This is a genomic window from Ochrobactrum sp. S1502_03, assembly GCF_044435015.1.
GTDB classification, from domain to species: Bacteria; Pseudomonadota; Alphaproteobacteria; order Rhizobiales; family Rhizobiaceae; genus Brucella; species Brucella chromiisoli.
In genome coordinates, this window is sequence record NZ_JAYEXN010000028.1 from 1 (window position 1) to 40,668 (window position 40,668).

The following is a 40,668-nucleotide window of genomic DNA, read 5'->3' on the forward strand; positions in this document are numbered from 1 at the left end:
TTTAAAGTTACGGGCCCGCGCACGCTAAACCTTGCAACCTAAAGGAGGGGTACTTTTTGGACGCCGATAAGGGGTCCCGTTTAAACGCCGATTGACACCCAGCGACTGCGTTAATGAAATACCGCCGTTCTCCTCACAATAAAACAGAAGCTACATTCCATTAATAGCAAGAGGACTTGCTGCCAACATCTGTTGGCACAAAGCAGGAGACAAAAACACTAAGGGTGAGAAGCTGGATTGCCGGAACATGAAAACGACAATACCTGAACTGTTTAGCAAAGTCATACTGCCAGATTAATGACCAGAATGGGGCCGTAGCCGGACTGTCAGGTTTTGAGAACGACTCTCGAAAAGGCACGGTCAGCTACTGGACTCTGGCACCGTCAAGAGTCTTGAACTCGGATTCTCACTCCATCGAAATTGAGATCGAACCTCGCCAGATATTTGATCAGACAATCGGCATCGTTTGTGCTCTTTTTGGCTGTGTCGCAAATTTTCACAGGTTAAAGGCGGCCTGACCTTTTGACGCAATTATCCTGCGAGTTCGGCAAAGACTTCGAATGGCGAGCGGTGGTCGTTTGCGAATCGGTTTTGCGAATCATGTGGGCCACTTCAATACCGGCAATTGTAGCTGATGCTGAATGAAACGCTTTGAAGCCTAACATGTGTTTGGTGATCCGCTTGATGAACCGATGATCCTGCTCAAGAATATTGTTTAGATATTTGACCTGCAAGATTTCCATCACTTTGCCCGTACCGGTGATCTTCAGGATACTATTGACAACCTGTGCGCCAGCGAAGTTCGCTCCGCTTTTATCAAGGACGACCTTGTGCGGAACACCATTGCTTGCAATGGCTTTCTTAAAGAAACGCCGTGCAGCGCCAAGGTTTCGACGTTCAGAGAGCATGAAATCGAGCGTGTGTCCGTCACGATCAACGGCCCTATATAAATACGTCCATTTCCCTTTGACCTTTATGTAGGTCTCGTCAACACGCCAGGATCCAAGCGTTGGGTGTTTGCGTTTCTGAGTTTGTTCCGCGATCTGCGGAGAATATAGAACCACCCAACGGTTCAGTGTTGCATGGTCAACGTCAACACCACGCTCAGCCATAATTTCCTGAAGGTCTCGATCCGAGACCGCATAACGGACGTAAAAGTAAACAGCATAGAGGATCACACTTTTAGGGAAATGAGCTCCTTTGAAATCAATCGACATTGCCCTTCACCTCACTCAAATATGCCGTTGATCCGAATTTAGCTCTGGAGAAGTGAAAATTTTGCGACAAAGCCCTAGTGCATTTCCTGTTTGATTGAATCATTGGAAATGCTCTATCTGTTTATTTTCACACATCATCCCACGCAAAACTGCTGCGCACTTTTGCTGGAAATGCTGTCATTCAGAGCGTAAATTCGAGAATTGTCCCATTCGCCTCATCGGGTGAAATGACAATATTGCCTGATCTTTCAGTATAAGGGACATGATTGGCATTAAGAACTGCGCGGGTCTTGTCGAGCGATGCTACGCGAAGACGCAAGCCGGAAAATGCTTGAACCGAAGTCTTGTCCAACGCCGCAGCTCCATAGAGTTGCTCCGCATGAGGACGATCATAAACAAGAATATCAGCAGAGTCCGGCCCCGTGGAAACGCGCCACTCGCCGCCGCTGCCTGTTGCTTTTCCTTCAGCAAAAAGCTTTGCAAAGCCGTTCGCCGATGCTTCAGGATCAGTAGAAACTGCCAGCACTGCCGATAATCCGTTTGCACCATTTTCATGCTCGATCAACTCAGGAAGCCAAACAGTCTCACGTGTCTTATGCTGGCACATGAAAACCATGCCCTGCGGCACTTCCTGATCGGCAAATGAAACAGTCTCAAAAGCCGCAACGCCCTCACCGCCATTCGGCAACTGAACCGGACGCGAAAAGGCCCCCACGTTCCCTGTTTCAAGTCCAAGAGCCGCCAGTTCCGCTTTAGCCTGTGACGCGCTATCGATGCGGCAGGCTACGGCATGCACACCTTCCCCCTGTGCAGAAAGCTTCTCACGTAGATGCAGATTTCCGGGCGTTTCAGCAACCATACCCAAAAGCTCGAAATAATCCTTCGGGAACATGATTGTATAATTGCCGGAGCCTTTTTCCTTGCTGTGAAGACCACGAGGGCTGAGCGTAAAACCAAGACGGCGATATTGCTCAGCACTCTGCTCCAGATTTTTAACAAGCAGGAAGATGTGATCAACACCTTTGACAGGATGGGACATACAAGCTCTCCTTTTTCTTTACAGGCAGTGAATTCGTTCTTTCAGCGAAAGTTATGGCACACACTTATGCAAAGCAACGCAACGCGCGCTGTGACAAACCTGCGTTGAAGAAATTGAGACTTATTAACGCAGAAATTCCGATATAATTTTCCATTTTTGAGACAAATGTTAGTTTATATTGACATTTTTCATATAGATTCTAGCATAGGCGTGCTTGCATAGAACATTCAAGCTGGAATCAGGCATTTTCTAGCAAAATCAGGGACTTGAACAAGAATGGAACCTGCGGGAAAAGAGGCTGGAAAGCCCTCCCTCAACGTTCTTTTAGGGGAACATCAATGCATATCAGGAAAGCTGGCCTTGGCCTGTTTCTCGCTGCTTTTTCGCTCACAACGGCACCCTCCCATGCTGAAGACGTGAAACGCGGCGGCACAGTCATCGTCCATATGAATACCGAGCAGGGTATCCTTAATCCGGCCTTGCGTGCCTCCACAGGTATTTATCAGATCACGGGCCGTATCATGGAGCCACTGATCGATCGCACCTATGAAGGCTATGTGCCTGTGCTGGCGACAAGCTGGGCTTCATCGGAAGACGGCAAGGAAATTACTTTTAAGCTGCGCGAAAATGTACGCTGGCATGATGGCGAGCCTTTCACCTGCGATGATGTTTCGTTCAGTGCGATGAATCTGTGGAAGAAGCTGCTCAACTATTCGACAACGCTTCAGGCCAATCTGGAAGCTGTCGATTGCACAGACCCGCACACGGCTGTTTTCCGTTATTCAAAGCCGATGCCGCTTGATCTTCTGGTCGCCGCGATGCCTGACCTTGGCCATCCTGTCGCCAAGCACCTTTATGAAGGCACCGATATCCTCAAGAACAAGTATAACTCGGCACCTGTCGGCACTGGCCCATTCAAATTCGTTGAATATGAGCGCGGACAGCACATCATTGCTCAGCGCAATGACGATTACTGGCGCGGTAAGGAATATCCGTATCTTGATCGCGTAATCTGGCGCTTCATGCCGGACAAGGCGGCCGCTGCAGCAGCGCTTGAATCAGGCGAAATCATGGAAACTGCTTTCAACGGCATCTCCATGTCGGATACAGAGCGCCTTGCAAAAGATGGCCGTTTCGACACAGGCACCAAGGGCTTTGAAAACAACGTCGCTCACTCGACCGTTGAATTTAATCTGCGCAATCCGATCCTAGCAAATCTGAAAGTTCGTCAGGCGATCTACCACGCCCTCGACATCGATTTTGCGATCCAGTCGATCATGCGGGGCTATGCCAAGCCGGGCCGTGGCCCGATCCCAAGTTCGGGTGGTGCAAATTACACCGATCAGGTTCAGACCTATCCTTATGATGTTGAAAAAGCCAAGCAACTGCTTGATGAAGCTGGCTATCCAGTAGGGCCGGACGGCATCCGCTTCAAATTGCGCCATCGCGCAGCACCATGGGGCGAATATACCCAACTCTGGTCTGAATATTATGCACAAGCCATGAAAGAAGTGGGCATCGATGTTCAGCTCGTGACCAATGATGCGCCGGGCTTTCTCAATGGTGTCTATCGCGATCATGATTTTGACACGGCCAGTGGCTGGCACCAATTCCGTTCGGATCCGGCCGTCTCAACCACAGTCTGGCTGCGGTCCGGCACTCCGGCCGGGACCGCATGGTCAAACCAGTTCGATTACAAGTCGGACGAAATGGACAGTCTGATCGATCAGGCCGCATCCGAGCTCGACCCTGCAAAGCGTGCAGCGCTTTACCATCAGGTTCAGCAGCTCGAAATGAAAGATCTGCCGGTTATTTTCGCCATTGAGCATCCGTTCATCGGCGTCACCAACAAGGCTTTGAAGAACCACCACAACACGCCACGTTGGGATTCTTCAAGCTGGTACGATCTGTGGATCGACCAATAAACTGAACAAACAATACCGTCGGTGGACAGTCCGTCGGCGGTATTGCCTATAAAATCCATCGGATGCTCCGTCATGCCCCTGCCTCCCCTATTGCGTTTTGCGCTGCGGCGCATTTTGCAGGCGATCCCCGTCATACTTCTCATCATGATCGGGTCGTTTCTGATTATAAAGCTTGCCCCCGGCGATACCGTTGACGCGCTTGTCGGTGACATGGGCGGGGCGGACCCGCAATTCGTTGCCAATCTGCGGACCGAATATGGTCTTGACCAGGCTGTGTGGATGCAACTCGGGCTTTATATGAGCAAAATCGCACAGCTGGATTTTGGTTGGTCTTATGTTTACGAGCTGCCCGTCTGGGATGTGCTGATGAGCCGTCTGGTGCCCACATTGCTCCTGATGGTTTCCTCGCTCTCGGTGGCCTTTATTTTCGGCGTTGCATTGGGCGCAATTGCTGCGCGCCGCGCCTATACGCTGACCGATAATGCAATCTCAACACTCGGCCTCATTTTCTATGCGATGCCGAGCTTTTTCTTCAGCCTTCTTCTGATGCTGGTGTTTTCCGTCAAGCTTGGCTGGCTGCCGGTGGGCGGATTGAAGACGCTGGGTGCCTTCTATTCGGGCTGGGATAATGTGGTCGATATTGCAATGCACCTCATCATGCCAACCACAGCGCTGGCACTGATTTATCTGGCATTTTATATGCGCTTGATGCGCACCAGCGTTCTGGAAGTCGAAGACCTTGATTATGTGCGCACCGCACGCGCAAAGGGTGCAAGTGGCACGCGTCTTATGTTTCACCACATCATGCGCAATGCGCTGTTGCCGGTTGTCACATTGCTCGGACTTCAATTCTCCACCGTGCTTGGCGGCTCCGTGGTTATTGAGACAATCTTCTCTCTACCGGGACTTGGCCAGCTTGCTTATATGTCGGTGATAAAACGCGATATAAACACATTGATGGGCATTATCTTCCTGTGCTCCATTCTTGTCATCATCGTCAATTTCCTCACCGATCTTATCTATGCGCGGCTTGATTCCAGGATCGAATTGTCATGACATCGCAAGACTTCACTCTCCCGCGCCCGCAGACCTCCCGCACAAAGATTCTTTGGCAGAGGTTCAAACGCAACCGCGCTGCCGTGCTCGGTCTTTTGCTTTTCATTCTTGTTGTGCTGATCGCAGTTTTCGCTGACGTGATCACACCCGGCGATCCGCTGCGCCGTGCCGGTGATCCGCTTGTCTGGCCATTCGTGAATATGGCTACACCGCTCGGAACTGACCAGCTTGGTCGTGACATCATGTCCGGCATTTTTCACGGTGCCCGCATATCATTGCTGATCGGCGTGGTGGCCACGCTCATTTCCATCTTCATCGGAGTGCTGATTGGCGCCTTTGCCGGCTATTATGGCGGATGGGTCGATGATGTTCTGATGCGCGTTACAGAAGCTTTCCAGACGGTTCCAAGTTTCGTTTTGTTGCTGGCACTGGTAGCAATCTTCGGATCATCCATTGAAAACATTATCATTTGCATCGGCATTGTTTCATGGACGGCACCTGCGCGCATGGTACGCGCTGAATTTCTGGCCCTTCGCAAACGTGAGTTTGTCGATGCGGCGCGCAACTTAGGTATTGGAAACGCATCGATCATTTTCCGCGAAATTCTGCCCAATGCATTGCCGCCGGTGATCGTGTTTGCATCCGTCGTGATGGCAACAGCCATTCTGATGGAAAGCGCATTGGCGTTTCTTGGTCTGGGCGATCCCAATTATGCAAGCTGGGGCAACATGATCGGTCAGGGCCGCGCGGTGTTGCGCACAGACTGGTTCTGCTCGGTCATTCCCGGCATTGCCATTCTGCTGACCGTCCTCTCCTTCAGTCTGCTCGGCGAGGGACTCAACGATGCGCTTAATCCGAGACAGAAAAAATGACAGCCAGCCCGGTTCTTGAAATTAAAAATCTGCAAATAGCGCTCCCAACCGGTGCGGACCGTCCGTTTGCCTTGCATGACCTGACATTAACCGTCAATCCGGGTGAGATTGTCTGCCTCGTTGGTGAGAGCGGTTCAGGCAAGTCGCTCTCCGCAGGCGCGATCATGCGCCTACTGCCCGAACCACATGTGCGCGTTACCAATGGCACGGTTCTGCTTGAAGGCACCGATCTTTACGCGCTGAGCGAAAAGGAAATGAAGGCTCTGCGGGGAAACCGCATCGGCATGATTTTTCAGGAACCGATGACAGCGCTTAATCCGCAAAAGACGGTTGGCTGGCAGATTGATGAAGTGCTGCGGCTACACACCAGGCTTGGCCGAAAAGAGCGTCGCACCGCGGTTATGGACATTTTGCATGACGTCAAAATTCCCGATCCGCAGTCGGCCTATAATGCCTATCCCCACCAGATTTCCGGCGGGCAGCGTCAGCGGGTAATGATCGCCATGGCGCTGATCCTCAAGCCACGCCTTCTCATCGCGGACGAGCCAACCACTGCGCTTGATGTGACCACACAAGCGCAGATTCTCAAACTCATCCGTGATCTGCAACGCGAACAGAGCACCGGTATTTTGTTCATTACGCATGATTTTGGCGTAGTGGCAGAAATTGCCGATCGCGTTGCTGTGCTCAGGCTTGGAGAACTTGTTGAGGAAGGGCCAGCAAAGGATGTGCTCAACAACCCGCAACATCCCTATACGAAAGCCCTTATCGCAGCCGTTCCCGCGCTGATACCACCTGCCGTTCGACCATTCGGTGATGCTCAGCCCGTCGTTCTTAAAGCGGATGCTTTGTCCAAAACATTCAGGGCGCGCGGTGGAATATTCAGTGGCAAACGCAGTGCTGTGCCAGCTGTAAAAGACTTGTCCTTCGAACTGCGACAAGGCGAAACCCTCGGTGTGGTCGGCGAAAGCGGCTCTGGCAAGACCACCGTCTCGCGCATTGTCACGCGGCTTCTGGAAGCGGACAGCGGCAAGGTCGATTTGAATGGCCGCGATTTCCTCAGTGCAAGCCCGCGCGAAGTGCGCGCCATGCGCAAGGATATTCAAATGGTCTTTCAAGACCCGATGGCATCACTCAATCCTCGCCGCCGTGTCGTCGATCTGATTGCACAGGGACCAATCGTCCACGGTATGCCAAAAAGACAGGCGCATGCGAAAGCGCGCGACCTGCTTGAACTGGTCGAGCTTTCACCGGCTGCGGCTGATCGTTTCCCGCACGAATTCTCCGGCGGCCAACGCCAGCGCATTGGCATCGCACGGGCATTGGCACTGGAACCACGCATCATCGTGGCTGACGAGCCGGTTTCCGCGCTTGATGTCTCGGTTCAGGCACAGGTCTTGCGGCTTCTTGCCGATCTGCGTGAACGGCTCAACCTCTCGCTTCTTTTCGTAACACATGACCTGCGCGTCGCATCCCAATTATGCGACCGCATCATCGTGATGTCGAAAGGCGAAATTGCTGAAACCGGACCGACAGCCGAAGTTTTTGCTCATCCGCAGCACGAATATACACAGCGCCTTCTTGCCTCAATCCCCGGCAAAAGCTGGACGCCGCCGCGCTTTGACAGCACAGAATGAAGGTTCACGCCCCTATGCAGAATATCCAATTTCCTCCTTCCATCTGGGCTGCAACCGCACCCGAGCGCGTTCCTTCTGCGCCAATCAAAGCCGATGCGGAAGCGGATTTCGTCATTGTAGGCGGTGGCTTCACGGGCCTATCAGCAGCACTTCATCTTGCGAAACGTGGCAAACGGGTGATCCTGCTTGAAGCAAAAGCTGTTGGCTGGGGTGCATCGGGACGCAACAATGGTCAGGTTATTCCGACAATGACCGCCGCAGAACCAGACGCCATTGCCGCACGGTATGGCGATGCCGGAACACGGTTTGCAAAATTGATCGGCAACAGTGCCGACATTCTTTTTTCCATCATCCGTAACGAAAACATCCATGCCGAGGCTGAACAGACCGGCTGGTTCCAGCCTGCGCATTCACCGGGCCGCGTGAAACTATCGCAATCACGTGTGGAGGCATGGAAGCGGTTTGGCTTTCCAGCGCAATATCTTGATAGCACCGCGACATCGAAGTTGTTGGGCAGCGATTTCTGGTATGGTGGCATGTTTAACCCAACGGGTGGCCACATCAATCCGCTCGCCCTTGCGCGTGGTCTGGCCGCTGCTGCGGAGCGTCACGGCGCGATCATCCATGAGCAAAGCCCTGTCACATCTTTCGAAAGAACAGGCGACCATTGGATCGTGCGCGTTGGTAATGCAACGGTTCGTGCAAAAGGCTTTTTGCTTGCAACCAATGCCTATACAGGCGAATTGCGTGAAAGCCTTGCACCGCGTCTGGCGCGCTCCATCGTGCCGGTTCTTTCATGGCAAATGGCAACGGCCCCGCTCAGTGATACTCTGCGTGCAACAATTCTTCCGGGCCGTCAAGCTGTCTCTGATACACGCGGCGATCTGCGCTTTTTCCGCTATGACGCGCGTAACCGGCTGATCACCGGCGGCGTGGTGATGGGTGATTATAATGTTGCCGAACGCGTCAAACGCAAAGCCGCCCGCAATATGGCAGAAGCATTTCCGGCCTTGGGTGAACCCGAAATTACCCATGTCTGGAGCGGCTATATCGGCATGACGTGGGATCGCTTTCCGCGCATGCATCAGCTTGGAACCAACGGCTGGGCATGGATAGGCTGCAATGGCCGCGGGGTCGCGCTTGGCACAGCACTTGGACGCGAATTTGCACGCGCGCTTGATGGCGAACCATTACAGGAGCTCGCACTTCCGATTTCAGACCCTGCCCCTCTGCCCTTCCACAAAATTGCGCGAAAGATTGCGCCGTTCTATCTCGCCTGGTTGCGGCGTAAGGATAAAACAGAGCCTCAGTTATAAGCGAAGTTGAATAACATTCATGCGAAAGGTTGATCCATGAATCAGATGCCAATTCTCGAACGTCGCCGCATTGAGGCGCTTGTTCTTAAAAATGTTTATGAGGTTCTTCGCGAGCGGTCAGGCGAGGAAGAAGCTCAGGCTGCCATCGGCGAAGCGGTAACGCGCTCGGCGATTGAACAGGGTCGCAGTTTTGCGCAGGAACTGGGCCACACGCCGGACCTTCAGGACTTTGCCGATATTCTACCGCTTTGGACCAAGGATGATGCGCTGGAAATTGAAGTGCTGTCACAGGGCAAAGATCATTTCGATTTCAATGTAAAGCGCTGCCGCTATTCAGAAATGTACCGGGATATGGGACTGGGCCATATCGGGCACCTTCTATCATGTAATCGCGATGGCGATTTCTGCATTGGCTACAATCCGGAAATGAAGCTTGAACGCACCCAGACCATCATGCAGGGCGCAAGTCATTGCGACTTCCGATACACACTCGACGCTGCAGAAAAAGGAGCCTGATATGCCGGTTGAAAACTGGACCTCGAACCAGCTCGACGAACTGATTGCCTTCCGACGTGATCTGCATGAAAATCCGGAACTGCTCTATGATGTTCATCGCACAGCGGAAAAAGTCGCGGAAGCGCTGCGTGCGGCAGGCCTTGATGAAGTCGTGACCGGCATTGGCCGCACCGGCGTTGTCGGTGTCATTCACGGACAGACCAACAAATCAGGCCGCGCTATTGCCCTTCGCTCCGATATGGACGCGCTGCCAATCCATGAAGAAACCGGCGCTGAATGGGCCTCAAAAATTCCGGGTAAAATGCATGCCTGCGGCCATGATGGTCACACGACGATGCTTTTAGGCGCGGCACGTGAACTGGCAAAAAGCCGCGCTTTCGACGGCACCGTCATTGTGATCTTCCAGCCGGCGGAAGAAGGCGGCGCGGGTGCCAAAGCGATGATTGATGACGGCCTTTTCAAGCGCTGGCCGGTCAATGAAGTTTACGGCATGCATAACCGTCCAAACCTGCCGGTCGGTGACTTCATTATCAACTCCGGTCCGATCATGGGCTCGGTCGATGTGCTGGAGATAACCATCGAAGGTGTTGGCGGACATGCCGCCTCCCCGCATCATACGATTGACCCAATTCCGGTGACGGCAGCGCTTATTCAGGCGATTCAGACCTTGAGCGCACGCACCATCGATCCGCTTGATTCCGCCGTCATTTCGATCACCACGCTTCATGGCGGTGACGCCTTTAATGTCATTCCGCAGAAGATTAAATTGACCGGTACAGTCCGCACATTGCGCGAAGAAGTGCGCAATCACATCGAGGAGCGGCTGACGCGTGCTGTTGCTGGTATTGCTGATGCTTTTAGCGCGAAGGCCACACTTGATTATCAGCGTAATTATCCCGTCACCATCAATCACGAACGTGAAACCGAACTGGCAGCCCTCGCCGCTGAGGCGGTTTCCGGTGCGGACCGCGTCGCGCGCGACATGCCCGCCACTCTTGGCGGCGAAGATTTTGCATTCATGCTCAATGAAGTGCCGGGCGCAATGATCAATATTGGCAATGGTCCAAGTGCCAATCTGCATCACCCGGAATATGACTTTAACGACGATGTGATTGCCTGGGGGGCTTCGTATTGGACGACCTTGGTCCGCCAGAGATTACCTGTGTGATTGCATAATAGTCAGAAAGCCGGGAATTTTTCCCGGCTTTTTTTGTCCACGTCTCTACCGACCCAATCGGAAGTGATTGTTTGCGCCAGCTATTCTTGAAAGCAGGCTCTCATCATGGCTGATCGCGACAATACCAAGACTGTGCTTCTCTGCAAGCATCGACAACAGTTGCCATATCTGTGCTTGTGCAACGGGGTCGAGCGCCGAGGTAATTTCATCAGCAATCAAAAATGCAGGTTTTGCGCCAAGTGCGCGCAGGATTGAGACACGCTGTAATTGTCCGCCTGACAACTCGTGCGGATAACGGTTTTCCCATTCTGTTTCAACGCCAAGAGTCCGCGCAATATCGGGATCGACCGGACCAGATTCAGCAATGATTTTTCGGATCTGCCAGCGTGGATTCATCGCTGCAAGCGGCGACTGATAGAGATATTGTACCGGCCAAAGTTTTGCGTCCGATAGGTTTTGCTGACCAAAAGAGACTGCACCGGAAACAGGACGGTTCAGCCCCGCAAGAATACGACCCAACGTGGTCTTGCCGCAGCCCGATGGTCCCGAAATACAATAGATTGTTCCCGCGCTCAGGCTCAGCGAAACATCGGTGAAGATCGTTCGTTTGCCATAGCCGGCCGTGATGTTTTTTGCTTCAAGCATAGGCATGGAAGTCATTTTGTGGCAGCGCACGCCAGAGTGATTGCGCATAGGTAGAACCGAGCGTTTCTCCTCTTCCGCTGAAGGCTGATGTTGGCGCCAGACAACACATTTTCCCGTCATTCAGAATCGCAATACGATCCGCATAGGAAAGGACAGGAATCAAATCATGTGTGATGAGCAAGACGGCACCGCCTTCATCAGCATGTTTGCGCAGTTTAGCCAGAATAATATCGCGATTGGTGGGATCCAGCCCTGCTGTCGGCTCATCTGCGATCAGCAATTTAGCCCCGCCGGAGATCGCCTGTGCCATCAAAACGCGCCGCGCCATGCCTCCTGAAAGCTGATGCGGATAAAGGCGGGCAACATCAGCACTCAAGCCCACATCCATCAGGCGACTTTCAATCGCAGGCGGCTTGCCAGCGCGGTTTGCGGCCCAGCCAATCAGCGCACCGACACTTGCCGTTGGGTCAAGATAAGTCGTTTGTTGTGGCAGAAGCGCGATTTCCCGGCCACGCTTTTCACTCAAGCTCTTCTTACACAACGGTTTTCCGTGAAAACAAATATCGCCTTCCGCAATGGCATTGTTTGGCAAAAGTCCCAAAATCGCATGAGCAAGCAGACTTTTCCCGGCCCCTGAATGCCCGATCATTGCAACAATCTCGCCCGGCGCAATACTGAGGTGAATATCCGACAGCCGGGTAATCATATCCTGGCTAAAAAAACCGTTATAGCGACGAAACGAAACGCAAAGATTATTGATTTCAAGCATCAGGTCTGAGCCTCCCTCGGACTGGTCAGGCGGCGCAATCCATTGGCGAGCACGTCAAAGCACAGCACCATGATCAATAAAGCCAAACCGGGAAAAAGCGCCAGCCACCAACGGCCACCGCTGATATGACGCATCGCTTCTGAGAGCATAATGCCAATGGCTGGCCGCGATGGTTCAAGCCCAAATCCCAGAAAGGTCAGACCGGCTTCATGCAAAATTGCATGCGGAAACATCAGCAGAAAGCCAACAAGCATTTGCGGCAACAGATGCGGAAGAATGTGGTTTATCAAGATAAAGTGGCGCGATTTTCCAAAACTGCGCGATGCTTCGACAAAAGGTGCGGCACGCACCTGTATGAGTTCAGCGCGCAGAATACGCGCGAAACGTGGCCAGTGAGAGATCGCAACGGCGATAATAACTGCCCCCGTACCGCCACCCAGTGCGAAACTTATAAGAATAAGCAAAACAAAATGCGGCATAGCCAGCATGCCATCGGTGACAAAACTGCCAATCGCATCCGCAGTTTTACCAAGGCCTGATAAAAGGACAATCACAAGGGCGATGACCACGGAAAAGCCTGCGGCAAGAATTCCAACGCGCAGGCTCAGCGTAAGACCGTGCAATGTACGGGCAAACATATCCCGTCCCATCTGATCCGTTCCAAACCAGTGCGAAAGGGAGGGTTCCATATTGCGTATCGCAAAATCGGAGCGAATACCCGTTTCACCATAGGCCCATGCAGCAATAGAGATCGCAACGATTATTGCCAGCGAAAACAGCGCACTGATCAATGCACGTATGCGTCCATTGAGAGGGATGAACATCATGCTCCCTCTCTCAATCGTGGATCAACAACGCGATACAGAAGATCGGCAATCATATTCCCGGTCGAAACAATCACAGTCATGAGCATTGCGATGGCAAGCAGCAGAGCCACATCGCCCCGAATGCCTGCTTCAACCGTGGCACGTCCCAATCCCGGCCATGCAAAAACCTGTTCGGCCAAAATGGCCCCGCCAAAAATCTCGCCTATTGAAGCAAAGAGCACCGTCAGGGCTGGTAAAGCGGCATTTCGAACACCGTGACGCAGGATAATGTCGCCCTGACGCGCGCCTTGGGCACGCGCAAACGTGATATAATCCGATTGCAGCACTTCAATAAGCTTGGCACGGGAGTGCAGAGCAATCTGCGCAACCCCGAAAAGCGTCAATGCCGATAATGGCAATATCAGATGCTGGACACGCTCAAGAAAACTCACCTGGTCAGAAGGAACGCCAATCGGACCTGCGCAACAGATTGGTGTCCAGCCGAGCTTAACCGAGAACAGCGCCAGCATCAGCATGGCGAGCCAGAACGTTGGCGTTGCCGCAAGAATATAACAGTACAATCGGATGGTGCGGTCGATCCAGCGCCCCTCATAAGCTGCTGAAACCAGTCCAAGGGCAAAGCCAAGAAGACCGGACAAAAGCCATGCAAGCCCCGTCAATGTCAGCGAAGCGCCAATGCGGCTGCTCATCACTTCGCTTACCGGTGCGTTGTATGTGATGCTGAAACCCAGATCGCCCGACAGAATATTTCCTGCCCATCGCGCAAACTGCTCATAAATAGGACGATCCAGCCCCCAGATGGCGGCAATCTGCATCTTCTGTTCAGGACCGACATAGGCCATGGCTGGTCCGAGATAAGCGTCAACCGGATCGATCGGCGAAGCTTTCATCAGCAAAAACACTGCGAAAGCAACGCACACGACCAAGGCGCCAAGGCGCAAAACCCGCAATGCAATTAAAGTGATGATCGCAACATTCACTCGCAGGTCCACCGCCAGTTTGCAATTGTTGCAGTCACCGGCCAGCCATGCCCATGCGGTTCGATCTGGGTTTTTCCAATATCGAGACATTTATTGGCCAGATAGACATGATCGAGATTGACCAGCCACGCCCATGAATTGTCGCCCTTCAGACCATAATAATCAGCAGCCTGCGACCAATAAGGCAGCGAAGCTTCAAGACTTTCTGCGCCCTGCGCTTTCTCAAAAAGCGCTTCAACCTGGCTGTTCGCATAATAGCTTGGGTTCATATATTCGACCCCGCGCAGCTTTTCAGCAAAGAGGCTATAAAGCTGGTAGGGTGAGTGACTGCCAAAGCCAAAAACCACAGGCTCGGAATGCATGACGCGTTCAATCGCGTCCCAGCTTCCACCTTTTGGCGTCGCATCAATACCCAATGGGCGCAGTAATTCGGCTGATGTCTCAGCCAATGCCTGCCGGGTTGCATCACTGGCAGGGTAATTGATCGGGAAAGCGGCTCTTATGCCGTCTTTGGATCGAATGCCATCATCACCGGCAACCCAGCCCGCTTCATCGAGCAGCGCTTTTGCAGCATCCAGATTGAACTCGACGGTATCCGCCTTACCTGCCCACGGCAATCCATCGGCAGGACCGAATGCTGGCGTTCCATGACCATGAAGCGCCACATCGACAATGAGCTTCCGATCCAGCCCCATATTGATCGCTTTGCGGACGACAGGATCGGAAGTCACTGCATTGCCCACTTTGCGACCATTCACGTCATGCGGCTTTACAAAAGGCAGGCTGAGCCCTCTGTTATCGACGGTCTGAACCGGTATAGCCTTAAATCCATTGGGAATGGTGTCGGCAAGCTGTGCAGGAACGGCAACCATATCAACCGCGCCAGCATTTGCAGCCGCAAGCCCCGGCGCTTCACCCGTGAAAAGGAACGTAATTTTCTCAAACGGTCCTCTGTCACCATAATAGGCGTCATTGCGCTCGACGATAAGCTGTTCACCTTCATTCCACGCGACCAGTTTATAAGGCCCGGAGCCGATCGGCTTGCGTGCATATTCCGTTCCATAGGTCGCAGCCGGAACAATGCCGAGTGTGTAAAACGCCTCAACAAAAGTGATCCATGGTTTATTGAGCGAAATACGAAGCGTGTTTTTATCAACGGCTTCCGCTTTTTCCATGACACTCAGATCAATCGCATTGGCTGATGCTTTGGCGGTATTGAATGTGAATGCAACATCTTCCGCAGTGAGCGGCGATCCATCGGAAAAGCGCACATCGTCACGCAGCTTGATGATCCAGACTTTACGGTCGTCGGAGAGTTTCCACTCGGTTGCAAGATCAGGGACAGTGCCAAGATCGACATCGCGCCGCAAAAGGGTCGATTGAAACAAGGGGTTTCCATAGCCACCCCAACCCGCCAGAGGATCAAATCCATTATCCGGCTCGCCGCCGATTGCCAGAACAAGGCTGTCTTTTGGCGCGGCACATGCCTGTGTCGCAGCACCCCATGTCACAATCGCTGCAATCGCAACCGACACCCAATTCATCGCACTCTCCGAAGTATGATCTTTTTACAGAATCATCTTACTGAGGGTGTTTGGCGGGCGCAATATACTTATAGGTAAAGTTCAAACTTTTATTGATATTCAACTGCTAGGCAGGCCAAACGAGCCCGTGAAATATCTTACACGGGCTCACTTATGCTTTTCCGAATAAATAATGCCAGATTACTTATCCATCTGTCTTTTCATGCCCCACAAGCTGAAAGCATTTTCGCCATAAAGCTCGTCATCCAAACCTTCACGCTGAATATCATCAGGCACCCGCAGATGACCAAAAGCATCCAGAATTTTTAGCAGGATCATCGTGATAATCCAGGCATAAGCAGCAACGATAACAACCGCCAGAACCTGAATACCAAGCTGATAGGCACTTGCCGACACAGCGTTGATATGGGAGCTCGCGGTAACACCGATCAGGACCGCGCCGGTCATGCCACCCACGCCGTGCGCACGCCAGACTTCCAATGTGTCATCAATTTTGAGCCATTTCTGCACATATTTGGCATTAAAGCAGACCGATGCGCCGATAGCACCGATGAGAAGCGCTGTGATCGGCTCCACATAACCTGCAGCAGGTGTAATCGTTGCAAGACCCGTCACTGCGCCCACAAGAACACCGGAGAAGGACGGACGACCGGATTCCTTCCATTCCCAGAACATCCAGACAAGCATAGCGATGGAGCCTGCAAGCATGGTGTTGGTGAAAGCATAAGCCGCGAGCGCATCGGCTGCATATGCGCCGCCGGCATTAAAGCCAAACCAGCCAAACCACAGAAGACCGGCACCGATGGCCACAAGTGGCAGGCTTGCAGGCCGCGATTCCGTTTCGCCGGGAGCGAGTTTGCGCTTTCCAAGATATTTGGCTGCGGCCAGTGCTGAAAAGCCCGCGGAGGCATGAATAACGATGCCGCCGGCGAAATCAACAACGCCAAGTTTCGCAAGGAACCCGCCGCCCCAAACCCAGTGGGCTGCTGGCAAATAAACTAGGATCGTCCAAAATGCGATAAAGAACAGATAAGCCCCGAACTTGAAGCGTCCGACAAAGGCCCCTGTCATCAGCGCAGGCGTAATGATCGCAAACATCATCTGATACGCAAACACCATAATGAAGGGAACGTTTGCTGCATAAGTTGGATTTGGCTCAATACCGACATGATACATGCCAAAATAGGTGGTGATATCACCAATGACGCCGCCTATGGACGGACCGAAAGCCAGACTGAACCCACCAAAAACCCAGATGAGGCCAACCACGCCCATACAAACAAAGTTCTGTATCATGATGGAAAGAACATCACGCTGGCGGACAAGTCCGCCATAAAACAAGGCCAGTGCGGGAGTCATCATGCACACCAGTGCGGTGCAGATTAGAATAAAGGCTGTATCGCCTGCGCTGATAGACTGCATGTTATTTTCCTTCAGATTTGGAACTCTGAACTATTTGAATTTTAACAAGAAAATCTAGTTATCTTTAACCAGATGCTGCGCCACCGGCTTATGTGGATGCGGTGCAAGTAGCTTCTTCGGCGCGATAAACAGATACAGTGTGAGCACATAGGGCGCCGTGAAGGATGGCAGTCCCATCGGAGACATAATCACATCATAAGCGCCTTGAATGAAAACAGTAACGATGGTTGCAAGCACTGCATAGGCAATCACCTTTCCATCCGTCTTCAGGAAAACAACGCCCACGGCAATGGCTGTCAGAACAGAACTGAAACCATAAAGCCCTTGAATGACGACCGCAGGATCAGCACGCATGCCAATGGCGGTTATCATCGCGATCAGCGATCCAAGCGCTGCTGCAATACCTGCCTGCCTCGACGCCACAAAAATGCCGAGCAGAATTAAAGCGCCGCTGACCTCGTTGCCAAGCAAAAAGACCTGCGCAATATTGCGGAAGAAAATTTGCACCAGCTCAATATTTGCGGGAATTGTAGCGGCCCCCTGCAAATAATCTGAGGCGAGTTTGGGACTGTCGCCAGTGACATCAAGCGCGCCAAAAGAATAAGCAGCCGCAACCATGAGCCAGCCCGTCAAAACAAATGGCCCTGTAGACCCCGGAATGCCCCAGCTTTTGGTAAGCGTTGCGCCGAATGCTGCTGTGATAACGGTGCTGAGCGCCGAGCCGATGATGATATAAAACCAGAGTTGAGGCGTGGCCGCGATAAATGTCGGCAAAGCAACACCAACAAGAATGCCATTAAAACCAAACAGGCCCGAATGAATGGATGGCTTATCGCAATCAAGCAATTGTGCGGTCAATGTAGCGACGATGAGACCAACGACTGCACCAATTGTGATTGCCCAGCCGCCCGTTGCATAGGATGCATAAGCAATTGCAGCAACAAACAGCAATCCGGTAAAGGCATTCTCCATAAAGAACACCTGTCCCGCCCCACGCAGGCAGGCGATTGGAAAACTCACTTTCTTGTCTGCCATTTCGATAACCCCTCTTAGCCAGATCTCCGCTCTGTCTATTTGCCTTCACGCATTACCCACCACAAAATCGCTTCGCACTTTTTGAGCACAAGTGCTTTAACGCCAAAGGAATTCCTCTGGTAACGTGCGACCGCGCGCCTCTTCCCGAACAATCTGCCAGAAATTGCGCACTTCAGCGCGCACGTCGTAGCTCTCCATGCCGACAGCGCGCAAAATGAGCCCCGCATTGTTGGGCAGCGCTGACACCCCGGATATTGCGCGTGGCGCGTCGGTACTGAAGTTCACCTGAACACGCTCTTTGATCCGCGCAGCAACATCGGGCGGCGTTATGCAGATGATATTTGCAAACGCGTCGTAGCCACGCATGACCGCAGCAAAATCGATGGTCGGATTGCCCTTTTCAATCAGGACCTTATCTGTAAACAGGCACTTGCCGTCTGGCCGCTTTGCCGAGATCAGCATGGAAAGCAGATCGAAACCAAAACGCTCGCTTTCATGATGATGCTTGCGTCCCGTCATCATCATCTCGCCATAGATGAGCGTCGCACTCTCATCAATCACAATATCGGTCTGATTGATGAAGCGGGAATTGCGATAGGGAATTGTAAAATCAGGGAGATATTCCAGATATGCCCCTGCTTCCACCGTCACGGTCTGATATTGTGAAGCATAATTGGCATCCATCTGATGAACACGATTAGCGCCCTGTGATGTGACCTGAGCACATGCGCCTTCACCCACATGAATATCGATCTTGTAGCGATCCCCCTGAAGAATGCCGCCGCCAATCGAAATGATTGAGCAGATCGGCAATTCCGGCATCGCCTCGTCCCAGTAAAGCGCCTGTTGCACCAGAAGCGGGGCCACACGATAAAGATCGTGCAGTACCGAGCGACCATTGCGTAAGGAGAAGCCCAAACGCAATTCGCCGATTTTGCCGGGTCCGGCAGCACGCATCTGTGCAGGCTGCGTATGATACCCGCTCAGTTCACGGGCTGCATCAAGTCGGCTTAGTCGCTCGTGTAAGCTCATGACATTACCCAGCCGCCTGAGAGGCTTGAGACGCCTGAACCGGTTTCACGTCAAACAGAGCCATATCAAGGATCAGTTGCATCAGATCGTCAATGCCTTCACCGGTTTTGCAATTGGTGAAAACAAAAGGCTTCTTGCCGCGCATCAGTTTGGAATCGCGATCCATAACCTCAAGGCTTGCACCGACATAAGGCGCCAGATCCTTCTTGTTGATGACCAGAATATCCGACTGGCAGACGCCAGCGCCATTCTTGCGTGGAATTTTGTCTCCGGCCGCAACGTCAATCACATAGATGTAAAAATCAGCGAGTGCTGGGCTGAATGTCAGCGTGAGATTATCGCCGCCCGATTCAATCAGGATCACATCACTGTCGGGATATTTTTCCTCAAGCTCTTCAACCGCAGCGATATTCATCGACGGGTCTTCACGCACCGCCGTATGCGGGCACGCGCCGGTCTCAACGCCAACGATTTTTTCTTCAATCAGAATGCCATTGAGTGTGCGCCTGACCTGCTTGGCATCTTCAGTCGTAACAACGTCGTTGGTAATAATGAGCGGCTTGATACCCATCTCAATGAGCCGTGGGGTGATGGTTTCAATAACCGCCGTCTTGCCCGAACCGACAGGTCCACCAATACCAATACGCGTGATTTTTTTCATGGTTCATTCCTGTTTGAATTTCCGAAAGCAAGTCTCACAAAATCGATTTCGACGGTGGGAGACATGCCTTAATTCATAAATAGCCGGACATGCGTTTTTGTGTGATGCGCAACCAGAACATCAAAGACGGGCGCGAAACTGGACATTTCATCAAGCGCCAGACCACACACATCAGCATAGTCGCTTTCAACACGGCTTTGCGAAGCAAATAATATGCGCTGCGTATCCAGATGATCGATCCGCATCAGTCGAACCGCGGCACTGAGAACCATCGACGCAACGCCGTATTGATGCACAACAAATGCCTGTTTCTCATCCGCGCCCATATGCGCCAGCGCGAGCGCCTGACCAACTGGAAAACAACCCGGCGTTTCGCCTGATTTAATGTCTTTCAGCCAGCGCTCAAGCTGTGGGAAATCGCTGATCTTGAGAGAGAGTTCAGCGAATTTCTTTCCCATTCTCGCAAGCATCATCTGCTGTTCTTCGCCAACCCGGCGATTCCATATCTCATGATCCGCAGCAAGCACGCTGTCATAATCACCCGCCACAATGGCACGATGCGCATGAAGAAAAGCGATACCATCCATATGGGCAGCCTGACGCACAACGAGCTCGACGAACTGATGCAAGCTTGCCGAATTGGTTACGACCTCAGTCTGCAAAGCGGATTCAAGCCCATTTGAAAATGCGAATGCACCAACCGGCAAGGTTGAATCTGAAAATTGCAGCAATCTCGCCAGAAGAACCATGTCCTGCCCGCAACGTGGTTCGCTTTTCTGTATGCCTGACATTACTTACCTGTGGTGATGGTGCCCGTGGTGATGCTCATGCCCATGATCGTGATCATGGGTGTGCTCATGACTGTGTTCATGGGTGTGCGCTTCCGAACCATGATGATGTTCATGAGAATGCTTATGCAAATCATGATGATGATGCGGGGTCGCATCGGCGCCGGCAAAGAGCATACGAACTTCCTTCGCATCGAGCTTTGCAGCAATCTCCTCGCCAGGAGCGAAATAGGTCTTCACTCTTTCAAAAGCATGCGTGCGCATCACCGATGCCATCACCTTCTGATCAACAGACAGCGGTACATAGACGGTTGAGCCTTTGATCACGGCTGGCCAATGCTGATTACCCAGCCCATGGCCGAGTTCAAAGCAAATGCGCAGGATGTCCTGCGGCGCGAGCTCTTCCAAACCTTCAAGCTCAATAACCATCACCTCTTTGAGGGCAATACGTGCCACAACAATGAGTTTCGCGGCTTCATCATAATGCAGCACATCGCCATCATGCAGATGCTCGGACCGCGGCAAAGAGATTGCAAGCTCAACGCCACCTTCACTCGCCTTGCGCAGACGGCTTTTCGGTGCTTCCCACTGCTCAAGGGCGAGATAGTCAACCTGCGCATGATGCGAACGCTCATGCCACACAGAATCCTTGATATTACCGAGTGTTTTCTCAACGAGAATCATAATTCCTCCGGAAGCAGGCGCTTCATATCGGCAGTCGAAAATGCGGCAAGACCAGCACTATTCGGTGTTTGCATCCAAAATCAAAACAGGAGGGAACGTTTTCGCTCCCTCCCGAGAGCGTCTTATCAACTGAAGAAGTAAAGCTGCGTCAAAGGAACATTGGTTGCAGGCTCAACAGTCGCATGTTTGCCATCAACGGTAACAGCAAATGTTTCCGGGTTAACTTCAATGGTCGGCAAAGCATTGTTACGAACCATCGAGCCCTTGCTGATAGCGCGGGTGCCGTAGACAGGGATGACCTGTGACTTCAGTTCATAACGATTGACGATACCGGCATCGAAACCAGCCAGCGAGGTAAATGTCGCGCGGGTTTTCGGCAAAGCCGATCCAAATGAGCCATACATCGGACGATAGATGACTGGCTGTGGCGTTGGAAGCGATGCGTTCGGATCCCCCATCAGCGCCCATGAGATCATGCCGCCTTTGATAACCATTTTGGGCTTCGCGCCGAAAAAGGCGGGTTCCCAAAGCACCAAGTCTGCCATTTTGCCAATTTCAATCGAGCCGACAACATGAGAGACGCCCTGTGCAATCGCCGGATTGATTGTCACCTTGGAAACAAAACGCAAGACGCGCTGATTGTCATTGCCCGACTTGTCGCCTTCATAGGCACCAAAGCGGGTTTTCATCAGATGTGCAGTTTGAATGGTCCGCATCCAGTTTTCACCGACGCGGCCCATGGCCTGACTGTCACTGGAGAGAATGGAAATCGCGCCAATATCGTGCAGAACGTTTTCAGCAGCGATGGTTTCCGGGCGGACACGGCTTTCAGCAAAGGCCACGTCGGTTGGAATTTTCGGGCTCAGATTGTGGCAGATCATCGTCATGTCAAACAATTCGGCCTGCGAATTGATGCCATAAGGAAGCGTCGGATTGGTCGAGCTCGGAATAACGTTTGACTGACCTGCAACACGAATAATGTCAGGCGCATGTCCGCCGCCCGCACCTTCGGTGTGATAGGTGTGAATGGTGCGGCCTTCGAAAGCGGCAATGGTATTTTCAACAAAACCGGCTTCGTTGAGCGTATCCGTGTGAATACAGACCTGAATGTCATATTCATCGGCAACGGTCAGCGATGTGCGGATAGCCTCTGGGGTACTGCCCCAGTCTTCATGGATTTTAAGCCCCATGGCACCGGCGCGAATCTGCTCTTCGATCGACAATGCCGATGATGAATTGCCCTTACCAAGCACACCGGCATTGACCGGCCATGAATCAAAGGAGCGCAACATCATTTCGATGTTCCACGTTCCCGGCGTGATGGTCGTACCGTTGGTGCCATCTGTCGGGCCAATGCCGCCACCAAACAGCGTGGTCACGCCATTGCTGAGCGCGGCTTCAGCCTGCTGGGGCGAAATGAAATGAACGTGCGCATCGATACCGCCAGCGGTCAGGATCAGATGTTCGCCTGAAATGGCATCCGTTCCCGGCCCAAGCGGCAGCGTGACACCCGACATGGTGGAGGGGTTGCCAGCTTTACCGATCCCGTAGATCAGGCCGTCCTTAATGCCGACATCCGCCTTGATAACACCCTGAATAGGGTCAACGATGGTCACGTTGGTAATGACCAGATCGGGCGCACCGGCTGCGCTCGTCAATTCATTGTCATACCCCATGCCATCGCGCAGCGTTTTACCGCCGCCATACACAGCTTCTTCGCCATAAACACGAAGGTCTTTTTCAATCTCAATATAAAGGTCCGTATCGCCGAGGCGAATCTTGTCGCCGGTCGTCGGACCGTAAAGATCCGAATATTGCTGCCTTGAAATCTTAGCCATCTCAGTATCCTGTTCGCTGAAATTCTAGAGCGCATCCCGAAAAGTGTGAATCGGCTTTCAGATAAGATGCACGTCAAACAAACGATTGGAGCGTCGAACTGATTAATCAGATCAAAATTCGCTCACAGACGGGCAATTACGGCTTGTTCTTGAAACCGTATTTCGCGACGCGCTCCATCGCATCTGTCAGGCGCGGACGGGAATCGTTGTAGCTCTCATCGCCAACCCAACCATTCACCAGACCGTTAAAGCCGAGCACGCGCTGCTTGCCTTGATAAGGAACGAGCACAACCTGTTTTTCATCACCCGGTTCAAAACGAAGAGCGGTCGTTGCGGGGATATTCAGGCGCTTTCCGAACGCCTGCTCGCGATCAAATTCAAGATCGGCATTCACTTCAAAGAAATGATAATGCGAACCGACCTGAATAGGACGATCGCCGGTATTGCGGACTTTCAAAGTGGTTGTTGGGTATCCGGCATTGATTTCAATATCGCCTTTGCCGAGAACCAAGCCTCCAACAGGAGCCTTTACCTTATCTGCAGCCATAACTGAGCCTCCGTAGGATTTACTGGATTGGATCGTGGACAGTAACCAGGCGACTGCCATCGGTGAAAACGGCTTCGACCTGCACATAAGGAATCATTTCGACAACACCTTCCATCACATCATCTTTGGTGATGGTTTTGCGCGCGAGTTCCATGACTTCTTCGAGCGTCTTGCCAGCGCGCGCAGCATCAAGTGCAGCCGCAGCAATCAAAGAAACAGTCTCAGGATGATTGAGCTTCAAACCCTGATCTTTACGGCGCTGCGCGACAATCGCCAGCGTGTGAATCATAAGTTTGTCGATTTCCCGGGGCGTGAAATGCATACGTAACCTCCGTACCAAGAAAAGGGGGAGATCGGCATTCTATAAGCCCACCCCCAAAATAAAGCCATCACGAAGAAGCTATCAATCTATTTTACGAGGGGCAATAAGTATTTTACATACAACTCAAATAAACATTGAATAAAAGGAACAAAAAAATAACAATACACAACCGATCTATAAATTTTTATATAAATCATTAAAAAGTTTAAAAAACTTTCAAACTACTTCATATTGTCCTTACATTTTGGTTAAAAAAATCACCCAAGATGCTGCCATCAACATACAAAGAACCATAACAACTATACCGGTGCGCGAAAACTCAGCAAATGATATCTTGATACCGCGCGCAGATGCCTGCTCTACGACAATAATTCCTGCGAGGCTGCCAAAAATAATCATATTACTTGAAAAACCTGTCCCCAGCGCAAGCGCTGCACCCAAGGCATCAGACCCAGATCCTGACTGAAGATAGGGTACCAGCAACATAACCGCAGGATTGTTCCCCACAAGATTGCTCAGAACGCCACCGACAAAAAACAGGGAGATCGGCTCGTTAAGATCAAGCCCGGCTTCGCGGAAATAACCGAGAACATTTTGCGGCAGGCCGGTCGCAGCAATGGCTGCATTGACAACAAAAAGTCCCATGATCAAAAGCAGAAGATCACCATCGACATGTTTAAGCATATCGTGAGAAGAGATTTTGCGGCTGACCAGCAACACCCCCGCGCCCGCCATGGCGATGAGCTCTCGCGGCAAGTCGCTAAAAATAAACATTCCAATGACAATCACCGCAACGATTGCCGTCTTTGCCGTTTCAAGCGCATCAATCGCACCGTCCTGCCCTGCATCTGCCATCGAAGACGGCTGCTGCGTGAGTTGCCAGCGATTGCGATAGGCCAGAACGATGACACCCCAAACGATCGGCAGCGAAAGAAGAGCCGGTACTGCGGCCGCACTCAGAAAACCATTGAATGATAACCCAAGCTCCTGCGCAACAATCATATTCTGCGGGCTGCCGATCAGCGTTGCTGTTGAACCTGTGTTCACTGCAAAACAAAACGCAAGAAGAAATGGCACAGGGTTTAGCCCTCTTGTGAGGGTAACGGACACGAGCAAAGGCGTCATCGCCACCGCGACGACATCCTTTGTCAAAAAAGCAGAGAATGCGGCGCCCATAAAAACCAGAACGCCAACCAGCAAAGGCGGTGATAATGGCAGCTCGGTTACGCGCTTCGCCGCCCAGCCATAAAAGCCCGAAACCGAGAATCCAGCAGACACGACCATCAGTCCGAAAAGCATTCCCAGCGTCCGGTAATCGATGGCATTCCACGCAGCCTGTGCTGTTATGCTACCGGTCACCAGCATAGCGAGAGCGCCTATAATGGCAGCTCCCGTGCGGTCGACCTTAAATCCGGGAAGAGTTCCGCAGCCCATCGCAAGATATACGAGTATAAAGACGATGACTGTCAGATCCATAATCACTCGCTTTTTAAAAGATGACTCTTCGCAGCCCCGAACCTAGACTGACAGAGCAATCTAAATCAATGATTCTAATATGAATATTCGGTCTCAAAGCCTATTCATGGTGCGCATTGTGGGGAATGATTGAAACATCGCCGTAAACGACTGCACGCTGCGAAATGATGGAATTTGCGAATTCTTTTACAGCTTTTGCTTCGCCGCGAAGCAGGCTCACCTCAAGGCACAGGTCTTCGTTGAGATGAACATGCAGGGACGCCAGCGACATATGATGATGCTCATGGTGCGATGTGGTCAGCTTTTTCGCCAGATCACGCGCTTCATGCTGATACACATAGCTTAAGACGCCAACGCATTCTGTCATCGCATCAGATGCAATTGCCGTGTCTTTTATACTTGCCCGAACAAGATCGCGCACGGCCTCCGAGCGGTTGGCGTAGCCTTTTAAAGCAATCAAAGCGTCCAGTTCTGTCATAAGATCATCATCGACAGTGATGGTAATTCTTTGCATCGGCTTAACGCTCCATTGCAATTAGATTCGGCACAATCCGTATTGTGCAGATAATCTTAAAAATTGCGATGCCTTGTACCGACTTGACCAGACGGCCCTCAATAGCAGCAGCGGATAATTGATGGATTGCTTTCCGCAGCAGACTGACTTCTTTGTTTTAACGCGCATCGTGTCCCGAAAGCCAGTTTCCGCCTTTCGGGAGCGCTCTAACCGTCATTGTAAAGTCGCCCCTCGCCCTGCATCTGATCGATAGGGGCGCTCATTCTAGCCCGAAATCCGGAAGGAGCATAATCGGCCTCGACATTGCCTGTTCCCATAAGACCCATTCGGATGAGTTTTGACCCAAAGCCAATTTTGCCAGGCTTGGTTATTTCAGGCCCACCCGTCTCACACCAATTCAGAAGCAGCGTGGACGTTCCCTCATGATCAGCGGTATTCCAGCAGATGGAAATACGCCCAGCATCATTGGATAATGCACCGTATTTGATAGCATTTGTCGTCAGTTCGTGGATCAAAAGCGACACTGAACTTGCAGCTTTCGGCCCGATAAAAATGTCGCTGCCTTCAACATCAACACGCTGATCAACACCGAGTGCAGCAGTAATTTCAGCGATGATCTGTGCCAATGACCCACTTGAACTTTTTCCAAACTGCAAGACATTATGCGCACTGCTTAACGCAAAAAGGCGTCTGGAAAATGCGTTAAGTTCGTCTTCATTATCCTGGCTTTTAAAGGTCTGGCTGGCGATTGCGCTGACAATGCTAAAAGTATTTTTTATGCGATGCGCAAGCTCGGCATTCATGATCCGCGCATTTTTCTCGGCCTCAACTTTTCCAGTCGTTTCAATGACAGTGTCCATCATGCCGCCAACGCTGCCATCTTCATTTAAAATCGGGCTGTAGCAGAAGGTGAAATAACACTGTTCATCAAAGCCCGAACGATTAACGAGCAACGGAAAGTCTTCAATAAACGTGGCCTCTCCCCGCATCGCCCTTTCGGCTATCGGCCCAATATCCTCCCATACTTCAGCCCATATTTCATTGAATGGCTGGCCCATGCAGTTCTGCTTGTCGCGAAGAATCGTTCTGAAAGCATCGTTGTAAAACGTGATAAATTCCGGCCCCCAGGCAATGGCTTTCGGAAAATGCGACGCCAGCATCATCTGAACTGCTGTCTTAAGCGGGCGCGGCCAGCTTTCCGGCTGGCCCAACGGATTCTTTGACCAATCTATTCTTTTGATTTCTTCAACCGCTTCACCCGCTATAGGAATGAAGAAAAACCTGTCTTTCAATGGGGGCACCCTTCTCGATTACCAAATGTGCTCGAAAGCGCCAGAGAGCGAAGGTTTTTGCCTTAGGAAAGTGGCGAAGCAAGGACTCCAATAACATATTAGCAATTATACTGATAACTAATATTTCAGCATGGACTCCCACATTTCTTATCGCTCAGCGTAGAAGCCTATTGTTCAACAGGCTTCTGCTGTGCCGCCTTATCAGGTTGAATATAAAGCGTTTCAGATGAGAATGCGAAGTCGGCACCATGCGCATGCACGATTTCGATGATCTTGAGATAGACCTCTTGCTGTGCCTGAAGCCAATCAGCCCAACGGGTCGTTTTCGTGAAACAATAGACCATGATATTGAGCGATGAATCTGCAAACGCATCGAAATAAACCAACAGACTCTGTGTCTGATCGATTTTTTGGTTGGCCTTGAGCATCGACCTTATGTCGTCGACAACCCCGGCAATTTTGTCACCATCTTCGTATCGCAAACCAATCGTCGTATTAATGCGCCTGTTGGTCATGCGGCCCGGATTTTCAACGCTGATCGTCGAAAAGGCTGCATTGGGAACATAGAGCGGACGATTGTCGAAGGTTTTGATCTTGGTAAGTCGCCAGCCAATTTCCACAACGGTGCCTTCAATATTCCGATCTGGCGAGCTGATCCAATCGCCAATGCTGAACGGGCGGTCAAAATAAAGCATCACGCCCGAAAAAAGATTGCTCAGAACATCTTTGCCGGCCACGCCGATAGCGATGCCACCGATGCCACCAAAAGCGAGCAGGCCGGAAAGACCAATCCCGAATTGCTCCCCGAACAGCAGCATCAAAATCAGGAATATTGCCAGTTTTAATATGCGCGCAACCATACGTGCGGACGTCACGTCATTGCCGCGGTCAATCTGGCTATGGGTCAAACGGTTGATCAACTGGAAGAGCTGCTGCATGGCGATCAGAGCCATGAAGAAGGTCGACAGGGTATTGATGAGTTCCGGTGTGATCGCGGTTATTTTGTAATCCGCAAGCAACATATAGGCGACCTGCCTGAACGTCATGATCAAGCCGAACATTGACGCCACAAATGTGAGATGGGCGATAATACTTCTCGACCACCCCTTTTTGTGCCGGATGAGAAACCAGAACACGAAGGCGGCAACGGTTAAAAGCAGAATAATACCCGCAGCTATCCAGTATTTCGCCATTTTACCCCGTCTCCCGCATGCCTGTTTTCACTTACTGCGCAGACGCAACGCCCGGCAGGCTTGTGCTTGATGTCAACGCACCTGTGAAAAACGCAAGATTGGCAGCAGCAATCAATGCTGCCGCATGAGCATCCGTTTGCGCCAGCTTTGCATCCAGCAGAGAATTGTTCGTCTCATTCACCACCGTAATCGTACCCAATCCATTTTTATAGGATTCAAGTGCAGCGTCAAAAGCTGTGCCAGATGTCTGAACCAGTACATTGGCGGCCTTATTTGCCGCCAGAGCCGTTTTCAGACTATTGGATGCAAGAACAATTTCCGCAACCGCATCAAGTTGTACGCGACGAAAAGTTTCTGTTGCTGCACTGTGCGTGGATTGCGCATTCTTGAGCTGTGCCGCACGCAGTCCTCCGTCATAAAGGGGCATTGTCGCGCCAACGAGAATGCCCATGCCCGACGACTGATTACCGATTGTTGGCAGGCTTCCGGCGTTGAAACTGTTGGATGTGGAAGCGAGCGCACCCGCCACAAAGACTTTCGGCAAGAACTCCGCCTGCGCCACCTTGATCCCGGAATTACTGGCCTGCAAAGCAGCGTAGCTTGCAATAAGATCGGGTCGCCGCGACAAAGCTGTTTCTACAACCGATTGTGTCACGCCATCAAATTTTGAAGGCAGCGGTCTGTTCATTGAACTCTCAACATTGATGTTCAACATGGCATTGACGCCCATTGACGCCAGAAGCGCCTGATAAAGGGTCTGCTGCTGCCCCTCTGCCTTAACGAGCCTCAATTCCGACTGCGCAACCTGCTGTTTGGCGAGCGCAAGCTCAACTGTTGTCGCTCGTCCTTCATTGAGCTTGGCCTGAACCGCCGCAAGAACGGCCTTGCTGTTACGCAAGGTCTGTTGCGCGATGCGGTGGCCAGCCACTGCGGCGCTATATTCATAATATGTTCGTGTAACATCGAAGATCAGTTTCTGATGCATCGCATTGAACGTGACATTGGCTGCAAACGAAACCTGTTTTGCAGCCTCTGCCAATGCTGCCCGCTGGCCAAAATCGAAAACCAGCCATTGCAAGGCAAGAGAGGGTGATACGCCTTTCAGCGTCGTATTGACGTCACGCTCACCGATAAGCGGGACATCGACGGGTGTTGAGGTTCTTTGCACGCCGCCAATAACATTGGCAGAGATGATCGGCAGCATTGTCGCTTCGACCATTCCGACAGCAAGGGCCGCCTGCCGCGCTTTTTCCCACGCATTGCGGGTACCCGGATTGCTGCGCTGCGCGAGGTCGATCAACTGCGCCAGATCATAAGAAGGTCGCGTATCAACTGCCACAGGGCTGGAAATCAAAGCCAGCTCCGGATTGGAAGGAACACTAAAATCTTTCGTCCGCGACGGCGCATTGGCGGGCGAGCCTTTGTGCTGATCGGCCTTCCACGGCTGATCAGGTGCTGATGGCGCCAGCTTCAAAGCATCGGTCGCACAACCACTAAGCACGAAACCAAAAGCTGAAAGAAACGCTATGGAGGCTGGAGCAGAAGACTTTCTCATGCCTTACCACCTGCCAAAAGAGCTTCCATATGCGCAAGATGCTTATCGATTTTGTTTGCCCCCTCATTTTCTGCGTCCTCGGCAGAATACGCCTGCTTTTCCAGTGAAATTTCGCTTTGTATGCCATCGGATTTTATGCGCAATGAGAGCGCATTCAATCTTTCAACAGCATCAGGCATGACCTGATCGGAAAAGTAGACTTCCTTGTTGAGTGAAGCAAGCTGATCGGCAAAGCCATCAAAGGTTTTTTCAAGTTTCTCTGATGGACGAAGGGCCGCAGGCTCAAAAGGCAGCAGATAAAAGCAATAACGCACTTCATCAAGCAGACGCTCTGTTTCGGCGGCAGTGTTGATCATCTCCGCTCGTTCGTCCGGTGCAACCGATGCAATTTCAGCTATCTTTCGCGCAGCATCGGAGAGACGCTGGCGAATGACGGTGACAACCGGCGCAGGCCAGATCAGCGTCGAGACCAGATAAACCGCAAAATTCCCGACCAGGATGCCAATAATACGGTCGCGCGCCGTGTCCATATCGGTGGTCGGGCCGAAGCCCTGCAAGACGGTCAAAGTGAATGCGAGGCCGATCTGTACGCCACCATAGGACACTTTTTCACTGCCTGCAGAGACCCAAGCCGCAAGCAGTGCCACCGCAAAGACCAGAACCATGAGACTGCCAACAGATTCAAGTTGCGGCATAAGAAATATAAGCGACGCAATGCCAATAGCAGCACCGACAAGACAGCCGGTGATGCGCAAAGTCAGCTTATGGATTGTATCACCCGCCGTACCAAGGGAAGCGACATAGCAAGTGACCATCGCCGTATGAATGCCCTGCCAGTTAATCGCCGCATAAAACACATAGCAGAGGATCGCCGCCAAAGTCGTTTTAAGCGCAAAACGTTGATAGATGGGATTGGTAAAAGCGTCTGCAGCAAAGAACGAGTCGCCAGAACCTTTTCTATAATCGGTTTTTTCGCTCCCAGCGATATTTCTAAGCGCCTGTAAGATACCCGCCTCCTGCCTTTGGGCAGACGTGTCAGGCATCGCTTCGGGCGGTGGAAGCGGTGCGTCTTTATCAAGCGCATCGACCATTTTATCGATTTGCCCGGCATAATGCTGGCGTTTCTCAGCTGAGAGATCAGCGGGAAGCGCAGAGGCTGCAAAAAGCAATTGATAAGAAGCGGTAATATCCGTCTGAATGTGGGCCAGTCTTTTTTTCGTGGTCTGATGCAATATTTTAACAAGCATCGAACGTTTGTTCTCGTCTTCGTTGGCGGCCCCAAGCTTTTCCCGCAACAAAGGGTTCATGATGGGATTGTTGTCTGCGAGCACCTTGCGCGCCACTAGCAGGCGTTCACGCAACTCCTCGCGCAGCAGTGTCAGGCTCCAGCGCCCGAAAAACAGGCTAAAGCCTGCAATCACAAACATCGGCAGGATGGCCATTTCCCATGCATATCGCAAAGCAAGCGAAATCACGCCATTGATCGGGACCTCATTCACAAGGCTGAGAATAAAGGCAATGATCAGCGCGACAATGCTGCCCCCTTCGCCAAGCTTGCTGGTAGCACCAAGGAAAATGAATATAAATGAGACGGCGATCATCACGAGAATGCGCAGCAATGCGGATTCAACGGTCCATGCTAGCACCGGCACCATCAAAGCCACCAGCAGTGTAATGGCAATGATGGCAGCGGTTGCTACAACGGTGTTTTCGGCTCCGTCGGCTTTCATGAGGAAGATAACAAGGTAGCAGCTAATAGCCGATTCCGGGATGTGAAACATCATCGCGATGCCTGCCACAAGGGCGCAAACCGCTGCAACACGCCATGCGGTTGCCATGCGGCCCGGAAAAGGCGCCAGATCCGCTAGAGTTTCGCGGATTGCGTCCCAGAGCGTGTCGTTAACACTCGTTGCCATTATGCACTGTCACAACGGCTGATGCGCCGGAGCGTGTCAGCTCGGCTGGCGGATCAATCAGTTTTACGCGCACTGGAAACCGTTGCGCAATTCTCACCCAGTTCAGATTCTTCGGCACATAAGGCAGGTTGCGTGGTATATTGATGAGATCTTCCGATGAAACGCCCCAACCGATACCTTCAACACGGCCTTTGACGACAATCGAACTGTCGGCAAGAATTCGCACCTGCGCGCAGCTTCCCACCTTGATTCCCCCCAACTCGGTTTCCGGGAACGTAGCGGATGCATACCAGCTTGAAGTATCGATCAATGTGAACAGAGACTGCCCCGGCGCAATGATCTGACCGGTCCCGTTGAGAACACTCACAATTCTACCATCATGCGGTGCCGTGACCACAGCATTATCCAGATTGTGCTGCGCCAGTGCGAGTGCGGCCTGCCTTGCTCGAACCAACGCCTGCGCGCTATCCAGCGTACCGACAATTGTTGTTGCGGCCTCAGCCTGCTTGACTGCCTGTGCCAGACTGATCTGCGCATCATTGCGCAGGGTCTTCGCATCATCAACCTGCTGCCGCGTGACATAGCCTTTGGGACTGAGTGCTTCAAGGCGCTTGAGCGTGGCTTCTGCAAGATCCAGATTTGTTCGCGCACGCACCACTTGCTGGTCGGCTATCTGGGCATTTTGTGATTCAGCATGCACGGCGCGCCTTTGTGAATCAAGTGCCGCCTCTGCAATTGCAAGATCAGCCGCCGTCTGATCTACGAGAAGCTTAAGCGGCACCGGGTCGATTGAGAAAAGTATATCGCCTTTTTTGACTTCCTGATTTTCTTTAACATTTATTGAAATAACCTTGCCGGGAACCGTTGCAGCAATATTAACAATATTGGCACCAATAACGGCATCGTTTGAAAGCGGATTCTGATTGGCCTCACGCAGGTAAAGCCATGCCAACACAAAGGCGACAATGATCAGAATGCCGGTGAGCAGAACGCCAACCGTACTGAATTCTCTTTTGCTATAAGCGTTATTTTCCATGCTCATCGACCATACACAAAAAGCGCGAGGCCGCAGGCGATCGCGATAACCATTGCAGTATAGGCAGTCAGGCGAAACGGAAGAATATCATCAAGACCAATGCGGATCATAATCACCCGCACCAAAATAGTGATCACTATCGCAATGAAAAGACAGAGCATCCAAGATGGGAAATATGCCCCTAACAAAGAAAATGACGGACCTGACACCGGTTATAGGTCTCCGCTAACTACGCTGCCCACGCCTCAGCGTTACAGATTCTTATTTCTATTTCATAGTTACGGTAAGCTCATAACGGCTGCAAGAAGCAAATCTCGACTTCGTTATTTTATGCTCTCGAAAAAGCACTTGATCGCGCCACAGCTAACCCTCGGAGCGATCGGTGCTTAAGCTCAGGACCGTCTCATACTAAAAGATAATAAACGGATCAAACGATTCAGTTCATCATACCTGCGTGAGAAAGTGTGCGGAAGTTGGAGGAGAACATTCGCGCACGTCAGCAAAAATGCTGTTGGGAGGACTCTTATGTCAGTTTCATCAAGTGCCAAGGTCGGCACGCAAAAAATGACGCGCGAAGAAAAGAAGGTGATTTTCGCTTCTTCGCTCGGCACAGTTTTTGAATGGTATGATTTTTATCTTTACGGAACACTGGCTGCTTTCATTGGTGCCGCGTTCTTCAATGAATATCCGGAAACAACCCGTAACATCTTCGTTTTGCTCGCCTTTGCAGCCGGTTTTCTTGTGCGTCCGTTCGGCGCGCTGGTTTTCGGACGCATCGGCGATCTGGTGGGACGTAAATATACGTTCCTTGTTACCATCGTCATCATGGGCGCTTCGACCTTTCTGGTCGGCATTCTGCCGGGATCGGCAACGATTGGCATTGTCGCGCCGGCGATCCTGATCATCCTGCGCATGTTGCAGGGCCTGGCGCTGGGCGGTGAATATGGTGGTGCTGCAACCTATGTTGCCGAACACGCACCCAATGGCCGCCGTGGCTTCTACACATCATGGATTCAGACAACGGCTACGTTGGGCTTGTTCCTTTCGCTTATGGTCATTCTGAGCATTCAGAATGTGATGACCACCGAATCCTTCGCAGCATGGGGCTGGCGTATTCCGTTCCTGGTTTCGATCGTTCTTTTGGGTATCTCCGTCTGGATCCGCTTGCAGATGAGCGAATCCCCCGCCTTCAAGAAAATGAAGGAAGAAGGCAAGACATCAAAAGCACCGCTGACAGAAGCTTTCGGACAGTGGAAGAATGCAAAAATTGCCCTGATTGCCCTTTTCGGTCTTACCGCAGGACAGGCTGTTGTCTGGTATAGCGGCCAGTTTTACGCTCTATTCTTCTTGCAGAACGTACTCAAAGTTGAAAACCAATCAGCAAATATCATGGTCGCAACGGCCCTGGTTATAGGCACTGGATTTTTCGTCGTGTTCGGCTGGTTGTCGGATAAGATTGGCCGTAAGCCAATCATCATGGCAGGACTGGCTTTGGCAGCCGTCACCTACTTCCCGCTATTCAAAGCGCTCACTCAGGCTGCCAATCCGGCGCTTGCACATGCGGAACAGACGATCAGTGCAACGGTAACGGCCGCGCCTGGCGACTGTAACTTCCAGTTCAACGCAACCGGAACGTCAAAATTCACCAGCTCTTGCGATATTGCAACAAGCTTCCTATCGCGCAGTGCTGTGCCTTATGATGTCGTGACTGGTCCTGCCGGACAGGTTGCAACCGTCAAAATCGGCGATTCAACCATAACATCTTTCGATGCCAATGCAGCCGGAGCGGATGCGAAAGCAAAGCAGGCAGCTCTGACCCACGACATCAATCTGGCGCTTCAGAAGGCTGGCTGGCCATTGGTACGCAACCCGGCAAAGGTTGCAGACTCGAAGCTTGATGCTTTCATTGCTGCAAATCCCGAGCTTGCTCTGGATGCAGGAGCGGTTCGCGCAGGTGAAAGCACAACAATGACCAATGCGGAATTGGTCAAGGCCAACATCGTCACTCAGATTGAAGCGGATGCAGCAGGTGAACCAAGCCAGGCGGTTTATACCATCCCGAATGCAGGTACATTCAAGATGGTTGCCGATCCGGCACAGATCAACTGGACAATGACAATCGCAATCCTGACCGTTCTCGTGATCTACGTCACGATGGTTTACGGACCGATCGCCGCTATCCTGGTCGAAATGTTCCCGACCCGCATTCGCTACACCGGTATGTCGCTGCCTTATCATATTGGTAACGGCTGGTTCGGTGGTCTTCTGCCAGCCACTGTCTTCGCGATGAGTGCAGCAAAGGGCGATATTTACTACGGTCTCTGGTATCCAATTATCATCGCAACGATCACGCTCGTCATCGGCATCCTCTTTGTGAAGGAAACCAAGGACGTTGACCTGAACAAAGTAGAGTAGGCGCGGCCTTCTCTACAAATGAAAACGCCGTCCCACCGGGCGGCGTTTTTTTTTGGAGCATTTCCAGCAAAAGTGCGAAGCGGCTTTGCGTGGGATAATGCGTGAAAACAAACAGATAGAGCATTTTCAACCATTCAATCAAAATAGGAAATGCTCGCGCAGCGGTCTTAGCAGATTCACAATTTGGCTTGACCGAAGTCAACAAAAAAAGCCGCTGCGCGATCTTTGCGCAGCGGCTTTTTTTTGTAACCAGACAATCAGCAATTAAGCTGAAAGCGCCTTGAACTTCGCGAGAATTGCATCGCCCATTTCAACGGTGCCAATCTTTGTTGTGCCGTCCGACCAGATGTCGGCAGTGCGCAAGCCATCATCAAGAACGCCAGCAATTGCGGCTTCCAGACGGTCGGCTTCATCGATCAAATTGAACGAGTAGCGCAGGCACATGGCCAACGATGCGATCATTGCGATTGGATTTGCAACGCCCTGACCAGCAATATCAGGTGCCGAGCCATGTACCGGCTCATAAAGCGCTTTGCGCTTTCCGGTTTTGGCATCAGCCGCACCAAGCGAAGCCGATGGCAACATGCCCAGAGAACCGGTCAGCATCGCTGCGACGTCGGAAAGCATATCGCCAAACAGGTTGTCAGTAACGATGACATCAAACTGCTTTGGCCAACGAACAAGCTGCATACCGCCGGCATCAGCCAGCATATGCTCGAGTTCAACGTCGGCATGTTTTTCCTTGTGACGTGCGGTGACGACCTGATTCCACAAGACGCCCGATTTCATCACGTTGCGCTTTTCCATCGACGTAACCTTGTTACGGCGCGTGCGCGCAAGTTCAAAAGCCACATCGGCGATGCGCTCGATTTCGTAGGTGTCATAAACCTGCGTATCGATACCGCGCTTCTGTCCATTGCCCAGATCGATAATTTCCTTCGGCTCGCCGAAGTAAACGCCACCGGTCAGCTCACGCAGAATCAGAATATCGAGGCCTTCGATGACTTCCGGCTTCAACGACGATGAATGCGCAAGTGCTGGATAGCAGATTGCCGGGCGAAGATTGGCATAAAGAGCCAAATCCTTACGCAAACGCAGAAGACCTGCTTCCGGGCGGACTTCATATGGTACGCTATCCCACTTAGGACCGCCAACAGCACCAAAAAGTACGGCATCGGCAGCAAGCGCCTTTTCCATATCCGCATCGGAAATTGCCTGGCCATATGCATCATAGGCCGAACCACCAACCAAGCCCTCATCGGTTTCAAAACCGAGATTGAGACCTGAATTGAGGAAATCGATGATCTTGCGGACCTCAGCCATTGCTTCAGGACCGATACCATCGCCGGGCAGGAGAAGGAGTTTTCTGGATGCCATTATGCCAAGCCTCTGTTTTTTCTCAGATAACAACGGATAAAATTTAACGTCCGCTATCTCTTTTTAGAGAGTGTTTCAATCTGGTTTTATCAGATCAGCACGTCTCAACCATTTGTTTTTAAACTGCACCCTGACTGAAAACCGCTTCACACTTTTCAAGATGCACCTTAAAGTTCCGCGAGGGTTATAGAACCCCCTCGCCTGGCAATCAACAACGGCAGTGCGAAATTTATGAAAAAGAACTGAGGATATGTAGAAATTATATAACAGCTTTTGACATCATGGGGCGCCGACCAAAACCATCTATTCGAGAGCGCGCGCTTCCGATGGCAGCATGATCGGAATACCGCCACGAACCGGATAGGCTAGCTTGGCTTTCTCCGAAATAAGCTCGCTGTTTTCCGCATCATATTGAAGCACACCCTTGGTCAGCGGACATACAAGCAATTCAAGCAGCTTCACATCAAGATTGCCGGTATTTTCATTCTCAACCATTGGTCTTTCCTCAATATTCATTGCAGGCGTGAGCCATAATCATCCTTGATTTTGGCCAATACCATTTCTGTAATCGCGATCAGGGTTGCAGCACGCGTTTTCAAATCCGGCGCTTCCAGAAGCGCTTGTTTTTCGGCAGGTCCGAAAGGCGACATCATCGACAATGCATTAACCAAAGTATCATTGGCTGCACGCGAAATACTCTCCCAATCAGCCTCCAGATTATGCACTTCAAGATAATCCTTGAATGCACCCAAAAGCGCCTCACGATCAATCTCGCCCAGATCACGAGGGTCTTCCAGATCGGCCAGAAACGGCGCAATGCGGCATTGGCGATAGGGCTTGCGGCTATTCACTTCTTCCAGCACCCGAAATCGGCAAATACCCTGAAGCGTAATAAGCACGCGTCCATCACCGGTTTCGGAATAAGTGGTGATGCGTCCAAGGCATCCGACCTGACTTAACGGCGGACGAGCGGCTTCATCGAACTTATCGCGATCATCCTCCTCACTATCATCCGTGTCACTCTCGTCAATGTGCGGCTGGATCATTGCGATAATGCGTTTTCCGGCAAGCGCGTCTTCCACCATTTCCAGATAGCGCGGCTCGAAAATATTGAGCGGCAACTGTCCACCAGGCAAAAGAAGCGCACCCGTTAATGGAAACACGGGTACCAGATCCGGTATATCAGCGCCCGTCCGATAACGGGCATTGCCCACCTGCATTACACTCTCCCTCTGTTCATGGCATCCTGCTCAGGAAAACAGGAGCGATGAAAGCTTGCGGCGTGCGCCAAGCGTCGCCGGATCCATATTGCCCCAGGCTTCAAAAAACTGAAGAAGCTGCTTGCGCGCGCCATCCTCATTCCAGCTACGATCCGCTTTCATAATTGAAAGCAATTCATCGGCTGCCTCTTCCCGACGCCCCTGCGCATTACGCACCTGCGCCAGATCAAATCGCGCCTGATAATCCTTTGGATCGGCTTGCACCCGACGCTCAAGTTCGACCGGATCACCAATAAGCTTAACCTGATCAGCCAGTGCAAGACGCGCTTCGATTGCACGCACGGCCGCCACATCAAGCTTGTCTTGCGGAAGGCTTGCCAGTGTTTCGCGCGCCTTATTGGCATCACCCGATTCAAGCAAACATGTCGCAAGACCAACGACCGCATCCACATTATTGGGGGCCACCTGCAAGATCGATGAGAATATCTGCGCGGCTTGAACGAAATCGCCTGCTTGCACAAGCTCATTGGCTGCATTGACAGCTTCTGTGATTGCCGCTTCCTGATCGCTCGGACCACCGATCTTGGCGATAAATTCCTTGACCTTTGAATCCGGCAAGGCGCCCATAAAACCATCGACGGGCTGGCCGTTGACGAAAGCAATAACAGCAGGAATGGACTGAATACCGAGCTGGCCTGCGATTGACGGATGATCGTCAATATTCATTTTCACCAGCTTCACCGCGCCGCCTGCTGCACGAACGGCGTTTTCAAGAATTGGGGTCAATTGTTTGCACGGCCCGCACCAGGGCGCCCAGAAATCAACCAGAACCGGCTGATTGCGCGATTCTGCCACCACATCCACCTGAAACCCTGCAGTGGTTGTATCCTTGATAAGATCATTGCTACCGCCGGGTGTCGTTGTTGACCCAAACGACACATTGCCACTCATCTGTCCGCTTGCACTTGAATAAGGATTGTTCTGGCTCGTCATCGGATATTCCTTATATCTTCCCGCTCACATATAGGGCAGCAGCATGTCGGTTTCGATACGTCAATGCATATTGTCTATCGCTATTTTCAAGCCGCGCCCCCGCTGTAAACAGTTTATACCGAAGATGCGGCCTTGGCATCCTCTGAAACAGCAAGAATACGCAGCTCATGTCCGGTTGCGGCAAGAAAGCGGATCAGATCATCGCGCTTAATGGAGGTTGTCGCCTCATTGGTCAAAGGATGACCATTGATGATGTCATTTTCCATCAGGCTTGCGTCGAGGATGATCTGAACTTTGTGCCCAGTATCATTCACCGCACCAAACACTGTCACACCGCCCGGAACAACGCCCAGATATTCCATCAGCTTCTCCGGTTTGCCAAACGATACACGACCGGCAGCCCCGATAACCTGATGGATCGATTTAAGGTCGACCACGGCATTTTCATCTACCGTTACCAGAAAGAAATTGTCCTTCTTGTCTTTAAGAAAGAGGTTCTTGGTGTGACCGCCTGCGATTTCACCACGCAGGCTCTGAGAATCGGCAACCGTGAACAAGGGCGGATGCTGCACGGTCTTAACCTCAATATCGAGGTTCCTCAGATAATCATGAAGTTGATGCGATGTCAGAGGCATGCTGATCCCTATTTCAAAAATGAGCAGACAGTTTCGACGTGCTTTATGTAAGGTTTCTATACTCTTAGTGCAAAACCAAGGCCGAGCGAAAGCCGAAGATTCGCGGATCGTCGCAAATGAATCGCCACACGCAGACATTATCAACCCGCAGAAGTGGAAACCACCAGGTGATAGATGCAAAAGTTGCACTTGCCACCTGTCCCTCGCGCACTCCAAAAGCTACTTTAAACGAAATTATATCTTTTAATTCAATACCTTGAATAAAACCCGGCTAAATAATTCAACGAAAGAGCATTTTCATCGAATTTCCCTGTTGCAATCTCAAATGTGTTGGTCCATATAGCGCTTGCCTAACGGAAATGACTTCTCTCTCAGAGAAGACTGGCGCGAGCGGGTGTAGCTCAGGGGTAGAGCACAACCTTGCCAAGGTTGGGGTCGAGGGTTCGAATCCCTTCGCCCGCTCCAGTTTTTCTGTATGTTCTTATTTGATATTACTGAAGTCCGTCCCATTCTCAGTTTAGCTTCTTTTGCATTAGAAGTAACAATCGAAAAAGTTTCTCTCGATATTTCATACCTATCGCTGAAGTCGCTGACCAGAGACATGACGAAAGAACCTCATTTGTTCGAAACCTGTGCGACCCAAGCCGCGTCGCGGGGCCATAAACTCTGGCCTACCATCAGTTTTTTCGAACACCAAGTAGGCTAACCTTGTTTACAAATTCAAACGGGCTGAGGTAACCTAGTGTCGAATGATGAGAAGAAGCTTTCCATCGCGGCATCGCCCCAGGCATTGCCGGACCGGCTCATCGAACAGGTGAACCGCGATCAGCCTGCGGCACCGGAACTGCTCGCTCGCGTATTGGCTACCCTGGTCCGAATGATCGCGTAGCGCGTCTTGCACCGTGGCGTGTGGAATTGTGTACGAAGGGCATGAATATCATCCAAATTCAGAAAAAGCCTTAACACTACAAACCAATTCTATGGGTTTGCAGAAACCAAGAAGCCATTGCTGCCCGCCCTGTTTCTATCATTGCGGCAGCGACACCGCTCCCGCCTCAAAGCGCGAGCGGTGCGAGATCCACGTTCACTGCTTCACCACTGTCAATCGGCGTTTAAACGGGACCCCTTATCGGCGTCCAAAAAGTACCCCTCCTTTAGGTTGCAAGGTTTAGCGTGCGCGGGCCCGTAACTTTAAAT

General features: G+C 51.7%; 36 protein-coding genes, 1 tRNA gene and 2 pseudogenes. 9 read left to right on the plus strand and 30 right to left on the minus strand.

The features are described from left to right. Positions 1 to 531: 531 nt before the first annotated feature. Both VBH83_RS15095 and VBH83_RS15100 read right to left on the minus strand, forming a co-directional pair. A pseudogene (locus VBH83_RS15095) lies at positions 532 to 1,217 on the minus strand (IS6 family transposase). 181 nt (positions 1,218 to 1,398) lie between these two features. Beyond that, on the minus strand, positions 1,399 to 2,256 hold the full coding sequence (locus VBH83_RS15100; RefSeq protein ID WP_265985786.1) for a VOC family protein: 858 nt from the start codon (positions 2,254 to 2,256) through the stop codon (positions 1,399 to 1,401). Between the two features lie 338 nt (positions 2,257 to 2,594). Here VBH83_RS15100 and VBH83_RS15105 point away from each other — a divergent pair, with 338 nt between their 5' ends. The 7 genes from VBH83_RS15105 (at position 2,595) to VBH83_RS15135 (ending at position 10,746) form a co-directional block, all read left to right on the plus strand. Then, positions 2,595 to 4,181, plus strand: a complete 1,587-nt coding sequence (locus VBH83_RS15105; protein ID WP_265985787.1) for an ABC transporter substrate-binding protein — start codon at positions 2,595 to 2,597, stop codon at positions 4,179 to 4,181. A gap of 72 nt (positions 4,182 to 4,253) precedes the next feature. Next, positions 4,254 to 5,237, plus strand: a complete 984-nt coding sequence (locus VBH83_RS15110; protein ID WP_396998472.1) for an ABC transporter permease — start codon at positions 4,254 to 4,256, stop codon at positions 5,235 to 5,237. Further along, entirely contained in the window at positions 5,234 to 6,109 is an 876-nt protein-coding gene (locus VBH83_RS15115) for an ABC transporter permease (RefSeq protein ID WP_265985790.1), read from the plus strand. Before VBH83_RS15110 ends, VBH83_RS15115 begins: the two co-directional genes overlap by 4 nt. Continuing rightward, positions 6,106 to 7,746: an ABC transporter ATP-binding protein gene (locus VBH83_RS15120; RefSeq protein WP_265985792.1), complete on the plus strand. Its 1,641-nt coding sequence runs from the start codon at positions 6,106 to 6,108 to the stop codon at positions 7,744 to 7,746. Before VBH83_RS15115 ends, VBH83_RS15120 begins: the two co-directional genes overlap by 4 nt. A 14-nt stretch (positions 7,747 to 7,760) precedes the next feature. Then, positions 7,761 to 9,062 (plus strand): FAD-binding oxidoreductase, encoded by a 1,302-nt coding sequence (locus VBH83_RS15125; protein ID WP_265985793.1) that lies wholly within the window; start codon positions 7,761 to 7,763, stop codon positions 9,060 to 9,062. A gap of 36 nt (positions 9,063 to 9,098) precedes the next feature. Continuing rightward, positions 9,099 to 9,578 carry an L-2-amino-thiazoline-4-carboxylic acid hydrolase gene (locus tag VBH83_RS15130; protein WP_396998475.1) on the plus strand — a complete coding sequence of 160 codons (480 nt, stop codon included), beginning with the start codon at positions 9,099 to 9,101 and terminating at the stop codon, positions 9,576 to 9,578. Position 9,579: 1 nt separating this feature from the next. Beyond that, positions 9,580 to 10,746: a M20 aminoacylase family protein gene (locus tag VBH83_RS15135; protein ID WP_396998477.1), complete on the plus strand. Its 1,167-nt coding sequence runs from the start codon at positions 9,580 to 9,582 to the stop codon at positions 10,744 to 10,746. Between the two features lie 54 nt (positions 10,747 to 10,800). Here VBH83_RS15135 and VBH83_RS15140 read toward each other — a convergent pair whose 3' ends face one another. The 22 genes from VBH83_RS15140 to VBH83_RS15245 form a co-directional block, all read right to left on the minus strand. Next, positions 10,801 to 11,400: an ABC transporter ATP-binding protein gene (locus VBH83_RS15140; protein WP_265985797.1), complete on the minus strand. Its 600-nt coding sequence runs from the start codon at positions 11,398 to 11,400 to the stop codon at positions 10,801 to 10,803. Continuing rightward, positions 11,393 to 12,169 carry an ATP-binding cassette domain-containing protein gene (locus VBH83_RS15145; RefSeq protein ID WP_265985799.1) on the minus strand — a complete coding sequence of 259 codons (777 nt, stop codon included), beginning with the start codon at positions 12,167 to 12,169 and terminating at the stop codon, positions 11,393 to 11,395. The genes VBH83_RS15140 and VBH83_RS15145 overlap by 8 nt, the downstream gene beginning before the upstream one ends. Beyond that, the gene (locus VBH83_RS15150) at positions 12,169 to 12,996 is read right to left on the minus strand and encodes an ABC transporter permease (protein ID WP_265985800.1); all 828 of its coding nucleotides are present in this window, start codon (positions 12,994 to 12,996) and stop codon (positions 12,169 to 12,171) included. Before VBH83_RS15150 ends, VBH83_RS15145 begins: the two co-directional genes overlap by 1 nt. Next, a complete protein-coding gene (locus tag VBH83_RS15155) occupies positions 12,993 to 13,976 on the minus strand; it encodes an ABC transporter permease (RefSeq protein WP_265985801.1) in 984 nt (327 codons plus the stop codon). Before VBH83_RS15155 ends, VBH83_RS15150 begins: the two co-directional genes overlap by 4 nt. After that, the gene (locus VBH83_RS15160) at positions 13,973 to 15,520 is read right to left on the minus strand and encodes an ABC transporter substrate-binding protein (RefSeq protein ID WP_265985802.1); all 1,548 of its coding nucleotides are present in this window, start codon (positions 15,518 to 15,520) and stop codon (positions 13,973 to 13,975) included. Before VBH83_RS15160 ends, VBH83_RS15155 begins: the two co-directional genes overlap by 4 nt. 180 nt (positions 15,521 to 15,700) lie before the next feature. Next, entirely contained in the window at positions 15,701 to 16,942 is a 1,242-nt protein-coding gene (locus VBH83_RS15165; protein WP_265985803.1) for an ammonium transporter, read from the minus strand. 54 nt (positions 16,943 to 16,996) lie between these two features. Then, complete coding sequence (gene yut, locus VBH83_RS15170) at positions 16,997 to 17,977, minus strand: urea transporter (RefSeq protein WP_265985804.1); 981 nt, start codon at positions 17,975 to 17,977, stop codon at positions 16,997 to 16,999. A 96-nt stretch (positions 17,978 to 18,073) separates the two neighbouring features. Then, positions 18,074 to 19,009 (minus strand): urease accessory protein UreD, encoded by a 936-nt coding sequence (locus VBH83_RS15175; RefSeq protein ID WP_265985806.1) that lies wholly within the window; start codon positions 19,007 to 19,009, stop codon positions 18,074 to 18,076. Positions 19,010 to 19,013: 4 nt separating this feature from the next. Continuing rightward, a complete protein-coding gene (gene ureG, locus VBH83_RS15180) occupies positions 19,014 to 19,670 on the minus strand; it encodes an urease accessory protein UreG (protein WP_265985808.1) in 657 nt (218 codons plus the stop codon). 68 nt (positions 19,671 to 19,738) lie between these two features. Further along, positions 19,739 to 20,461, minus strand: a complete 723-nt coding sequence (locus VBH83_RS15185) for an urease accessory protein UreF (protein ID WP_265985809.1) — start codon at positions 20,459 to 20,461, stop codon at positions 19,739 to 19,741. Between the two features lie 3 nt (positions 20,462 to 20,464). Continuing rightward, positions 20,465 to 21,142, minus strand: a complete 678-nt coding sequence (gene ureE, locus VBH83_RS15190) for an urease accessory protein UreE (protein ID WP_265985811.1) — start codon at positions 21,140 to 21,142, stop codon at positions 20,465 to 20,467. Between the two features lie 125 nt (positions 21,143 to 21,267). After that, positions 21,268 to 22,980: an urease subunit alpha gene (locus VBH83_RS15195; RefSeq protein WP_265985812.1), complete on the minus strand. Its 1,713-nt coding sequence runs from the start codon at positions 22,978 to 22,980 to the stop codon at positions 21,268 to 21,270. Between the two features lie 136 nt (positions 22,981 to 23,116). Beyond that, positions 23,117 to 23,527, minus strand: a complete 411-nt coding sequence (locus VBH83_RS15200) for an urease subunit beta (RefSeq protein WP_396998482.1) — start codon at positions 23,525 to 23,527, stop codon at positions 23,117 to 23,119. A gap of 19 nt (positions 23,528 to 23,546) precedes the next feature. Continuing rightward, on the minus strand, positions 23,547 to 23,849 hold the full coding sequence (locus VBH83_RS15205) for an urease subunit gamma (RefSeq protein WP_265985815.1): 303 nt from the start codon (positions 23,847 to 23,849) through the stop codon (positions 23,547 to 23,549). A 237-nt stretch (positions 23,850 to 24,086) separates the two neighbouring features. Next, positions 24,087 to 25,325 carry an SLC13 family permease gene (locus VBH83_RS15210; RefSeq protein ID WP_265985816.1) on the minus strand — a complete coding sequence of 413 codons (1,239 nt, stop codon included), beginning with the start codon at positions 25,323 to 25,325 and terminating at the stop codon, positions 24,087 to 24,089. A gap of 100 nt (positions 25,326 to 25,425) precedes the next feature. Beyond that, positions 25,426 to 25,839, minus strand: a complete 414-nt coding sequence (gene nikR / locus VBH83_RS15215) for a nickel-responsive transcriptional regulator NikR (RefSeq protein ID WP_265985817.1) — start codon at positions 25,837 to 25,839, stop codon at positions 25,426 to 25,428. A 206-nt stretch (positions 25,840 to 26,045) separates the two neighbouring features. Continuing rightward, positions 26,046 to 27,131 (minus strand): HWE histidine kinase domain-containing protein, encoded by a 1,086-nt coding sequence (locus tag VBH83_RS15220; RefSeq protein ID WP_396998485.1) that lies wholly within the window; start codon positions 27,129 to 27,131, stop codon positions 26,046 to 26,048. Between the two features lie 167 nt (positions 27,132 to 27,298). Beyond that, on the minus strand, positions 27,299 to 28,324 hold the full coding sequence (locus VBH83_RS15225; RefSeq protein ID WP_323054558.1) for a mechanosensitive ion channel family protein: 1,026 nt from the start codon (positions 28,322 to 28,324) through the stop codon (positions 27,299 to 27,301). 31 nt (positions 28,325 to 28,355) lie between these two features. After that, positions 28,356 to 29,879 (minus strand): TolC family protein, encoded by a 1,524-nt coding sequence (locus VBH83_RS15230; protein WP_265985819.1) that lies wholly within the window; start codon positions 29,877 to 29,879, stop codon positions 28,356 to 28,358. Beyond that, positions 29,876 to 31,795 (minus strand): FUSC family protein, encoded by a 1,920-nt coding sequence (locus VBH83_RS15235; RefSeq protein WP_396998487.1) that lies wholly within the window; start codon positions 31,793 to 31,795, stop codon positions 29,876 to 29,878. Before VBH83_RS15235 ends, VBH83_RS15230 begins: the two co-directional genes overlap by 4 nt. After that, positions 31,779 to 32,831, minus strand: coding sequence for a multidrug transporter subunit MdtN (gene mdtN, locus VBH83_RS15240; protein ID WP_265985821.1), 1,053 nt, complete (start codon positions 32,829 to 32,831; stop codon positions 31,779 to 31,781). The genes VBH83_RS15235 and mdtN overlap by 17 nt, the downstream gene beginning before the upstream one ends. A 2-nt stretch (positions 32,832 to 32,833) precedes the next feature. Beyond that, complete coding sequence (locus VBH83_RS15245) at positions 32,834 to 33,040, minus strand: YtcA family lipoprotein (RefSeq protein ID WP_265985822.1); 207 nt, start codon at positions 33,038 to 33,040, stop codon at positions 32,834 to 32,836. Positions 33,041 to 33,356: 316 nt separating this feature from the next. On the opposite strand from VBH83_RS15245, the gene VBH83_RS15250 reads away from it, so the two are divergent. Further along, positions 33,357 to 35,246, plus strand: coding sequence for an MFS transporter (locus VBH83_RS15250; RefSeq protein ID WP_265985823.1), 1,890 nt, complete (start codon positions 33,357 to 33,359; stop codon positions 35,244 to 35,246). A 264-nt stretch (positions 35,247 to 35,510) separates the two neighbouring features. On the opposite strand, the gene leuB is transcribed toward VBH83_RS15250, so the two are convergent. From leuB to VBH83_RS15275, 5 genes are all read right to left on the minus strand, one after another. Further along, positions 35,511 to 36,623, minus strand: a complete 1,113-nt coding sequence (gene leuB, locus VBH83_RS15255) for a 3-isopropylmalate dehydrogenase (protein ID WP_265985824.1) — start codon at positions 36,621 to 36,623, stop codon at positions 35,511 to 35,513. Positions 36,624 to 36,926: 303 nt separating this feature from the next. Then, the gene (locus tag VBH83_RS15260; RefSeq protein WP_265985825.1) at positions 36,927 to 37,118 is read right to left on the minus strand and encodes a Trm112 family protein; all 192 of its coding nucleotides are present in this window, start codon (positions 37,116 to 37,118) and stop codon (positions 36,927 to 36,929) included. Between the two features lie 17 nt (positions 37,119 to 37,135). Then, the gene (locus tag VBH83_RS15265) at positions 37,136 to 37,843 is read right to left on the minus strand and encodes an LON peptidase substrate-binding domain-containing protein (protein ID WP_265985826.1); all 708 of its coding nucleotides are present in this window, start codon (positions 37,841 to 37,843) and stop codon (positions 37,136 to 37,138) included. Positions 37,844 to 37,873: 30 nt separating this feature from the next. Next, positions 37,874 to 38,836, minus strand: coding sequence for a thioredoxin (gene trxA, locus VBH83_RS15270; protein WP_265985827.1), 963 nt, complete (start codon positions 38,834 to 38,836; stop codon positions 37,874 to 37,876). A gap of 113 nt (positions 38,837 to 38,949) precedes the next feature. Further along, entirely contained in the window at positions 38,950 to 39,471 is a 522-nt protein-coding gene (locus tag VBH83_RS15275; protein ID WP_265985828.1) for a prolyl-tRNA synthetase associated domain-containing protein, read from the minus strand. Between the two features lie 390 nt (positions 39,472 to 39,861). Between VBH83_RS15275 and VBH83_RS15280 the strand changes: the two genes are divergently transcribed. Then, positions 39,862 to 39,936 (plus strand) — tRNA-Gly (locus VBH83_RS15280). Positions 39,937 to 40,212: 276 nt separating this feature from the next. Here the strand turns inward: VBH83_RS15280 and VBH83_RS15285 are convergent. Next, positions 40,213 to 40,366: pseudogene (locus VBH83_RS15285) on the minus strand (IS3 family transposase); the annotation flags it as partial. Positions 40,367 to 40,668: the final 302 nt, after the last annotated feature.

Excerpts from the sequence above, each read along its gene's own strand:
- VBH83_RS15100 (WP_265985786.1), bottom strand. The coding sequence starts at position 2,256 with ATGTCCCATCCTGTCAAAGGTGTTGATCACATCTTCCTGCTTGTTAAA.
- VBH83_RS15105 (WP_265985787.1), top strand. The coding sequence starts at position 2,595 with ATGCATATCAGGAAAGCTGGCCTTGGCCTGTTTCTCGCTGCTTTTTCG.
- VBH83_RS15110 (WP_396998472.1), top strand. The coding sequence starts at position 4,254 with ATGCCCCTGCCTCCCCTATTGCGTTTTGCGCTGCGGCGCATTTTGCAG.
- VBH83_RS15115 (WP_265985790.1), top strand. The coding sequence starts at position 5,234 with ATGACATCGCAAGACTTCACTCTCCCGCGCCCGCAGACCTCCCGCACA.
- VBH83_RS15120 (WP_265985792.1), top strand. The coding sequence starts at position 6,106 with ATGACAGCCAGCCCGGTTCTTGAAATTAAAAATCTGCAAATAGCGCTC.
- VBH83_RS15125 (WP_265985793.1), top strand. The coding sequence starts at position 7,761 with ATGCAGAATATCCAATTTCCTCCTTCCATCTGGGCTGCAACCGCACCC.
- VBH83_RS15130 (WP_396998475.1), top strand. The coding sequence starts at position 9,099 with ATGAATCAGATGCCAATTCTCGAACGTCGCCGCATTGAGGCGCTTGTT.
- VBH83_RS15135 (WP_396998477.1), top strand. The coding sequence starts at position 9,580 with ATGCCGGTTGAAAACTGGACCTCGAACCAGCTCGACGAACTGATTGCC.
- VBH83_RS15140 (WP_265985797.1), bottom strand. The coding sequence starts at position 11,400 with ATGCTTGAAGCAAAAAACATCACGGCCGGCTATGGCAAACGAACGATC.
- VBH83_RS15145 (WP_265985799.1), bottom strand. The coding sequence starts at position 12,169 with ATGCTTGAAATCAATAATCTTTGCGTTTCGTTTCGTCGCTATAACGGT.
- VBH83_RS15150 (WP_265985800.1), bottom strand. The coding sequence starts at position 12,996 with ATGATGTTCATCCCTCTCAATGGACGCATACGTGCATTGATCAGTGCG.
- VBH83_RS15160 (WP_265985802.1), bottom strand. The coding sequence starts at position 15,520 with ATGAATTGGGTGTCGGTTGCGATTGCAGCGATTGTGACATGGGGTGCT.
- VBH83_RS15165 (WP_265985803.1), bottom strand. The coding sequence starts at position 16,942 with ATGCAGTCTATCAGCGCAGGCGATACAGCCTTTATTCTAATCTGCACC.
- yut (WP_265985804.1), bottom strand. The coding sequence starts at position 17,977 with ATGGCAGACAAGAAAGTGAGTTTTCCAATCGCCTGCCTGCGTGGGGCG.
- VBH83_RS15175 (WP_265985806.1), bottom strand. The coding sequence starts at position 19,009 with ATGAGCTTACACGAGCGACTAAGCCGACTTGATGCAGCCCGTGAACTG.
- ureG (WP_265985808.1), bottom strand. The coding sequence starts at position 19,670 with ATGAAAAAAATCACGCGTATTGGTATTGGTGGACCTGTCGGTTCGGGC.
- VBH83_RS15185 (WP_265985809.1), bottom strand. The coding sequence starts at position 20,461 with ATGTCAGGCATACAGAAAAGCGAACCACGTTGCGGGCAGGACATGGTT.
- ureE (WP_265985811.1), bottom strand. The coding sequence starts at position 21,142 with ATGATTCTCGTTGAGAAAACACTCGGTAATATCAAGGATTCTGTGTGG.
- VBH83_RS15195 (WP_265985812.1), bottom strand. The coding sequence starts at position 22,980 with ATGGCTAAGATTTCAAGGCAGCAATATTCGGATCTTTACGGTCCGACG.
- VBH83_RS15200 (WP_396998482.1), bottom strand. The coding sequence starts at position 23,527 with ATGGCTGCAGATAAGGTAAAGGCTCCTGTTGGAGGCTTGGTTCTCGGC.
- VBH83_RS15205 (WP_265985815.1), bottom strand. The coding sequence starts at position 23,849 with ATGCATTTCACGCCCCGGGAAATCGACAAACTTATGATTCACACGCTG.
- VBH83_RS15210 (WP_265985816.1), bottom strand. The coding sequence starts at position 25,325 with ATGGATCTGACAGTCATCGTCTTTATACTCGTATATCTTGCGATGGGC.
- nikR (WP_265985817.1), bottom strand. The coding sequence starts at position 25,839 with ATGCAAAGAATTACCATCACTGTCGATGATGATCTTATGACAGAACTG.
- VBH83_RS15225 (WP_323054558.1), bottom strand. The coding sequence starts at position 28,324 with ATGGCGAAATACTGGATAGCTGCGGGTATTATTCTGCTTTTAACCGTT.
- VBH83_RS15230 (WP_265985819.1), bottom strand. The coding sequence starts at position 29,879 with ATGAGAAAGTCTTCTGCTCCAGCCTCCATAGCGTTTCTTTCAGCTTTT.
- VBH83_RS15235 (WP_396998487.1), bottom strand. The coding sequence starts at position 31,795 with ATGGCAACGAGTGTTAACGACACGCTCTGGGACGCAATCCGCGAAACT.
- mdtN (WP_265985821.1), bottom strand. The coding sequence starts at position 32,831 with ATGGAAAATAACGCTTATAGCAAAAGAGAATTCAGTACGGTTGGCGTT.
- VBH83_RS15250 (WP_265985823.1), top strand. The coding sequence starts at position 33,357 with ATGTCAGTTTCATCAAGTGCCAAGGTCGGCACGCAAAAAATGACGCGC.
- leuB (WP_265985824.1), bottom strand. The coding sequence starts at position 36,623 with ATGGCATCCAGAAAACTCCTTCTCCTGCCCGGCGATGGTATCGGTCCT.
- VBH83_RS15260 (WP_265985825.1), bottom strand. The coding sequence starts at position 37,118 with ATGGTTGAGAATGAAAATACCGGCAATCTTGATGTGAAGCTGCTTGAA.
- VBH83_RS15265 (WP_265985826.1), bottom strand. The coding sequence starts at position 37,843 with ATGCAGGTGGGCAATGCCCGTTATCGGACGGGCGCTGATATACCGGAT.
- trxA (WP_265985827.1), bottom strand. The coding sequence starts at position 38,836 with ATGACGAGCCAGAACAATCCTTATTCAAGTGCAAGCGGACAGATGAGT.
- VBH83_RS15275 (WP_265985828.1), bottom strand. The coding sequence starts at position 39,471 with ATGCCTCTGACATCGCATCAACTTCATGATTATCTGAGGAACCTCGAT.